Origin of the sequence: Echinicola shivajiensis, assembly GCF_018642165.1 — a bacterium.
Taxonomy (GTDB): domain Bacteria; phylum Bacteroidota; class Bacteroidia; order Cytophagales; family Cyclobacteriaceae; genus Echinicola; species Echinicola shivajiensis.
The window spans coordinates 115,344-173,014 of record NZ_JAHHZM010000007.1 but is presented as its reverse complement, the minus strand read 5'-3'; the positions used below and the strand labels follow the sequence as shown (position 1 = coordinate 173,014).

The 57,671-nt window shown below is 41.3% G+C and carries 30 protein-coding genes (2 of these 30 cut by a window edge); 6 read left to right on the top strand and 24 right to left on the bottom strand.

Annotated elements, in window-relative coordinates; translation table 11 throughout:
• The 7 genes from KMW37_RS13325 to KMW37_RS13295 form a co-directional block, all read right to left on the bottom strand.
• Positions 1–2,390: the 5' portion of an efflux RND transporter permease subunit gene (locus tag KMW37_RS13325; RefSeq protein WP_215225126.1), read on the bottom strand. The gene continues 682 nt to the left of window position 1, outside the view; 2,390 of the gene's 3,072 nt are visible here — the first part of the coding sequence; it begins with the start codon at positions 2,388–2,390; its stop codon lies off the left edge, out of view.
• Between the two features lie 3 nt (positions 2,391–2,393).
• Positions 2,394–3,473 (bottom strand): efflux RND transporter periplasmic adaptor subunit, encoded by a 1,080-nt coding sequence (locus tag KMW37_RS13320; protein ID WP_215225125.1) that lies wholly within the window; start codon positions 3,471–3,473, stop codon positions 2,394–2,396.
• A 140-nt stretch (positions 3,474–3,613) separates the two neighbouring features.
• Positions 3,614–4,693, bottom strand: a complete 1,080-nt coding sequence (locus tag KMW37_RS13315; RefSeq protein ID WP_246581485.1) for a 6-bladed beta-propeller — start codon at positions 4,691–4,693, stop codon at positions 3,614–3,616.
• A 946-nt stretch (positions 4,694–5,639) separates the two neighbouring features.
• Entirely contained in the window at positions 5,640–6,842 is a 1,203-nt protein-coding gene (locus KMW37_RS13310) for a 6-bladed beta-propeller (protein WP_215225123.1), read from the bottom strand.
• A gap of 245 nt (positions 6,843–7,087) precedes the next feature.
• Positions 7,088–8,269 (bottom strand): 6-bladed beta-propeller, encoded by a 1,182-nt coding sequence (locus tag KMW37_RS13305; protein WP_215225122.1) that lies wholly within the window; start codon positions 8,267–8,269, stop codon positions 7,088–7,090.
• Positions 8,270–8,714: 445 nt separating this feature from the next.
• On the bottom strand, positions 8,715–9,893 hold the full coding sequence (locus KMW37_RS13300; protein ID WP_215225121.1) for a DUF4221 family protein: 1,179 nt from the start codon (positions 9,891–9,893) through the stop codon (positions 8,715–8,717).
• Between the two features lie 163 nt (positions 9,894–10,056).
• The gene (locus KMW37_RS13295; protein WP_215225120.1) at positions 10,057–11,631 is read right to left on the bottom strand and encodes an arylsulfatase; all 1,575 of its coding nucleotides are present in this window, start codon (positions 11,629–11,631) and stop codon (positions 10,057–10,059) included.
• Between the two features lie 431 nt (positions 11,632–12,062).
• Between KMW37_RS13295 and KMW37_RS13290 the strand changes: the two genes are divergently transcribed.
• Positions 12,063–12,977 (top strand): bestrophin family protein, encoded by a 915-nt coding sequence (locus KMW37_RS13290; protein ID WP_215225119.1) that lies wholly within the window; start codon positions 12,063–12,065, stop codon positions 12,975–12,977.
• Positions 12,978–13,125: 148 nt separating this feature from the next.
• Here KMW37_RS13290 and KMW37_RS13285 read toward each other — a convergent pair whose 3' ends face one another.
• Positions 13,126–13,659: a septal ring lytic transglycosylase RlpA family protein gene (locus KMW37_RS13285; protein ID WP_215225118.1), complete on the bottom strand. Its 534-nt coding sequence runs from the start codon at positions 13,657–13,659 to the stop codon at positions 13,126–13,128.
• Positions 13,660–13,787: 128 nt separating this feature from the next.
• Between KMW37_RS13285 and KMW37_RS13280 the strand changes: the two genes are divergently transcribed.
• Both KMW37_RS13280 and KMW37_RS13275 read left to right on the top strand, forming a co-directional pair.
• A complete protein-coding gene (locus KMW37_RS13280) occupies positions 13,788–15,017 on the top strand; it encodes a metallophosphoesterase family protein (RefSeq protein ID WP_215225117.1) in 1,230 nt (409 codons plus the stop codon).
• Positions 15,014–18,046, top strand: a complete 3,033-nt coding sequence (locus KMW37_RS13275; RefSeq protein WP_215225116.1) for an AAA family ATPase — start codon at positions 15,014–15,016, stop codon at positions 18,044–18,046. The genes KMW37_RS13280 and KMW37_RS13275 overlap by 4 nt, the downstream gene beginning before the upstream one ends.
• Before the next feature lie 122 nt (positions 18,047–18,168).
• On the opposite strand, the gene galB is transcribed toward KMW37_RS13275, so the two are convergent.
• The 15 genes from galB to KMW37_RS22610 all read right to left on the bottom strand — a co-directional run bounded on the left by galB (position 18,169) and on the right by KMW37_RS22610 (position 49,237).
• The gene (gene galB, locus KMW37_RS13270; protein WP_215225115.1) at positions 18,169–20,601 is read right to left on the bottom strand and encodes a beta-galactosidase GalB; all 2,433 of its coding nucleotides are present in this window, start codon (positions 20,599–20,601) and stop codon (positions 18,169–18,171) included.
• Between the two features lie 157 nt (positions 20,602–20,758).
• Positions 20,759–22,735: an alpha-L-arabinofuranosidase C-terminal domain-containing protein gene (locus tag KMW37_RS13265; RefSeq protein ID WP_215225114.1), complete on the bottom strand. Its 1,977-nt coding sequence runs from the start codon at positions 22,733–22,735 to the stop codon at positions 20,759–20,761.
• A 264-nt stretch (positions 22,736–22,999) separates the two neighbouring features.
• Positions 23,000–24,340 (bottom strand): rhamnogalacturonan acetylesterase, encoded by a 1,341-nt coding sequence (locus tag KMW37_RS13260; protein ID WP_246581484.1) that lies wholly within the window; start codon positions 24,338–24,340, stop codon positions 23,000–23,002.
• A 2-nt stretch (positions 24,341–24,342) separates the two neighbouring features.
• Positions 24,343–27,069 (bottom strand): exo-rhamnogalacturonan lyase family protein, encoded by a 2,727-nt coding sequence (locus KMW37_RS13255; protein WP_215225113.1) that lies wholly within the window; start codon positions 27,067–27,069, stop codon positions 24,343–24,345.
• Between the two features lie 42 nt (positions 27,070–27,111).
• Positions 27,112–27,846 (bottom strand): DUF6250 domain-containing protein, encoded by a 735-nt coding sequence (locus tag KMW37_RS13250; protein ID WP_215225112.1) that lies wholly within the window; start codon positions 27,844–27,846, stop codon positions 27,112–27,114.
• Positions 27,843–29,132: a DUF4861 domain-containing protein gene (locus tag KMW37_RS13245; protein WP_215225111.1), complete on the bottom strand. Its 1,290-nt coding sequence runs from the start codon at positions 29,130–29,132 to the stop codon at positions 27,843–27,845. The genes KMW37_RS13250 and KMW37_RS13245 overlap by 4 nt, the downstream gene beginning before the upstream one ends.
• A gap of 140 nt (positions 29,133–29,272) precedes the next feature.
• The gene (locus tag KMW37_RS13240) at positions 29,273–31,153 is read right to left on the bottom strand and encodes a rhamnogalacturonan lyase (protein ID WP_215225110.1); all 1,881 of its coding nucleotides are present in this window, start codon (positions 31,151–31,153) and stop codon (positions 29,273–29,275) included.
• Positions 31,154–31,472: 319 nt separating this feature from the next.
• The gene (locus KMW37_RS13235; RefSeq protein ID WP_246581483.1) at positions 31,473–33,287 is read right to left on the bottom strand and encodes a RagB/SusD family nutrient uptake outer membrane protein; all 1,815 of its coding nucleotides are present in this window, start codon (positions 33,285–33,287) and stop codon (positions 31,473–31,475) included.
• A gap of 2 nt (positions 33,288–33,289) precedes the next feature.
• Positions 33,290–36,478: a SusC/RagA family TonB-linked outer membrane protein gene (locus tag KMW37_RS13230; RefSeq protein WP_215225109.1), complete on the bottom strand. Its 3,189-nt coding sequence runs from the start codon at positions 36,476–36,478 to the stop codon at positions 33,290–33,292.
• An 18-nt stretch (positions 36,479–36,496) separates the two neighbouring features.
• Entirely contained in the window at positions 36,497–37,825 is a 1,329-nt protein-coding gene (locus KMW37_RS13225; protein WP_246581482.1) for a fasciclin domain-containing protein, read from the bottom strand.
• Positions 37,826–37,905: 80 nt separating this feature from the next.
• Positions 37,906–39,609, bottom strand: a complete 1,704-nt coding sequence (locus KMW37_RS13220) for a fasciclin domain-containing protein (RefSeq protein ID WP_215225107.1) — start codon at positions 39,607–39,609, stop codon at positions 37,906–37,908.
• Positions 39,610–39,626: 17 nt separating this feature from the next.
• On the bottom strand, positions 39,627–41,114 hold the full coding sequence (locus KMW37_RS13215) for a RagB/SusD family nutrient uptake outer membrane protein (protein WP_215225106.1): 1,488 nt from the start codon (positions 41,112–41,114) through the stop codon (positions 39,627–39,629).
• 25 nt (positions 41,115–41,139) lie between these two features.
• Positions 41,140–44,418, bottom strand: coding sequence for a SusC/RagA family TonB-linked outer membrane protein (locus KMW37_RS13210; protein WP_215225105.1), 3,279 nt, complete (start codon positions 44,416–44,418; stop codon positions 41,140–41,142).
• A gap of 23 nt (positions 44,419–44,441) precedes the next feature.
• The gene (locus KMW37_RS13205) at positions 44,442–46,670 is read right to left on the bottom strand and encodes a fasciclin domain-containing protein (RefSeq protein ID WP_215225104.1); all 2,229 of its coding nucleotides are present in this window, start codon (positions 46,668–46,670) and stop codon (positions 44,442–44,444) included.
• A gap of 1,079 nt (positions 46,671–47,749) precedes the next feature.
• Positions 47,750–49,237 (bottom strand): PKD domain-containing protein, encoded by a 1,488-nt coding sequence (locus KMW37_RS22610; RefSeq protein ID WP_317195576.1) that lies wholly within the window; start codon positions 49,235–49,237, stop codon positions 47,750–47,752.
• 448 nt (positions 49,238–49,685) lie between these two features.
• On the opposite strand from KMW37_RS22610, the gene KMW37_RS13185 reads away from it, so the two are divergent.
• The 3 genes from KMW37_RS13185 (at position 49,686) to KMW37_RS13175 (ending at position 57,353) form a co-directional block, all read left to right on the top strand.
• Entirely contained in the window at positions 49,686–53,351 is a 3,666-nt protein-coding gene (locus KMW37_RS13185; protein WP_215225103.1) for a two-component regulator propeller domain-containing protein, read from the top strand.
• 972 nt (positions 53,352–54,323) lie between these two features.
• Positions 54,324–55,655: a rhamnogalacturonidase gene (locus KMW37_RS13180; RefSeq protein WP_215225102.1), complete on the top strand. Its 1,332-nt coding sequence runs from the start codon at positions 54,324–54,326 to the stop codon at positions 55,653–55,655.
• 573 nt (positions 55,656–56,228) lie between these two features.
• Positions 56,229–57,353: a glycoside hydrolase family 88/105 protein gene (locus KMW37_RS13175; protein ID WP_215225101.1), complete on the top strand. Its 1,125-nt coding sequence runs from the start codon at positions 56,229–56,231 to the stop codon at positions 57,351–57,353.
• Positions 57,354–57,441: 88 nt separating this feature from the next.
• On the opposite strand, the gene KMW37_RS13170 is transcribed toward KMW37_RS13175, so the two are convergent.
• Positions 57,442–57,671: the end of an alpha-L-fucosidase gene (locus KMW37_RS13170; RefSeq protein WP_215225100.1), read on the bottom strand. 1,264 nt of this gene lie beyond the right edge of the window; only the last 230 of its 1,494 coding nucleotides appear in the window; its start codon lies beyond the right edge, outside the window; the stop codon is at positions 57,442–57,444.

Genomic DNA, 57,671 nt, shown 5'->3' with positions numbered 1-57,671 from the left:
TAAATCCCGGTCTTATCCGCTGTCACATACTTATAATGGTCCTCATATCCCACTTGGATAAAATTGGCCAAGGCATAGCGCTGACCATCCCTGGACCCTAAGTAATTGCTTTCTAAAATTTCCCTATAATCGGCATCACTTTCCATCAACCTGATGGGCGTCACCTCACTGAACTGTTTGATCTCATCAATGGTATAGCGCCCAAAGAGCTGTTCAATTTGCCTGACCATTTCGTTGGTTTCGATTTTGTAGAGGGACAACTTCTCAAGGTCCAACCTGAAAACCACTGCCGACTCTTCCTGCAGTCCTGGCCCTTTCTTCCAAAGCGCAGTTGGCAAATCCTCCAACCAAGGTCCCATGGTCGCTGCATCAACCGGCTTTTTGTCCTTTAGCTCCTTCCACCGCATTTCATAGTAGGGGATATTGGAGGAAAACAGCTGGTCAAAGGCATTGGGAGCATCCATGAGCTTGATACTGGCTCGTGGATATTTTTCTCTAAGTCCTTTTTCCAGTTGTTCCGTATAATCATCCTTTCTGGCCTGATTACTGAAATCAATATAGATACTGGCCTCTTGTACCGAGTTCTCCCCGTCAAAGAGCAAAAACTGCCTGATGCCCACATCAGCCTCAGCCTGTTCAATGCCTTCACCTAGTCCAGCAATAATATTTTTTACCCGCTCACGGTTTTGTTTCACATCTATCGCTTCATTCCAATTCACTTCCAGGAGTACATCCTTTTTCCCGATCGGGGGCAAACCCTCTTTGGGCAGTACCAGGCCGATCATCAGAAACAGTGGAATAAGCGCCAACAATAAAATCAGGCTCAAGCGCCTTTGGGCCATCACCTTTTGGTAGCCATTTTTATATAAAGCCAATACCCATTTAAAAAAGCGGCTATCCTCTTGATTGCTGTCCCATTGCTTATTGGCAAAGAAAAGACGGTAAAGTAAAGGCAAGAGCACAAAAGCCACCAATAGGGACACAAAAAGGATGGCTGCTACCGAAACCGCCTGATCAAAGAACAAGGCCCCGGATATTCCACTCAAGAACACTAAGGGAACAAAAACCGCCAAGGTGGTCAATACCGAGCTGATCAAAGCCGACATTACCTCATTCACCCCCTTGACACAAGCCTCAAAAAGTGGCAAGCCCTCCTGTCTTTTGCGGGTGATATTGTCCAAAACAATAATGGCATTATCGATCAACATGCCCAAGCCCAAGGCCAGGCCACTTAGGGAAATCACATTGATGGAAATCCCAAAAGCATAAAATACCAGAAAACTGATCAGTAGGGAAGTGGGCAAGCTGACACCAATAATCAAGGGCATCTTATAATTGCCCATAAAGATAAACAGCACCCCAAAGGCAAAAATCCCTCCAAAGAGCAAACTGGTCTGCAGGTTATTGATTCCAGCATTGAGCAGGGCAGATTGGTCTTGGCTCAGGGCAAAGTCCACCTGAGGATAATCCTGCTTGAACAGCTCCACCGACTCGCTGACCTTTTCCATCAGCTCATTCATCTTGGCGGCAGCCTGCTTGTGCACTGTGATGACCAAGCCTTCACGCTCTCCATATAGATGGTAGCCCATAGGCTCTCCCATTTGGTAATGAATATTCGCAAGCTTGGCCAGTTCCACCACATTTCCATCTGGCGCCAAGACCGGCAACTGTGCTATATCCTCCGGTGTATCCACCCTAGTGGCAAGTCTCAAAAAATAACGGTACTGCCCATCCTTAACGCTTATCCCTGAAGGTTCGCTGTTTCCAGAACGGATCGCATTGATGACATTTTGCTCAGATATGCCCAATCCGGCCAAGACCGCCTTATTGGGTTCCACGGTAATCACCCTTTCCTGCTTGCCATTGATATCTACCAGGGATATTCCTTGTAGCTGCTCTATCCGCTTTTTTATAACATTTTCGGCCAACTTGGTCACTTCTGCATAATCCGTCCCTTCCTTGGGTATGACCTGAATGCGCACCATGGGAATGTCATTGGTATTGATGCGGATGACCTGCGGACGGGAAAGCTCCTCGGGGAGGCCATTGGTCAGTCGATCTATTTTTTCATTGACCTCGATATAGGCCAGCTCCATGGAAGTGCCATAGGCAAACTGCAATCTGACGGTACCGGTTTCACTGCCAGCCTTACTATCCATATCTTCAAGCCCATTGAGGGTAATCAAACTCTCCCGCACCCTACTCAGCACGTTCTGCTCGATGGCCTCAGGAGAGGCATTGGGATAATTCACCTTGACCACGATCTGTGGCACATCTATGGGCGGCAAAAGGGATATGGGCAGCTTGGTAAAGCCTATTAGGCTGAAGACCATCAATGCCAGAAAAACCATGGTGACCGCTATGGGCCTAGATAATAAAAACCGGACCATGGGCTATTCGTTTTCGTCGACGATTTGTACGGGAGCTTGGTGGGCCAGCTGAAGGTTATTGCTGGTGATGACCGTTTCCCCATCCTTGATCCCATCGAGTACCTCAATCTCCCGGCCATTGTCCTTGCCTACCTCCACATAGTTCCATTTGGATTCCTCGCCATTGAGGGTAAAGACCACCGGACGACCTGAACGGTAGACCAAGGCCTGTTTGGGAACGACCACATTGTCATTTTGTGGGGAGCGGATCACTGCCCGGGCATTCATACCGGGAAGTAATTTCTCTCCTTTTTTAAGTTTGATATTGACTTCCACCAGACCATTTTCATCCACCTTTGGATTGATACTACTGACCTTGCCTGATAAGCTCCCCGTTCCAGCAGCAACCGGATATATCTCCGCCTCCTGGTCTAGGGAAATAAAAGGAATATCCGATTCCAGTACCTTGACCCTTAGGTTCAGTTCCTCTGTACTAAGGATTTCACAAAGCTCCTCTCCCGCATTGACCAAACTTCCCTGCTTAAGCTTCAGGTCAGCCACCTTGCCCGATATGGGCGCTTTGATTGTGGATTTCTCCAGTTCCAATTCTGCTTCCTTCAGTTCGATTTCAGCTGATAACAGCCCACTGCTGGCCTTAAGCTGCTCTTGCAATTCCGCAATCTTTTCTTGGTCATCTCCTTCCATGATGGTAGAAAAGCCCAACATTTCACTGTTATAGTTGGCCTGGGCATTTTTCAACTGCACCAGGGCCTTTTCCTTGCGGAAGAGATTGTCCGTATTATCCAATTGGGCCAATAGGCTCCCTGCCTTTAAGTACTGTCCTTCTTTTAGACTAAATGCTTTGAGATAGCCCCTTCTTTCGATAAAGACTTTTACCTGCTGGGCTGCCTCCACCTTTCCTGAGGCATTGATCAGGTAATCAAAGGAACGCTTTTCCGCCTTGGCCACAGTGACCTTGGTAGCGGTCACTTCATTCCTCATGGACTCCAGGGGAATTTCTTCCTGTTTTTCACCCTTGCTATCACAAGAAAAGAAGATTGGGACGGTTAAAAAAGGCAGTAAAAAAAGTTGTTTTAACTTCATGTATTATAATATAAAATTTTCCGATCCTTAATTAACTAAATTATTAAGTAAAAGAAAAGAAATACGGGGAAGATATTAGATTTGAGATATTAGACGCCAGACTTGAGCATTCATGGCATGACTTTGAGTCATGCCATGAATTAAAGATCGTTTATTTTAACTTTTAAAACATAATGGCTGATCTGCTCTCTATTTTCTTCAAACATTTGTCGTGTCTCCGAATTGAGTTGTTGATATAAATCAGGACTTTTCGTTCTTAAGTAAGCAATTTGGTCTGAAGAAACTCCAAAATAGACAAAGTTTTCTTCATCCAAGTATAGTGGCTTTTCAAGTAACTTAAACAGGGGATCATTCAAGAATTTCCCAAAAGAAATAAGTGACTCTTCTATTATACTATACAATCCAAATCTTCTTTGGGATTTATATTGATAACTAAATAAAATGAAGTCCTCATTTTTCATGAATGTTTCACCAAGAAATCTTACTGATTTATCATGTACCAACACATTGGCATTTACTATTTTTAGAAAATCTGCTTTGTTTTCTTCTATATAATCACTGTTAATATTCATGCTTATACTTTCTTGAAAACTCCTACTGTCCAAATTAAAATGAAATACCTCATTGTTAAATGGAGGTGAAAAAAGCAATTCACCATTCGACTTGGTAAGAAATCCTGAATACGGAATTACCATATTGGATTTTTGAGGATCAATTGGAAAGAACCTATCTCTAACCTGACCTTTTTTATCAATTAAAACCAGATTGAACTTTCCACTTTTATCGCTCAGATTGTGGTTTAAGTAAAGTAAATATGAATCTTTATCTACCTGCTCTATTTTGTCTCCATACATGCCTAACTTCACTTTCTTTATAAAATCCCCGTTGTCCAACGAAAAATAATAGAAGGACATGTCTGAATTGGAAAATGCAATCAGCTCGTTTTCTCCTTTATCGATAAAAAAATCATTTACCCCCTGAAATTCTCCTGGACCTGAGCCCAATTCTCCAATTTTATTTATCAACCTTCCAGAATGATTACAAACCAGCAGCTGTGAGCTCTTTCGATCCAAAATAATCCATTTGTCCTTATCCAACTCCAGTTCATCCAATGAGGTGAGGAAAAGCGATTCCCCTAAATCAATTGGTATAAAAGTTCCCTCATTAAAAATATCGCTAAAACCATTGGACATATTATCCAATTGGGAAGTAATATTCATGTAGAGGTGATTTGGTGATTGTACCATATTGGTTTCTTGCTTATTCTTAGTACAACTACCAAGTCCTAATATTCCTACAAGAACTAATAAAATATATCCTTTCATTTCTAATAATAATTCTCTTATTCTAATTTTGAAGATTTCACAAGGAAACCTTATTTCCAATTTTCTATATTGATCGACACATGTCTATTAAAAACGCTGCCCTCACCACTTCCTAAAGCAGTAGAACACCGTTTACCCCATTCATTAAAATATTAATCTTTTAAACAAGGAAATATATCGAAAACAAAAAATACCCCACGTAGGGTATTTTTATTCTTAATGAGATGAAATACAATATAGAAGACTTAAAAAGCAATAATTAATAAACTTAAATCATATTAAATGGAATTATTTTCTTTCTTCTCGAAAGAAAACGTCATATTTCAAAGGTTTATTCAAAAAAGGATTTGATTCCAAGAGCTATTATAGATTTCACTTCTGCTTTAGGACCATTTCACAAAATTCATTCAAGCTGTGAAAACACTTGTTCAACCCACCAAAAGCTTTGTTTCTTTTTTGTCTTAACTTCTTTCTCCTTGTTCTTCAATCTTGATAAAGACGTATAAGGTTATTGGTGTGATAAACGGATAACCATATTATAATGTAACATTTTTAAAGCTTCTGTTTAACCCGTATTTAACTCCTGCTTAAGCCGTGTTTATCCCGTGTTTAACCCGTGTTTCTCTTATCAGTGACCTAGGGTAATTTGCACCTTATGTCCTTGAAAAGTAATGGAACACACCTTTCCATATTTTGGTCATAAGCAGCTTAAGAATCTTTATAATTGTCAATCGTCACAGCTATAGGTAAGGAGCTAAGAATGGATTTTAGATATTAGACGCTAGTAACCACAGAGGACGCAGAGGTATCACAGCAAGGGCTCCTTCTGCACAACTGAATGTCAATCTAACGCCAACTTCTTTTTAATGGCAAACTGGACAATGACAGGATTGTCTTCAGGTCCTGCTTTGGCCAATACCTTTTCCAAAGGACTTTGTCTGCTTTGCTGCTCAGCATTTTCATTTACCTGAAAGAATTTTTCCAAGTATTCCATATCGGCCACCGCAAAAAAACTGTTATGGATAGCAGAATATTTGGGAAGCTGTTGGGAAGAAAAAAACGATTTTGAAAACCAATCCCTATTTAGATTTTCATGTGTAAATAGCTGACCGGAACGATTCAAAACACCTTTGCCCATCATCCTTTTTGTTCCCTTTTTATACCCATAACTAAAAATCAATTCCTTCCCCTCACTGCCTACTTCAAAATGATTTAAAATGGATTTTTGGGCGGCAAAATCAGTATAACCTATATCCAGGTACTCTTGATGATCAAAAATTTTATCTTCTTCCAAGCCCCCAGGAATTCCAATCTGCCAGATCAATTTATCTGACTTTTGATTTTCATTGAGCTGGTATATTTTCGATGATAGTGGATAGGTATAATAGCCGTTTTTGAGAAAACCCGTATAAGCAAAGGCGTAATATTTCTTCCCTTCTGGGTAAAACATCCGCTTTTCCAAGACTTCCCCATCAGTATTACACATCCAGATATTTCCCTCTCCATCCTTTTCCATATCTCGGTAAAATGCCAAATGGTCTGACCTTAATAATGACATATAGGAAGCCCAGAACCCCAGTTTCACCTTTCTCCTAAACACCAGGTTTTCATCAAATTCAAACCAAGCCTGATCGCCCCTCGAAAATACCAGTATTAGTTTTCGCTCTTCATCCACTATAACATCACTGGCTCCACGATACTGTCCAGGCCCTTCTCCTATTTCTCCCACTGTGGATATAAAATTCCCATTACCATCAAAAACTACTACCACATGTTTATTCTTATCAAGCAAAATAAACTTGTCCTGCCATTTTTCGACCTTCTGAATATCAGTCACATAAAACCGCTCTGAATCCTTTAAGGATACAAAATCAATTACCTCAACCAAATCATAGAAGTCAATAGGCTCCTCCACTCTTTGATAATCAGAAAGTTCCATTAAGGTCGAGGGCACTTCTCCTTTCTTTTGTTTTGCTGTAGGCCCAGTACAAAACATAATCGATAAGCCCAATAAAATGATCAATAAGCAGCTAACTACCCTCATAAAACAATGAATAAACAATTAAAAGAATAGTTTAATAACTAAATATTTAATCAAATAATCAAGTTTTTCTTTGAAAATGGCATGGGCTAAAACTCCATATTTGGTTCCTATTATTAATTTCCCTCCTCAACTGGGTATAATTTGCAATTACACCCTTCTATCTTCTTCCAATTTAAATTGAATAGCTAAGCCTAAGTCACCAATAAACCATCATTCCCGCAATTCAAAAACAGCAATTCCCTCTATTAAGATTTAAGCCTGAGCTTTACCAAAATCCAGCCCTCATTTTTTAATTCTTCTTTATTTTTGGAAAAGAAATCATGCACATTTCCTTCCTGGACCTTCACTTTTTTCCCTGAGTAAGCTTCAAGGTATTCATTATAGAACCTGATGGAATTTTTAAGGTAGAAAATAGCGTTTTCATTTAATGTCCATGGAAACTTCAATTTGATTTTATTGAAGTCATTTGTTGGGTTCACCGTTTGGTCTGTAAGCTCCAATTGTTTGTTGAGAAAGATAAGATGATGATCCTTTCCTCCCTTCTTTATATAAAGCAAATTTGTATTCTCGAAAACCCCGAACAAATCAACCCGTTCAACATAACCTCTTTCATATATCACCTCATTTTTCTGCCTCCTGTCTAGTTTTCTAAATTCATCATCCATATTATGCTTTCCAAAATCAAAATAAACCATAGAATCCAGACGACCAGTTGCTTTATCAAACACGGCTAAATTGGTGGAATGAGGGATAGTGTATAAGAACTTTTGGTTCATTTCATCAATTACAAAATCATTTCTTTTACTATATTTCGTCAAATTCTCCAAATTACCTGGGATGTCCACAAAGGTTTCTTCTTCACCAGAACCTAAATCTTTCCTTAGGAAATTATGCCTTCCAAATTCAGGATTATAGTCCAAAAAGTATAGCATATAATCCTCCCCATAATAAAAGGAAGTATTATTAAACTTGTTTTTCCTCTCCAGAACAACCTTCATATTATTGTCAAATGTCAAGTCCTTGGAGAGATAGGTATCTTGGACAATCATATTTTCACCCACTACCTGAAAGCCATCAGGCTGAAAAAACTCATTGGGACCTTTTCCTTGTGGGAGGAGCGCGTCCAGCAAATGCCCCTCTTTATCAAAAATCAAAATATTATTCAGGGTGTAATCAAGGACATATATTTTTTCGTTTTTAAACTCAAAATCATAAGGTGATACCAAGGGCAAGGTATCTTGGGATTGTAAAAAAATAAATTCAGGTGTTTCAAAATAGTCTGATAATTTACCCTTTCTGGAATCATCCAAATCTATTTTCACCTGAAAATAATCTTCATTATGGTCCTTGTAGTTACATGATAAGGTAAAAAAAGATAGTAAAACACAAGCAATTCCGAATAACGCTTTCTGTAATTTAGTCATCATTTTTCTTTTAAAAAGTTTCTTTAACTGGGTGTAATTTGCAATTACACCTTCCTATCTTATACCATTTGATAATAAAGCAAAGCCACTAATAACCATCTTCATTCCGGCAGTTCAAAAACAGCAATACCAGAATCTTCATCGGTGGTAAAATCTTTTTCTTTTCTCTTTGCTCTTGACACAAAAAGTTAGAATTAACTTGTGACCACAGAGGGCCCTGAGTTTTCACAGAGATTCCCACAGCATAATTCCCTATCCGTATTTTATTCGACCCCTTCAGGATCGTGAGGTCCGGTGGTACCTCACCATATATGTATATTTAAGCCCTTTGGGGTTTGCATCAAGTTAATCCTGCATTATAGTCCAAAGGGGTCCTTCTTGATACTTTGTACTTGATACTTCATACTCCATACTTTACTCCTTGCTCTTACTTCTTTTCTCTAAAGTGCTAATTTCCAGCCTCCTCCAAACCAAACAAATCAAAACTCAAATAATCCTCTCTGTTCCTCGGATTGTCCGCATGGTTGATGGACAGATAAAGCCCCTCCTCCGTAATAAAGGCATTGTTTGGATAATATTTCCCCTTCGCGAACAAGGTCTCACCCAATATATTCAAATCCTCATCCAAGACCATTATCGAAAAGCCCTCAGGATATCGTCTTAGTTTAAGGGCTTGCTCTTCGTTTTCAACCTCCACTTTTGGATAACAAAAGCGATAAAACACCTTTCTGTAGGGATCATATAAAAGACTTCCATAGTGAGGGGAAGCATAAAAGTATTGATAGCTTTCAAACCTCTTACTGCCTATGGGATAGTTTCCAAAATCGGACTTGACATACTTGCTGGGGGCATTTTTGACCTTCAAACTGTCTCCTTTAGAACTGGCATAATACAGCTTATGGTCGGCAAATAAGGAATAAACCATTCTTGAAGGAGAAGCCGCAAAGCTCGCTTCGAAATGCCTTTTGCCATTGGACAAGTAATCCGCAGGATAATGATGAGGCAAAAGTCTTACCTTTCCCTCGTTCAAATCAATGCTATAGGTCAAAGACCTTTCTGCCAGTTCGGCTGACTTTATTGCCTTATGGTCTCCATCTACATGTGTCTTCACTACCATTTCCCCACCTTCAATAACTGGTAAAGAAGCAAAATAGGAATTCATCACAAATGCAGCTGTATGATATAAAGGGACATCATATTTCACCTTGCTTTTTAGCATCCCCGAAGTATCTGTCAAATAGATTTCTCCCTTATTTTGGGGAAATAGAAAAATGCTATCCAAATTATGGACATGGAATCCAAAGACCCTGCCAACGCCCTTTTGACCTTCTTTTTCAAAAGTCAATGTTTTGTACAACACTTTCTCCTCCAAGTCAAATATCTGCAAGCTATTCGTTTTGGGATTTAGATTAAAAAGCATAGGTGGCTCAGACGGATAATAGGCTAGTCCCATACTCAGGTTTGGGGTTTCAGCATCCAGAGGCAGGCTTATTGTGCTTTCTTGCTTAATCAGTGATATTTCCCTTTGTTCAGGATTAGCATTTTCTTTTTGGGCATCACCCTTACATCCTGAAAAAAAGTTGAGCAAAACGATCAATACAAAAAGCCGATTACTAAAATCAATCATATAATTTCAAAAGTTAAACTAAAATAACGTAATACTAAGTTATAAAACTAATTATTTAATCAAACAATAATGATGCGATTTCCCTAATTTCCGCTTAAAGCCTTATAAACCAAAAAAGGTGTAGCTATTTTAACTACACCTCTCTTTATCAACTCTTCTAGTTTTACTGTTGGCCCTTCTTTATAAACTCATCCACTACATTTGACATATCAAAGGATTTCCCTCCCTGCACTGGTGGATATGCTGCCAGGGATTGTAAATGTGCCCCCATAAGGGTTCCCATGGGCTGTATCAACCAGGAGACCTTTTGCATCAAATGCCCATAGGAATCCTTATTGTCAAAACTTTCAAAAGGATCCATCCGGATATTAAATACCAATGGAACTGTCCGTGGAATTACATTAGCGTAATAATCCTCCTTAGTAGAGAAATGAAATTTCCAAGGCCCCATCCTTACTGCTGTAAGCTTGCTCTCGTAATAATAAAAAATATGATTTCGGGCCGATTCATCCATTTCCCCCTTCCAGTAAGGAAGATTATTGACCCCATCTATATATTGTTGTTTCTCTTCCATTACCAACTCGGCAGCATTTTCCACTCCTGCTGCAGCAGCCAAGCTGGTAAACATATCCTGATGGGATTGAATGCCATTTAGCACCTTACCAGGCTCAATTACCCCTGGCCACCTTAACATAGAAACCACCCTAACACCACCTTCATAAGTGGTCATCTTTTCACCCCTGAAAGGTGTGGTAGCGCCATGTGGCCATGATGAATGCTCCGGGCCATTATCTGTAGAATACCAAATAATTGTATTTTCTGCCAATCCCTGCTCTTCTAACCATTTTAAGACCAAGCCAATATCATGATCATGCTGCAGCATTCCAGAACCATGATAATCAGCTTCACTGGTATATTCCTCTGCAGCATATCTCCACTCATCATTTAACCTTGTATATAGGTGCATCCTACTGGTATTCAGCCAAACAAAAAATGGCTTATCATCATCAACAGCCCTTTCCATAAAATCCTGGGCCATGGGGATCACCTCACCGGCATCAAAATTTTTCATTCTTTCCTGCGTAAGCGCTCCCGTATCTTCAATTTTTTGTTTACCCACTAAACCGAACCTAGGGTCTTCTGTATTATCCATTTCATCAGTTGCCCATGAATGAATAACGCCTCTTGTGCCATATTTACTTTCATATTCTTCCAAGCTACCTGAAAACGCCTCGCCAAACCGCTGGTAATCTCTCTGCTCTGACTCTTCCTGGGTATTCAAGTGATAAAGGTTGCCATAAAACTCATCAAAACCATGTGCAGTGGGCAAATGCTCATTTCTGTCACCAAGGTGGTTTTTACCAAAATGCCCTGTAGCATAGCCTTGGGCTTTGAGTACTTCCGCAAGACATGGTGATGCAGCTTGCAGCCCTAATACATCCCCTGGTTGTCCTACAGTAGTCATTCCCGACCTAATGGGGTACTGCCCGGTGATAAATGCCGCCCTTCCTGCTGTACAACTGGGCTGAGCATAATGATCCGTAAAACGAATACCTTCCTTACCTATTCTATCAATATTGGGTGTGGTATAGCCCATGGTTCCCATACCGTAGGCACTCACATTTTGCCAACCAATATCATCTCCCCAAATCACAAGGATATTGGGTTTTTTCGAATCTTGTGCCATCACCATATGACTTAGAAACAGAAAGGCAATGATAAAATTTAGTTGTTTCATAGCTTTTGCGTTAAAGTTGTGACTTGATTTTGTATATGAAATTTTAAATTCTTGAAAAAATGAATCTTCTGTAAAGGACTACCTACTATTACATTAATAATTGTAAGCTTATAAATTAAGAATAAGTGGGCCTTTTTCTAATTTTATAATATTTTTTCTGTAATTACTACCATTTAACCAGTTTGTTCACTTATTTGTTTTTGACTAAGCTTAAAAAGTGTCAGCAAGGATTAATTAATTGGACTTCAAAGCTATAACCACTTTGAGCATCGTGTATTTTTATGCTTCCAGAAGATTGCTAAATATTCAGTCCCCTATAACTGATAGCCATTTATCCCTATTAAATCTTTAAAAAGCCACACCCATCATCCCCAAAATCCCATACATTATTATTAAATTGATAAGTTACCCTAAGCATAAAAAACCATAAGATGATCATCACACATAATATTAGATTGGGTAGAATAGTTACAGGAACCTGGAAAAACACTATCATGGTGGCCTTTACCTGCTCTATGGCATTTTTTCTTTATTGGTACTTCATTCAATATCACTTTGAAATGCCCGCCATTGTCCCGAGCATCCTAGGTACTGCCTTGGCATTTTTTATTGGTTTCAATAACAACCAGGCCTATGATCGTTGGTGGGAAGCCAGAAAAATATGGGGCAGCTTGGTGAATAGCTCTAGAACCTGGGCAAGGAATATCATCTTGCTCCCTACGGCTACGGAACAAATCAAAGGACAGCATTTACAATTGATGAAGGAATACACGGTCAAAAGACATATTGCCTTCCTCTATGCCCTAAAGGAAAAACTGCGCGGAACAGCAACAGGGGAATACAAGAAATACCTTATTCAAAGCGATTTGGATATTATTAAGGGAGAAAGCAATAAGCATAATGCCATCCTAAGCCTACAAACCATGGAGTTGAAAAGCTGGAAAAGGGATGGTTTGATAGATGGCTTTGAGTTTTTGGAGCTAAATGCCGAAATCACCCGATTCTGTGATGAGATGGGCAAATCCGAAAGAATAAAAAACACCGTCTTCCCCACCACCTATAATTATTATACCAAAATGTTTATCTGGCTGTTCAATATTGCCTTTACCTTGGCTGTGGCCCCTACGGTGGGTTGGAGAGCCATTGTTTTTGGGACCATCATTGGTTATGTCTTTCATACCATCCACTTTATTGGTCAGTCCATCGTAAATCCCTTTGAACCTATCCCTATGGGTATTCCTCTAGACCAGATCACCCGGACCATTGAGATCAACCTGCTCGAAATGATCCATGAAGAACATATTCCAGCTCCAGTGAGTCCGATCAATGATGAGTATGTGATGTAACGCTTAGTATTGAGTAGGGAGTCATGAGTATTGAGATTGGAGATATTAGACTTGAAACATGTGTCTTTGCTCTTTGTTCTTTCCTCTTTATTCTATCTTCTCCATACTTTGTACTTGATACCTGATACTTAGTACTAAATACTTGCTGCTACTCATCATCGCTTAGCTCAAGAGCCGTCCAGCTAAAAAGTGTTTCAAGATCCTTTTCTACAATAATGGGCTCATAGTACATTCTTAACCTTAAGGTTTCAGGAGTCTCATCAGCATAATAATTGATCAATTCAGCCACTATCTCCGGTCTCAATACACTGATATGCACCGGTGCCAGTCCCATTTGTATCATCCCCAACTTTCTGGCAGCTCCCTTGGCCAAATCTATCGTCCTTTTGGAATTTTGCGGTAATCTGTCATTGATCTTTACAATGACCTCCTTTTTATTTTTGAGATTGGTTACCCGTACCATTGTACCAAAAGGAAGGTTTTTATGTGCGGCTGTCATTCCTTCCATATCAAAAATCTCCCCGTTTGAGGTTCGGCGATTATGGAAAAACCTACCATAATAGCTGGCAATTCCTTGCTCTATCAATAGCGTAGAATCTACTGCTACATCAATTGATTGGGCAGACAGCTTGAAAGAGACCAAAACCACCAGACATACAATTAAACAAACTGCTTTTTTCATAAGAATTGGCCTACTCAATTTAAATGCCAAATACTGTCATCGCCTTCGAATAGGTTTGCTTCACAAATTTTAAGCGCATAAATTTAATCTGAATTTTATTCAAAACATAAAATACGCATTTTTAAAATATGCTAAAAATCTTACATTCAGCCGATTGGCATCTAGGAAAACGCCTTCAAGAATATTCCCGACTGCCTGAACAGGAGCTGGTTTTAGAAGAGATTATACAAATTGCCGATCGAGAAGATGTAGACTTGGTACTCCTTGCCGGGGATATTTTTGACACTTTTAACCCCAGTCATGAAGCGGTGGAATTATTGTACAAAAGCCTAAAAAGACTCTCTAAAGATGGTCAAAGGCCTATTATTGCCATTTCTGGTAACCATGACAGTACCCAATTTATCAGTGCCCCAAATCCACTAGCCAAAGAACTGGGCATACTTTTCTACAGCCAGTACGACCAAGTGCTCAGCACTGGCCAATTGGACAGCGGCATCGAAGTCACTCAAGCAGCTCCGGGATTTATAGAACTCAAACTTCCAAAATATAATTTCCCTATCAGGCTCATACTTGCTCCCTATGCCAATGAAGTTTTGCTAAAAACCTATCTGGGAGAAGAGGACAAAGAAGCTGAACTGCGCAATGTACTGGGACAAAAATGGAAAGAGATTGCTGACAAATACTGTGATGACAATGGGGTAAACCTCTTTATGGGGCATTTCTTTTTTATTAAGGAAGGAGAAAAACCCGAGGCAGAACCGGAAAGCGAGCGACCTATCCTTCATGTGGGAGGAGCCCAAGCCATTTATACACATCTCATTCCTGAGAACATTCAGTATGCCGCTTTGGGACACTTGCATCGCTATCATGCAGCGGGCAAATCTCCCTGCCCCATAGTGTACAGCAGTTCTCCCTTGGCCTATAGTTTCAGTGAGGCCAATCAAGAGAAAAAAGTGGTACTGGTAGAAGCAGAACCGGCAAAGCAGGTCAGTTATAAAGCACTTGGTTTGGAACAAGGACGTCCTTTATACCAAGAAACATTTAGCAGTTTGACAGACACTTTGGAATGGCTGGAAGCCCATCCTTATTGCTTTGTGGAGATCACCTATGAGACGGACAGCTCCATAGACGCCGCCACTAGAAAGGCCATTATGAAAGCCCATGATGGCATAGTCAGCCTGATCCCTAAACTTTCTGATCTCGGAAAAATACAGGATAACAGTCTCCAGGCTGAAGACCTTGGACAGGATATGGGCACGCTTTTTTCCCTCTTTTACCAAAGCACCAAGGGCATAGAACCCAATGAGGAAATCAAAACACTTTTTAACGAAATCATCAGCCAAAAAGACGATCAATGATCCCTATCAAACTGGAAATCGAAGGATTATATTCCTATAAAGAAAAACAAAGCATTGACTTCACCCAACTCACCGGTGCTGGCCTGTTTGGCATTTTTGGGGCAGTAGGCAGCGGTAAATCCTCTGTCTTGGAAGCTATCTTATTGGCCCTTTATGGCAATACGGAAAGGCTGGCCAGCAAAGGAGAGAAAAACAGCATGGTCAACCTTCAGAGCCAAGCCATCTCCATCAACCTGGAATTCAAAGCAGGAAAAAACAACCAGCAATTATACAAGGCCAGTTACCTGGCCAAAAGGAACCCCAAGAAGTTTGAGGATATCAAACCGGCCACCCATACTTTTTATGAGTCAAAAGACGGTTCATGGATGCCCTTGGAGATCGGGGCAGAGGAAATATTGGGTATGAAAATGTCCCACTTCCGTCAAACGGTAATCATCCCCCAAGGAAAATTCAGGGAGTTTATCGAACAAAAGCCCAAAGACAGGGCAGATATGATGAAGGAACTTTTCGGTCTGGAACGCTTTGATCTATCTGACCGCACCAGGAGATTGCTCAATGCGGAAAGAGAAAAGAGGACCATTCTAAACACCAAATTAGAGGGATTGGAATCCTATACCAAGGAGGCCCTGCAAGAATCCAAGGACCAACAGGAATCCCTTGCTGCACAGAAAGAGGGGCAATCAAAGCTTGTGGACAAAAAGGAGCAAGAACTTAGACAGGCTCAATCAATCAAAGAAAAGGCTGAGCAACTCAAACAACTTGTTCATCAATCGCAAAACCTCGAGGAAAGAGTCCCTGCCTTCCAGCAAAAGAAAGCGCAACTTAAGCAATACCAAAAGGCATTGACCTATCTTAAGCCTATACTCGACCAAATTAAAGAACAAGAAGTCGATAAGGAAAAATACAGTGTAAGCTTAATCGACTGTGAACGGTTCAAGTCAACATTTGAACAGGAAATAGAGCAGAAGGAATCCAGGTACCAGAAATTATATCAGGAATACAGGAAAAAGGGCGAACGGGAAGCCCGCATCAGGGATTTATTGCAGATAAAAACCCTTAACCAACTCAGCACGGAAAAACTGGAGTTGGAGGAGGAATTTCAAAGACTGACCAAAAACAGCCAAAACTACCAGAATAAAAAGGCTGAAATGGAAGAAGACATCCTTCAACTGGAGAAAAAACTGGAAACCATAAAGATTCCGGCAATGGAGGAAATCAGTAAAATGGAATCCACCTTGGTAGAAATGAGGCAAAATGCCAATACCCTTGAAAATCTGGACCTACAGATCAGCAGTATAGAAGAAAACATTGTCAATTCTCAGAATGAAGCAAGGGACATCTTGCTTGAACTCCAAACCGATCAAGCTGATTTTGAAAAAATGCTCAATCATACGGGCTCTCAGCTCTCCCAATTAGAAAAAGAAAGAGAAGTGCTCCTTCAACAACAAGGCCTTTTTACTTATGCCCAACGGCTTCAGGAAGGAGAAGCCTGCCCACTTTGTGGTGCCTTGGATCATCCATCTCCGCTTTCCCATAGCTTTGACCAAGAAAAACTATGGAAAAGCGAAAAAGAAATCCAGGAATACAAATCAAAATTGGAACAAATAAGGCAAGCTCAGTCCAAGTATGAAAAGGTGACTATCAGCTTGAATAATGCCCAAAACAACAAAGAAGAAAAATCAAAGGAAACACAAAAGCTTAAAGCAAAAAATGAAAGCCTCGTCCAACAATTTGATTCGCTTGGCTTAAAGGATCAAGCATCTTTGGAAAACAGGCTTGAGACTGCAAAAAAAGATCTACAAACTGAAAAGTCACTTAGCCTAGAATTAAAGCAAGTCCAAAATGCATACAGACAGTTTTTGACTGATGCGGAAAAAGATCAGCAGAAATTACAGGCCGCTGACCAAGAGGTAAAAACCCTGCAGACCAAAATAGAAACCAAGCTAGCAGAAATCACCTACCAAGATCTACTGGAAAGGTACCGAGGAGCTTCACCTATCAAAATAGATGAGGATATTTCAAAGGTTAAAACCTTTTTGGAAGAGCTTGAAGTGAATCTTCCTAGAGCCCAAGATTCCCTCAATGAAGCCAAACAAAAGCAGACCACCAACCTGACCAATCTTAAGCATTATCAAAGCCGACTGGAAGAGGTAAAATCAAAGCTATTAAAGCTTAAGGATGATTTGACCTTGGCCCTGGCAAGCCATGAGTTCAATGATGTAGATGCCGTAAAACAATTATTGTCCAGTCAGATCGATCCAAGGCAATTGGAAGAGGAGATCAAGGAATTCGATAGACAAAGAGACCTTTTCAAAGGAAAAATCCAAGAGCTCAAAGCTGATCAAGCTGTACAGGAATTTTCTACCGAAAGCTTCATCAAAATGCAGGAGGATTACAAATCCCTCAAAACGACCCTGCATGAAGTCCAGGAATCCTTATCATTGATCACCAATAAAATCGCAGAGATCAAGTTAAAATTGGAAGAGAAAAATCAATTGAAAAAATCCCTTCAAGAAGTTGAAAACAGGGAAAGTAACCTAAATGAGCTCAATAGGATGTTTCAGGGAAGCGGATTTGTGAAATATGTCAGCAATATCTATCTCAAGGAACTGGTACAGACCGCCAACCTCCGCTTTATGAAATTGTCCAAAAATAGCCTAAGCCTAGATGTGGATGAGTCCAATACTTTCTGGATCATTGACCACCTCAATGGAGGAAACAGGAGATTGTTAAAATCCCTTTCAGGGGGCCAAACTTTTCAGGCATCTCTCTGCTTGGCATTGGCACTGGCCGAAAAGGTAAAATCGCTGAACAGGGCGGAGCAGAGCTTTTTCTTTTTGGATGAAGGCTTTGGGGCATTGGACAAAAACGCCCTCAGGACCGTCTTTGAAACCCTCAAGTCTCTAAGGCATGAAAATAGGATCGTCGGTATCATCTCCCATGTAGAAGAACTCCAACAAGAAATCGGGGTATTTGCCAAAGTAGAACTGGATGCAGAAAAAGGCAGTCAGGTAAGCTATTCGTATTAAGTAATTCATGTTTCACGCAAAGTGCGCAAAGAAGTAGCAAAGATCGCGGAGTATTTCTATTTTGTCCCTGCGTGCTTTGCGAAACCTTAGCGTGCTTTGCGTGAAAAAATCATAGTTGATAGTTATTCTACTGTTAAAGAAGTCTGAGCAGCCCTTAGCCCATCAGAACTTGCCCTTAGGACGATTTCTCCCTTGTTTTCATTACTTTGGACGATCAGCAGGCATTTACCATTAAAGGCTTTTCGGCGCTCTGCTTTAAAAGGCTCCAAAGAGGCCTGATAACCATTATCTACCCCAGCAATCTTGCCTTCACCCGTTACCCTAAAATTGATCAGGTTATCGGCATTAGGTACCAAAACACCTTTTTTATCCACCACACTGACCGTAACAAATGACAAATCCTTACCATCGGCCGTAAGCACTCTCCTATCTGGAATTAACAATAATTTATCAGGTTCCCCAGCAGTGTGAACCTGTCTTTCCAGTACTTGCTCACCATTTCTTCTGGAGACCAATCTTAGCGATCCTGGCTCAAAGTCGACACGCCACATAACATGCATGGCATCACCTTCCTTATTTTTTATCCCCAAGGATTCTCCGTTCAAAAACAATTCTACTTCATCTGCCTGACTATAATATGCCCAGACATCCACTTTCTCGCCTTCCTCCCAGTTCCAATGTGGAAATAAATGCAAAACAGGCTGATCAGTCCATTCACTTTGGTATAGATAATAGGCATCTTTAGGAAAACCTGCAAGATCCACAATACCAAAATAAGAACTCCTAGCGGGATAAGGATAAGGCGTGGGTTCTCCCAAATAATCAAAACCTGTCCATACAAAAATCCCGGAAATATAATCTTTACCTTTCAGCGCCCGCAAGGTTTCCTCATGGGTACTGCCCCATTCTGCAGATTTATGGTCATAAGCAGAAATGGCATACATACTTGTTCCTGCTTCCAAAGAATCCTTTTTGATGCTCTGCATCTTGACTATTTTATCAGAAGGCATTTCATAATGTCCCCTGGTTGCCAAAGCTGACATTCCCTCTGAGGCAATCATATTCATCATAGGATACCAATTATCCAGATTCACATAATCTCTATGCCTATAATTGAAACCCAATACATCTAAGCTAGCTGACTGAATGACAAAGTTTTTTCCGGGTCTATTTTCATTCAATGCTGAAGTAATAGGACGGGTCATGTCCAACTCTTTTATAATTCCAGCAAGCTCATTGGCAATACTAATTCCCGTACTATCATATTGCTCGGGAATTTCATTGCCTATGCTCCACATTATTACCGAAGGATGGTTCCTGTCCCTAAGGACCATGTCTTCCAAATCCTTTCTGTGCCATTGTTCCCAAAAGGCATGTCCATCGGATTCCAATTTTTCCTCCTTCCAAACATCAAAAGCTTCATCCTGGACAAGGAAGCCCATTTGATCGCACAGATCCAATAACTCAGGCGCTGGAGGATTATGGGCTGTCCTGATCGCATTGACTCCCATCTCCTTCAAAATCTTTAACTGCCTTTCTATCGCCCTCTTGTTCACAGCAGCTCCCAGTGCTCCCAGATCATGGTGATTGGCAACACCTTTTATTTTCAAGGGCTGCCCGTTAAGAGAGAACCCTTCTTCAGGATCAAATTCAAAATACCGAATGCCCAAAGGTGTTGTCAAATCATCCATCAGCTGCATTCCAGCATAAACTTTGGTCTCTACTTTATATAAATAGGGGTTTTCAGTGGACCAAAGCTGAGGATTTTCTACCCTTATCTCCTGAACAATTTCAGCACGCTGATTTCCCTTAACGGTCTTTTTTGTTGACTGCCGTGCCACTTCCAAACCCTCATTATTCAAAATCCTGGTTTCTAAGGTCACATGCCTTTGAACAAGGCCTTCATTCTTTATAATTACCTCCAAATCTACCTTCGCCTGCACTTCACTCACTTGTGAAGTGCTCACAAAAAGTCCCCAATGATCAATATGGATTTTCTCTGTCCTTACCAATCTAACGTTCCTATAAATACCAGAACCAGTATACCACCTCGAATTGGGCTGATCTGAATTGTCCACCTTTACAGCGATGATATTGGCTTCATCACCAAAATTTAAATATCTGGACAAATCATATTTGAAGGAGCTATAGCCATTTGGCCTTTGCCCTAACCTGTGTCCATTGATCCAGACCTCACTATTGCGGTATACCCCATCAAATTCAATCCAAATACTTTGCTCAGCCGCTTCTTTGGAAAGCAAAAATGACTTCCTATACCAGCCCTTACCTGCTGGCAATGCTCCTCCAGCTGTGGTTGTTGAATGACTCTCACTGAAATCGCCCTCAATGCTCCAGTCATGGGGCAAGGTCACCTGTCTCCAACTAGAAACATTAAAATCAGCATTTAGGGCATTGGGGTGATCCCCCAATTTAAAGTACCAACCTTTATTGAAGTCAAGAATCTTCCTTTGCTTTCTTGTTGAGGTCGAGCAAGCAAGCATCAACATCACCAATAAAACACCTAAAAAGGGCTTATATATCGTCCTTATCGCCATATATTATCCAAAAACGTGCATTTTGTGCTGATTATACACTAGTAAAATAGCACAGTTTCCCAAATAATTAAAACTTCCTCGGATTCTTCGCGATTTTTTGGCACAAAAAAAGGCCAAGCTTACTGCTGGCCTTAATTACTCAAACTATATGTTTACCCTATTTATTCAGTTTAATTTTACCCACATTCACCGATTGGCCCTTAAGTTCCAGTTCAATGGCCTTTTTGACCACTGAGATACTTTTTTCTTGTGGTTCTATAGCTCTTGGATGCTCCAAGGAATTAAATGCTTCCAGATTATCATTGGCCATTTCCAATAAAACACCTTCTCCATTGCCCTTGTATTTTCCATCCAGTTTGATACTAACTTTCTTTACCTCAGGAGAAACATTCACAATCTTAAATATCAATTCTCCACTTTCTCCATCCATTACGGCAGAGGCATATAAATCGTTTTCACCTGCCAAACTCTTTCCGTCTGCAGCGATGGACAAAACATCACTTCCTTTATTCGTAGAAAATAATTTCTGTACATAATAATTCGGTGTTCCATATGATCTCAGATTATCAAACCAAATCATATCAGGATTCCATTGCCAGCCATTGACATGGGCAAAAAGTGGGGCATAAGAGGCAAGCCTTACCACTGCCGCATTTCTTTCCAATCCGGTCATAAAAGCTGCTTCGGACAATGCTGCTTCCCAATTGTTTCGCTTCAAGGCATCTTTCACCGTTGTGCTATGAGCGGCATACTCCCCGGCAAAAACCTTTGGACCATTTCTATCATAATCATCATATCTTCTGGCATTCTCCCTAAACCAAGAAGGTGGTCTGTAATAATGTTCATCAACCAATTCAGCATCCATTTCCTTGAGCTCCCCCCAGAGATATTCAAACTCCTGCCCGTCAGGAAAAGGGCCTGAAGTAGATACAATGGTGATTTCAGGATAAGCCGCCTTGATGGCTTTCTCAAAAATTTGGGCACGCTCTATATATTGTGGTCCCCAATTTTCATTTCCTACTCCAATAAATTTCAGGTTGAATGGTGCTGGATGTCCCATTTCTGCCCGCTTCGATCCCCATTTACTGTCCACAGATCCATTCGCAAATTCAATCAGGTCAAGTGCATCATTGACATATTCATCCAAGGCTCCAATAGCAACCTGCTCACCTGTGTTGAACTGACAGGCCAGACCACAGCTCAAGATGGGCAGAGGTTCTGCACCCAAATCTTCTGAAAGTTGGAAATATTCAAAAAAGCCAATCCCAAATGACTGATAGTAATCCGGTGTGGTACGATGAGCAAACTCAATATTCCAACGGTTCTTGATCACCTCTCGGTCCTCCATTTCTCCAATGGTTTTTTTCCATTCATAACGGTTCTCCAAATCAAAACCTTCAACTATGCAACCTCCTGGGAATCTCAAAAAACCTGGCTCCATATCAGCCAGTAATTGCACCAAATCCTTCCTTAAGCCTCTTTTACGCCCCATCCAGGTATCTTCAGGAAACATGGAAATCAGATCCACATCCAGTTCCCCTTCTCCTTCCAGCAAAAATTGAAACTGCACACCATCAAGGGTTTTGCTGGCAGTCATTACTATTTCATATTCTTCCCATTCATCAGTAAAGCCACCTGCTACACCTTCTCCGACCAGCTCTCCGCCATCCAATAATTTGGTTTTGATGGCTAAATTTTCTCCTTTGGCCAATTTGGCGATAAAAGTTACTGTGTATTTCAGCCCTTCTTTAACGGCCATTCCACGGAAACCTTCATTGAACACACCAAAGTTCCCATCTTCATTCAAACGTTGAATGCGTAAATATTTTCGATTGACACCACTAGGATGATTTCTGTTAAACACATAGCCTTTTGCTCCATGATCCTCCACTCTCCTCCAGCCCATCATAGGGTTTTCAAATTCAAAAGAATAGTTTTTGATCATTTCGGCATATAAGCCTCCATCGGCCGCGAAATTGATATCTTCAAAAAACAGTCCCCACATATTGGGAGAGATATCACTTACCTTTTCATTCAGGTCAATTTCTAAAAGGGTGGTTTGATTTTGCGCTTGACTCACAAAAGGCAGCAAAAGTGCCAGCATTCCAAGCATCAGGGGTTTCAGCTTATTCATGGTTGAGGTTACTTATTTGATTTTATTGTTAATGGATCCGACAAGGAATCAGTAGTTATTACTGATCCTATCATCCATTTGGATTAATAATAAGGTAAATATAGAAAAAATATTTAATTGTTATTTATACACTTAAAAATATTAACCTATTTAAACCAAAAGCTGCTCGCGCTTTGAAATCCCGAACAGCCATTGCATTCTCTTATATGTACTTCATACCTTGTACTTGATACTTTGTACTTGATACTCCATACTGGCTACTTCCTAATTTCCATCCGGCTTAATAATTGAAGTCCTAGAACTCAAAGGCCAATAAAAGTCCTCAAAAGCTGGTGGGTTTATTGGATCATAGCTTGGCAATCCTTTTTTAAGGTACTTTCTGAGTTTTAAGTTAGTGGCTTTTACCCCTTCTACCACACAACTGGCCAGTTGATAGGCCCCATAAGTACTGAAGTGCGTATTATCAGCAAAATCCTGTGTCTGTTCCTCAAAAGTCCCCGCAGGAAAATGGACAAATGCCTTTTTTGAATAATCTACTCCCCAGGCTTCATAAAGGACCTTGCTCATGGCATTGAGATCAATAAGGGCTATTCCATCCTCTTCAGCCAACTGACGCATGGCTTCAGGATATTCTTCAAGTGTATTGATAATTTTGCCATTTTCATCAAATCTCCTGCGGTGCATGGAAGTCACCAAAACGGGAATACCTCCCTTTTCCTTTACGGCTTCAATATATTCCCTTATGATCTCCTGATAAGTAGTGAAAGGCTCCACATGGTTTCCTCCTGGCTTCTGATCATTATGGGCAAATTCCATAAAAAGATAATCCCCAGGCTTCATCAGACTCAACACATTGTCCAACCTTCCTGCATTACGGAAGGACTTTAAGGTCTCTCCGGACTCAGCATGATTGGCTATCACCACCTTTCCAGGCTTGAAAAATACAGGGAACATTTGTCCCCAAGCAGCCCAAGGTTCATAAGCCTGATCCACTACAGTGCTATTTCCAGCCAAAAACACCGTGGGCGCATTGGTATTTGGAATAATTTCAATGGCCGCAATTTTCGGGGAAGCACCATTAAACTCAAAGGTCAGCTGATGGTCCCAATGCAAATATTCTAGCTCACGTGATTTAAGTCTTACTTTTTCATTGGTGCCTTTGATTTCTGGATAGCGAACATGTACCGATAAGAACTTTTCAACCTGTTCATCTGGCTTGGTATCGGTGCGCCCCAACATTAACCTTCTGTTTTCCACCCTAATGGTCACAGAGGAGCTTTCCTCTGTATCCCCAAGGACAACCTTCACATCATAATTTCCCTCAGGCACATCCACCGTAAAGAAAAAGGGCTGATCACTGGTAATAAAGTCTCCTATGAGCACATCTCCTCCTCTATCCACTGCTACTGCTGGCTGTCCCTCCAAGAAACCATACCCCAGAGCACTGGAATATTTCATGTCAGGCCTTACCTGCTGATATCCCTTGGCTACCTTGCCTTCTCCAAAGTCAAACTTCCAGTTCTTAGAATGCTTCTGTTGTGCAATGCTAGTAAGGATGATCCCAAAAGTGAGGATCATCCAAACTGAAATCCTGAACATTTTCATCTTTATTCCTTTAATTCGCTTCCTACCAAACCCAAACATTCTATGGCCGCCAAACCCCATTGGGCAGTGGCATTGGTGGATATGCGCCCTTCTTCTACAGGCCGCAACACATCCTCTCCCTCCACAGTATAAATCGCTGGTTTATCAAAACGGTAACCTGCTGCTCCCCCAAAAAATTCATCCCATGCTCTTTTGGCCAATGCTGGGTCTTGTTTTTGCTGTGCGGCATAGGCGGTTAATCGACTATGTCCTTGGCCGAGGTTAAGCCTTCCCAAGGCATTTCCTAATTCCCTTTCCTGTTCTTCACCAGTTGCATTATACAAAGTACAATACTGTAACCAGGCTTGTTTGAATTCTGGCATTTCAATATTTTGAACCAATTCTGCACATATCTCCATCAAACCAAATACGGCGCTCAGATGGGAGGCAGATGCGCGCTGACGATCCTGAATTTCAAATTCTCCTGTCTGTAAATCCATTCTACTTCCTCCTGTAAAAAAACCTTTCGGTTGGGCGGCAATGGTCCGCATACTATTCATGAGCTTCTCTTTCATTTTTTTGTCTCCAGTTCGTTCCCATTCTGTCAACCAAGCTGCTGAAATAGCACTAAAATCAGTCCCAAAACCCACGTAGACCTTGTTCGGGTCATCTTCTGTTTCCCAAACAGACTTGTCACTCACTTTTCTGGTAGGCGGAATTGCTTTCAAGGTAGCCACAGCATTGATCTGTTCCCGCATCAAATCACCCACTCGCTCATCACCTGTCAAGTAATAATAAAAACGTCTATTGGCTGCAGTGGAAATGCGAAGCTGTTTGGCGCTGCAACCCCAGTGCTGCACGTTATGCCGGCTTCCCAAAGGAGCAAAACGTCCAAGATGGTGTACATCCACTTCTCCTGTATGGCGGGTCATGGCCTCAGCCATCCTAAATACATCCGATCTTCCTGTTCTCAAAAAATAATACCATAACCATAAATCCGTGGACAATTCTGAGTTATCCCAAGCAAAACCGCCTACATCATACTTCCAAGTATGTCGATCATAATCATAGCTGTGCATCACATCGCCAAAATCCCAAAAGCCATACCATCGACGGTCCTCTACCTGCTGATGATAAAACTCAAAATGATCTTGCAAATAATCCTCAATTTTGGACTTGGTCGTAGTACTTCTGTCTGGCAGGTCCCAAATTTTCCCAAACACACCCACTTGATGCAAATATTGGGGATCAGGACTGAGCTGTGGAGGAACCGCTACCCCATCAGTAATGGCATTGAAATAGGTAGCATCAGGTGTTTCTTCCAAGACTGCAATGGTCATCTCACTGGTCCTGGCGACTCCCTTGGCAGTACCAAAGCCTGGCTCATAATCTTCATAGGTAATGTTTAAAGCATCCAACTGCTTTTCATAGGTGTCCTGCCCCATGCCATCATGGTAAAAGCGTAAGTCCATGGCTAGGGAATCCGGAGCCCACAGCCACATGGTCACTTCAGCATTTTGAGTGTGCGCATTTCGGATGTCCAGCTGCGCAGGGTAACTCTGCCAGAAATTCCTAATCCCAAATGCAACTCCTCCCGAAGGTCCGCCGATATAGCCTGTTCCACGCGCCCGATCTCCAAATCCTGATTTCAGCCAAGAATGTCCAGCTTTGGTGCGCTTACGAATGGAGAAAGCATCTGGACTGGTTTGAGAAAGGGTATAGTCCCCGAAGGCTGGGATGTAATGCAAACGAGATTTAACACTATCAGGGAAAGTTGCTTCATCGGGCGTTTTTTCTCCTTGGACCTGAGCATCTCTGACCGCCTTGCCGGCATCTCTTCGCAAGCCTGTCAAACCTCTGACGGCCTCAGCAAATACTCCACGATCTTTTCCCGCAAATCGAACATGTCGGTCATATAACTCATCCTCCATAGGAACCTCAAACCTCAAACCTAAGCCTTTGATAAAGTCTCTTTCCTCATCTCCGTCAAACACAATGGTATGCATGGTCCTTATGGAATCTCCTCCGGAATAAAAATACAATCGAATCACAAAAGGGAGCCAAGCTTCACGTCCCTCTCCTGCATGTTTTCCTTCAATCTTTACCACAGCTCTCACAGGGCCTTGCTGCTCTACAGCAACTTTTTCAATTTGCCCTTCAAAAAGGGAAGACGTGATATTCTCTTTTTCTCCTAACACACCATCTTGATGTAACAAAACCAAACGTCCATTGATCAACCCTTCTCGGCCATTCCTGATTATACTTTTGATTAACTGATTACCGCTTTTTGAAATAGTGCATTGAATCAATCCGGTGTCTACCAGGATCTGCTCATCACTCTCCACCACTACAAGGGACTTCTCTGGTTGGATGCCCTTGCCTGGCATCAACTGTATACCTTTTCCGATCTTATCAGGTCTAGGTATCGCATGACCTGACCACTTGATAGATCCATCAGGCCAATATGCCAATGGCCAACTTTGAACAGGATGCTGTTTTCCGTTTTCATTCACCAAATAAAAACCTTCTTTTTTCACCTTCCCCATTGGCCAGGGCACTCCCAGTGTGGTGCCGCTTGCTATCATCCCTTCTGGATTTTCCAACCAATGGAGTTTTACAGGTTCTATTATTTTTGGGCTTTTATTTTCACTAGAAAAAGCCTGCGCTATTTCAGGAGCCATATAAAGAGAAGAAGTAATCAATGCTGAATTTTTGACAAAACTCCTTCGGGAAAGTGAGTAGTTTTTCATTTTATGCTATGCGTATTTAGGGTTTATCCATCAATCGGTGGATTAATTTTTGTTTTCAAGCATCTGAAGCTGATAAATCCTCAGACTGTCAATTTCATCATGTGACCAAGTGGAGCGAAATCCAAAATATCCAGTGGTCAATGGCGCTTCATCTTTGTATTCAAAGAATTTTTCTCCATCTACCCAATAGGTAATGGTTCCATTTTCCACCTTTATACTGATATCATACCAATGGTTGGGCTGTAGCAAATGTTCTTCATCTTCCAAGTCAAAAAGCAGTGTTTTTTCACCGTTTCCCTGGTATTTTCTAAAGCGGGTAGTTCCATTATAATTCCCTCCAAAACCTACATAATACATCCTTAAGGAATCATACTCTTCAAATTTACCGCTCCGCGTAAATAGATTCGTATCCTTTGGATCTGTAGCCATCCAAAACTGATTCAGGTCAGAGAGCCTATCATTGGGTCCATCAGCCATTACCACCTGCCTTTTATAGTGAATCTCAATGTCACCGGCCAACTTTTTATCCAACCAAACCGTAACTCCGCCCTTGGTATCCAAAACCAGTTTTCCATCAAAAGATGAAGCTGAAGAGTTGAGAAGACTGTCCATTTCTATTTTCCATATTTTGGTATCAAGAGGTAATGAAAAATCATCTTCAAAAATTAGTTTTTTGACAATGGTCATTTGTTCGGAAGAATGGTTTACGGAACAGGTGCAGGAAGCAACCAGCATACCCGTCACAAAAGCCATTATACCATGTCTCCATCTTTTCATTTTACCCAAGCTACTTCTACCTCTGCAGTCAATTGGTTCACCAAGTCAACTACATAGCTTTTAAAATATTCCCGATCGGTAAATTGTTCATCAGAAAGCTCCCATCCTGCTACAGCATAATAGGCGACCGGTTGACTCTCCTCTACCGTTAACTTAGCCAAATAACTGTTGGAGAGATCTCCCGACTCAGGTGCTTCTGTAAATCCTTGATAAATTGATTTTGGCAGGATGAGCGCCATCCCCAGCCACCATTCTTTTTCGTAAGTCTGCTGATCATGGGTCAGTAAAACCACCCATTCATCATTGATCTCAATCTCAGCAAGGTCCATATCATTATTAATATTCACCAAACCGATCAAAAGCTCCTCATCACCTTTGAGCCCTTTTACAGACACTTCATTTTTATAGGCGTACATTCCAGGCCAGATGGTACTGACCTCTTGGACGTCATAGGAGCGGTCATGAGTTTCCCAATTCAAGTAGTCATATTGGATAATCGAGCGAACAGGCCCTTCTTCGATGATTTGAAAAACACTTTTCTCCACATTATTAATGGAATCAATGACAGTCACCCCAAGCCTGGCTGGCTCACCATCGATCATCAAAGCTACACCGCCCAAGCCTACAGAATTCCCAACAGCCAAAATATCCCGACCCCAATCTTCCATCACATGGTAATTGTCCTCTACAGCTCCTTCGCTACTGATTCCCACTTCTTCAGGGCTCATTTGGGAAGTTTTCTTGCCAAAAAGATCTTTGGCATTCCTCCCATCAAAATAATGACGAAAGCCTACTTTATCATTTTCCCAAGAAGGCCCATCCGTTTGATATGGCTGATATCCTACACTTTTAGGAAGGCCGTCTGCTGGTAAAGTATCGCTTTGAGCAGGATGGACGGAAATATCTGCCCCCTCCCTTAAGCCAAAACGGACACTCGTCCTTGCTTGAAAGGCGGGTTTCTCAGTTGCCCAAGCCAGTTGAAGTTTCTTCTTTTCTTTGGCCGAAAAATCCAATACCATAAACAGCTCATCCCATGCCCCATCGCCGTCCGTATCATCCCACTGAGCAGGAATCGTGTCTCCTCCTGAGATGATCAGCGGAAACTTTCCTTCTTTATCCCCCTCTCCGGGAATTGCCGTTCTTTTCAATAGGACAGGCTTATCTGTCAAGGCAAGTTCAGCCTTGTTCTCTATTGTAAAATTTACTGTTTCCTCACTCTCCTCTGCAGGATTACATGCTGAGCCCATCAAGATGGTGGTGCACAGCATCCAAAAAGAATACTTCATAGTTGTCCTTATTTATATACCGCTTAAAATAAAAAGAAAAAACCGTCCAACTCTGCTGAACTGTGTTGGTTGGGGAATAAGGTTGATCACTTAATCATGGCAAGAATTAGCATCATGCCATGATTAAGTCCATGGTCTTCTTACTTTGTGCTGATCTGAGGTTTGGGAGGATTTTGCATTCCTGCCCCAAGATAAAAACCTGTATGGGCTGGCTGATTGTAACCCACATTTTGCCACGCAATGCTTAGGCGATAAACGGGATCATGCATCAAGGTATAGAGCCTTTGTGCTGTTGGTATGGTAGTGGTAAAAATCCTTAGTTCCTGCCCATCTTCCGTTCTCGCAATCAGTTCTTCCCGCCAATCTCCAAGAATATCCGCACAAAGTGCTGGATTGGATTTGGTCCCGTTATTTTTGGCTACCTGATAATCTTCACCTGTAAAAATGCGATTAGAGCGCTCATTTTCAAAATCCCATTTGTCAATATCCACTCCATTTAGGATTTCTCTAAGCAAATCTCCATCCCACCATATACCCATATTGCAGGAGCTGGGCTTCTTCTCTGAAATTACCTCTCCTTTGACATTCCAAAGACCTTTAAGCCCTGGTCCTGATGCCCAACTCTCATAGCCCATATATCTCGGATCAATGTCAATGGCCAAGCCCCTTCCCACATCTTCTGAAGGGTAAGACCAAATGATCTCTCCAGTATCAGCGTCCCTGAGGTTGGCACCATGCTCATGTCTAACATGTTCGTGAATCCCGAATAATTCCATGCCTGGTCTTTCTGGGTCTATATCCGATAAATGTAAAGCGTCACCATGCCCAAGACCTGTGCTGTAAATCCCAGACCCATCATCATCCAGGACCATCGCCCCGAAAACGATTTCATCTTTCCCATCTTCATCAATATCCCCAATGGATAAGCTGTGATAGCCTTGCCCTGCATATTTAAGATGGTCAGAATCCCCATCATGGCTGTCAAACGTCCAAACTTCCGACAGGACACCTTCCCGCCAATTCCAGGCGGCAATTACCGTTCTTGTATAATAACCACGGGTCATAATCAAGCTTGGGTGCTCTCCATCCAAGTAGGCAATCCCTGCCAAGAATCGATCCACACGATTGCCATACCCGTCTCCCCATAGGGATTTGAGTTCATCCGAATTAGGATTAAGTTTTCCTGGATACCGAGGTGGAATATAATCGGTCGTGGCCAAGGCCTTGCCTGATTCTCCATCAAAAATGGTCAGGAACTCAGGACCCTCCAGAATATATCCATCCTCATTTCTATAATCCGCATTGGCATTGCCAATCACGTTCCCTAAGGCATCAGTGGTACCATCACCAGTCTTGCAGGCTATCTCTGCTTTTCCATCGCCGTCCAGATCATAGACCATAAACTGGGTATAGTGGGCACCATCCCGAATATTTTTGCCCAAGTTAATTTCCCAAAGCATCTTCCCCTCCAAGGTATAAGCTTGTAAAATGGGATCATCAGTAATTCCTTTCTGAGAATTGTCTTTACTTCTCCCTCTTTGATGAAGTACGATTTCATATTGCCCGTCTCCATTCAAATCTCCCACTGAAGCATCATTGGGCATATAGCCTTCAGGAGTTTTCAGAGGAATGGACAAATAGTTTTTTTGCCAGGTAGTACTGGACTTTGATGAAGCCATTTCCTTACCCTCTACAATAGCCCTTACCTCATAGACACTTTGACTATTCCCTGCTTTGTCAGCATAGCTACTGGTCTGGATTATGGGGGTGTCATTTATTTTTGCTGCATTGCCCGATTGATCAAGGCGGTAGAGGTTAAAGCTGATATCATCCGGCTCGGTGCCAAGCACTCGCCAACTTATAAAATTCCCTCCGTTTGGAGAGGAGAGTGCCACTAATCCCCGGTCTAGGGCTTCCATGTGTCTTGCCTGTTGGCCAGACACAATTGATAATTTGAGTAAAAGTAAAATGAATACGGCAAGACCCAAGGTCTTGCCGTATTTTAAAAGGTTAGTGAACATAGCTTATTCTTCAATGGTTGAAATTTTTACATTTTCACTGTAAGAATTTCCTGTGACCTGCTGTATCTCAGTGCGAAAATTCGCCGCCAAAACACATATTAAAAGAGTAGCTAAGTAAACTAACAACCGGGTCTTCAAGCTCAATCTAGAAGACTTTTTCATGCTTAGATACTTCATAACATTGGGTGATTGTTAACTTTCCCTTAATATAACTAATCTTTATTTCTAACAAACGTGTTTGAATAAAAAATATTATTCAAACACGCTTTTATGCATTTCACACTAAATCTTACTGGTTTTAAATCAATTACAATCTATTTTACTCTTCCCAATGAAAAGGAAGGAACCAATCTCCGCTCATTAATTTAGCTCTTACACCTGCTGCTCTGCCCATCGCATCTGGGTTTTTGGACTTGGACAGTTTATCATATACCCTGTTTGCTAAAACAGATGGATTTCTTCTCATCGCAATTCTAAGCAATTGCGGCCATCTGTGTCCTTCAAATGCCAATTCTAGCGCCGTCTCTTGGATGATCAAATCTTCTGTCCAGTCTTTTTCTTCTTGCATGCCAGTAATTTCTCCAGGCAAGGTAATCGGAGGCAAATAAGCCCTTCCTCTGATTCCTTGGTGTCTGTACCAAGGCCCTCTATAGGTTGGAAAATCCCCCTGTCTGGCATCGAAATCATAAGGAGCACCATAAGCTAAGGTGTTCTGAATATCGGTAACATCATCACCAGAAAAGTCATCTGGAGTATAAGCTTCCCTTATTCCATCGTTGATAAGGGCCCTGGAAAGCTTACTAATACCATCCAGATTATCCCTATTGGCAGCTTCCGCAAACTTCAGATGTACTGAAGCAGCTCTTTCTAATATCCATTTCCCCTCTTTTTGAAGTGGGGTGCTTAGGGCATTATAATTAAAGGTAAACTTACCCACTTCAGGCTCCATGGTATCCCATTTTTTAGTAGAAAGGATTCCCCGTGCATCAAACTCCACATTATTCCATTGGGTTTGACTGTTCCACTTGTCAAGAATAGACTGAGAAGGTTTCAGTTGATATTGTCCCTCACCTTCATTGGCAAATAATCTAATAAAAGGATACTCAGGAGCAAAATCACTATCATAGTGCATTACCCAAACCCAAACATCATAGGAATAGCGCTCTCCAGCTGGACGGCCAAAAATTGATCGCCAACCATTGGTATTGTCATTGTATAGTGAATTGATATCGTTTTCCTTTCCATACCGCACATTGAAATAATTGGAGGAGCTCCAAGAAAGCCTCATCCGATCATAATATACTGCTCCTGCCCCAGGCCCCATTGAAGTAGAGGACTCCATGATGGTCCTGAACATCTCTGCAGCTTTGGTATAGTTTCCCTGCCACAAATACAAGTCTCCAAGCAGCCCTCTTTTATTGACGAAATAAGTACTTAAGTCATAGCCAGCAGAACTTCCTACCAAACCAATATTGGAAGGATATGCATCCAGATAAGGCATGGACTCCATATATTCTACCAATTCATCAATCAATGCCATCAAGCTTAGCCTGGGATATAGCCCAGGGTTATTGACATCATCAATGCTCTCAATGCTCTTGGTCACATAAGGTACTTCTCCAAAATGGATCCCCAATTGTAAATAAACCCAGGTCCTCACCGCAGCCACATCGGACAAGCGCTGATTATACTGATCCTCTGTAATCCTGTTTTCATCTCGCATCTTTTCCAAGCCTTCCAAGACATCATTACAGTTTAAGATCACCCTATAAAATGGTTTTGGATCTGCGTATTTATTGTTGTCAGAAGCCACTACACTATGATTGCTCAGATCTACCAGGTCAGCATCAGCCATCATGGTTGGCTCCATCAAGTCCGCCCTGACTTCATTCAGCACTACATATTGCTCGGCTAGCTTCATCATTTCGCCATATACACCCATTACCGCCACATCGGCATCTAGCTGATTTTGATAAAACCGGTCTTTATCCAACTCCAATGTTGGCTCCACGTCCAGCATATCAGAGCAAGAAAATAATCCCACACTTATCGAGGCCACCGCCAGGTATTTTTTGAAAGGGACAAACATCATTTTCATATTTTGGGCTTTTAAGATTCTTATTAACTTTTGCATGATTACAATCCGATTTTAAGTCCCAACAATACACTGGCAAATTGCGGGCTTAATCCCACATCTACACCTTGCCCAAATACGCTACTAGTATAGCTGAATTCAGGATCGTAGCCCAGATAGTTGGTAATGGTCAATAAATTTTGACCAGCCGCATATACATTCACATTCTTGATAATTGAAGCATTCACCGGAATATCATAGCTGATATTAATGGTCTTCAACCTTAGATAGGAGCCATCTTCTATCCAGCGATCAGAAAAGCGGCTGTTACCAGATGGGTCTCCATATGCCAGTCTTGGCATATCGGTATCTTGTCCCTCTGCTCTCCAGCGATTTCTGACACTCAAGAACTGATTTTCATAGCTTGACATGCTTTCCATTTTCTGCCTTACATAGTTGTAAACATCATTTCCATAACTGAAAGAGAATGCCGCATCAAACGTAAATCGCTTATAGGTAGCATGGGCTGTAAAACCTCCATAAAAATCAGGGTTTGGATTGCCAATGATGGTCTTGTCACTTTCGTCGATCACGCCATCATTGTTTTGGTCAATGAATTTCACATCACCAGCCTGAAAGGAAGTCAAATTTCCATTTTCGGTATAGGCACTCAGGCCAGCAGAAGCAGCTTCTCCGCTCGTATTGTAAATTCCATCTGTTTCATATCCATAAAACATGGCTGCAGACTCTCCGGTAGTGGTGATAACATGGCCACCCGCCACAGGAGTAATTCGCTTATCATAAGGTAGCTTTTTCACCTCATTGGTATAAGTTCCGATCTGAAGTCCAAGATCCAGTTTTACATCTCTGTCCAACACTTTTGCTGAGACACCAAGGTCAACTCCTCGGTTAACCATTTCTCCACCGTTGGAGAGGAAATAATCCAAACCTACTACCGTTTTAAGCGGCTGGTAAGTGATCATATTTGAAATGGTATTTTGGTATACATCGATGCTAAAACCCAAAGTACTGTTGGCAGTAGCAATGTCAATACCAGCATTTACTTTAGAATTGGTTTCCCACTGGATTTGATCATTGGCAATATTGGACCTTACCAAGCCTTGTACAGCCATGACATTGGAGCCTGAATACAATTGGTATTGGTTATAATTTCCAATTCCGTCATTACCAGTTTGACTGTAACTCAAGCGCAGCTTCAAAAGGTCAAGCGGATTCGATGCCATAAAATCCTCAGAAGAAATCAACCATGCACCACTAATAGAAGGGAAAACACCAAACTTATGGTTGAATAAACTGATACCATCCTGTGCCTTACGGCCAAACCTTGAAGAACCATCCACCGCTACATCTACATCTACAAAATATTTGTTAAGGTAATTATAGCTTGCATCAGCATAGTAACTCATCCAGATCCATTCTCCATTATTTCCAAAAGCTTGATTTAAGCTCACTACCCCAGATCCCAAAGTAATGAAATCATCAGTCCCTGAGTTAAAGGAATAACCTCTGTCTTCTTCCAGTGTGTTTTTATTGAATCTAAAACCTAAACCCAAGTCAAAATTATGGGCGTATCCGAAAGTATTGTTATAATTAAACCTGGTGTCACTATAGGTAGAAAACAACCTTTGAACCTGGCCACCAATTTTATTTTTTATAATGGTATTGGTACCGTTTTCTTCTTCCACCCCTAAGTCAGGAACAAAGAAAGACTCCCTATTTTGATCAATGGTCAAGCCAAACAAGCTCTGTAGACTAAAATGATCATTGAATTGGTATTTACCATTAAATGAACCAAAGAAACGAAACCTTCTATTTTGGGCCTGCATATTTTCAATGATTGAACGGGGGTTACTGATCCCTAATGAATCAGAATCACTCAAATTAGGAGATTCTATACCATCTTCAGAGAAAATATTTGGTGCCAAAAACGGCGACTTGGCCAAACCAAGGTAAAGAGGGCTTATACTATTCACTTCACTGCCATATTGGTACAAGTCCGTCACCGCATAGGAAAATGCCATATTGGTTCCTGCCGTGAATTTTTCCGTAACCTGAAAATCAGCGTTAAACCTTACGTTTGATCTAGAAAACCCTTCACCTTCTATGACACTACGACTTTTCAAATGACCTATAGACAATGCATAGCTGGCGATATTATCTCCACCAGATACTTTAACAAAATAGTTTTGATCATAACTGGCACGCATTACCTGATCCTGCCAATTGGTATTATTATGATAGTTATAATACCCTAAGGTATCTGGTACTTCATTTAAGTAGCGGTGGTTCAGTGCCTCATTTGTGCTAAGACCGCTACTGCGTAACATCTCAGAAAAATAGGACCTGAATTCATCTGCTTGCATCACCGGAAGGTTCTTGGGTTGAATATTGACTCCTCCATAGGTGTAAAAATCAATCCTTGTAGTCAAATCCTTCGCCCTCGAAGTAGTGATCAACACGACTCCATTTGCGCCCTTCGTGCCATATATTGATCCTCCGTCTTTGAGATAAGTCACTTTATCAATGTCTTTAACATCAATAAACGATAGTGGATTGGATGTAAAGCCATTGATCACGGAACCTTCATATTCATTCATGTCATAGATCATTCCATCCACCACCACCAAAGGTTTGGCATTGGCATTCAAGGACCCTAGACCGCGAATAAATGTATTAGCACCTATACCAAGGGTACCAGATCTTCTGATCATATTGACCCCTGCGGCTTCTCCTTGAAAAGCCGTTTCAGGAGAATTGGCTTTGCCCTTCCAGGCATCGGTAAGGTCCACAGTAGATACTGCTCCTGTTACCTGATGAGACAATCTCTCGTCATAAGGCAACTGCACCAAACCTTTTCCCGCTTGGACCAACTCAAAATCTGACAGTGCTATTTCAAGGCTACTTCTTCCCTTCAATGGGATTTCTTTAACAATTTCATCTCCCAAACTCACCACAATGGTGGTGGAATAACTTGGAACAGGCAGTTTAAACTCCCCATTTGAATTGGAGAAAGTTGCTGAAATATCTTTGTAGGACAAACCTATGCCTTCTAAAGCTATTCCAGTTCTTTTGGAAACTATCTTACCCGTCAATACTTCCTCCAGGTATATTGATTCGCTGTTGGGCAGTACCTTGACCTCCTCTACTTCTTGAGCCATCATGCTACTAGCAAAACCCAACTGAATGGCTAGCACTGCTGTGCATATCTTGTATATATTTTTTAGCTTCATCGATTTCTGATTTTGGGTTTATTCAAATACTGGAACTAATTTCAGGTAATCCAGAACCAAGGTGTTCCAGTCATTATTTGAGGTAGATTCCGCCTTCAGGATCAGCTTCAGCTGACCATAGTTTTGCACTTCATGCTCTCCTATATACACCTCTTCAAGGTTATTGAACTCCACCATCTTATTCCCATAAGGAAGGTTGCTGACCGAATCTATGGCAATACTCTGCCAGTTGTTTCTCGGCCAATAGTTATCATTATTGGCCAGCCAATAAATCTTATACTTTGTAGAATGTGCCTGCGGAACATTATACGTCACATGGTAAGATGGTGTACTGTGGTTGAAAACCAACAGATCACGCTCATTGGAAGCCCAAGATCTTGCGCGAACGTTTACGGGACCTGAACTCCCGCTTATCGCATCAAAGTATTCTCCTTCAATTTTAATTGCTGGAATTTTATCTGAAAGCTTATAGTCAAAGTCGTTCATAATATAAACCACTCCATTGGAGGCATTGATCTGCCTTAGCACGTTTTCAGGATGAAAAGCTACCTTTACACTATCTACAGATAAAATCGTGTCTGGCACATTCTCATAATAAGAAGTCGTGAACACCAAATCTTTGGTAAGCCCTAATGAGAGCGGCATGGACATCTCATCTGGTAAGGTATCCTTAAAATAAGGTTCCATTTCCATTTGGAATGTTTCGTACGCAGCATCATCCAACATGATAAAAGTATAGGTAGAGTCTTCGTTGCTCAAGTCCGCTACATCATATCGGAAGTAATTGTACGTTTCCATGGTTACCTCATCAGTCACGGACATGTTCATGACCAACTGACTAATCGGGTTATCACTTTCTTCCTGCAATACTTCCCAAATATTCTTTTTGGGAGTCATATAAGCATCTACTTTATAGAGAACACCATTCTTCGCCAATCGGTCAGCGTATTCAAATGAGGCGGATTCATCAACTGAAATAATGCTATTTTCACGAAGCTCGCTCACTTTTCCATTCATCATTTTCACCCTTATTGGTGCCTCCTCAGCTTGATAGCTTAGGTTTTCTTGATAACCAATATGATTGCCAACAAAAAGCTTTAAGGCTTCTTTATCTCCGCTTATCCCTGATGGCAGGTCTGCTAATGCGGCATTGGTCGGTGCCCAGACGGTATAAGAACCGGAGGCTAGCTGTTTGTCCAATCCGGACGCCACCAAAAGATCCGCAAAGGTACTGAGGTCCTCGTCCGAGCGGATCAACTGTACCAAATTATTGTTTAAATCCTGCGCTGCATTATTATGTTCTTCCCATTGATCTGAGCAAGCGCTCAGACCAATGAAAAGTATCATTAGCAGGTGGTTTTTATATTTTTTGATCATGTTTTTGCTATTTGAAAATTATAGGACATAGATTTTCCAGAAGGCATATGTTAGTCTTCATCTTCTTCATACACCAGTGATCCATCAAGTGCAAATTTTGGATAAATCTGGTTATCGCCCTCTGGGATAAAATGGATCATATCCAACCAAAGCCCGCCATTACTACGTCCGATACCAGTAATTCTGTCAAATCGAAGGTTATGCTCACCGGTAGTCTGTACATCAATGGTACCGATGAATCGACCCATGATTCTACCGCCATTGGAACCTGCTGTCAGATACTCTTTCCATCCTCTTGATTCCAACTCATCTTCATTCATTCCTGATGGAGCCTTGATACGTGTATCTAAGAGTCTCGCCCCTGGTATATCTTCACCATTAAAAGTCATTTTGAGCTCTGCACCATTATTCCACTTGTCACCATAATGACAAACCCAAACTTTATATCTACCCTTCACCAAAACTGGCGTAGTGAATTCAACTGAAGTAAGACGATTTCCTTGAATCTCAATTTTCATGAAATCACCATGGTTATAATAAATTTCATTCAAGCTAGGTGGAATATAATTGACCATATAGTCTACATAATTTCCTCCCCATGACATTCCTGATAGTTCTCCTAATTTGAATGTATAATTAGGTGCTCCTGGAATTCTAAAATATGAAGTCAACTGTCTAATTTCAGGTTGGTCTGCCACATCCCAATAAACTGCAGTGGGTGCTCTCAGCTTAATGGCATAATGCTCTTCTACTTTATGCACTACTCCATTTGTAACAGAATTATCACTTTCAGGTCGAATGAGTACAGACCCTGGCTCCAACACCCCGAAGAAAACATCCTCATTGATCAGCACTTCCTCCCCTTTTAGTTTAATGGTAATCACTTCCTGCGGTGCCTGGGTTTGGTGGGCTGTAGCGGTCACCAAATCAGCAATGTACTTAATGTTTGGCAGGATATGATAGGCCATAAACAAGTTCAAAGTATCTGTTGGATTGCTGGGATCTCCCAAATGAGAATAGCGGTCCTCCAATGCAGCATAACTGTCAAATCCAGCTGCTGCAAAAGTCTCATCAGACTCGGCCATCACTGTATACCAGACACCATCTTCTTCACTATTCAAGACATCATACCAACCTGTGGACTTTAATGCTTCTGAGAAAATAGAGTATTCTTGTTTATCTTCAATCCATACGGCTGCAGTCTTGGTTGGGGGAGACAATACATTGTCAATGGCATGCATGACACCGTTCCCCAATTTGATATTACTCTGTAAAATATTGGCCTGACGGTTTACCCGTATAGAGGTTTGGCCATCCACATATTCTGCTCCTGTTACGAGGTATTTACCATATTCTGTAGGGATAGGTAGTTTTCCGTCAGTAAAATTAGCTGTTGATATGGTATCTGTAAGTAGGTGATACCTGACGATATCTTTGGCCTCCTCTTCACTCAATCCTTCCAGGCTCAAACCATTATCACTAAAATAACTGTCTAAGGCTTTATTATTAGGCGCAAAGAAAGTATATGTTCCATAAGCGCCAAGGTAACCTTCTGTATTGGAGATCTCCAAAACCCTGGAAAGACTGGAATAATCATCTGGGTTTTGTCTCAAATAGCCACTGATATTGGTATCATCAGTGATATTGATATTGGATGGCGGTTCAAAATCACAGCTGATCAATCCCAAGAACAGCATTGAAACGAGAAATCCTGTCCACCTGCTCCAGTTTGATGTTTTATATGTAGTATTCATCTGCAGATATTTTAGGTTTATTTGATATAGTAAGGATTCTGAACCAGCTCAGGATTGGCATCCAATTCCAAGAAAAATACTGGAAGATAATGACTGCGCGTATCCCTTAATTGGTTCAAAATTGAGTTCAAATTAGTCTCCGGGGCATTGGTAATGGCCGCGTTCAACATTAAATCCAGATTGGAATAATTGTCCATTTTGGATACCCTAAGGAGATCAAACCAGCGCTTTCCTTCAAAAGCCAATTCTCTTGCACGCTCTGCCAAAACATAGCGAACGATATCATTTGCACTGGAAGCGGAGGGACTTTCTTCTGTGGCCTCAACCGCACCACCACGTTCTCTTATTTCAGCGATGATTTCCAAGGCTTCTTCTCCCCTGCCTATTTGGGAAAGGCCTTCAGCTTTCATTAGCATTACATCTGCAAGACGATAAACAATCCAGTTGGCATAGGAATCAGTTGCTTCACGACGTTGGGACTCTCCCAAACCGATGTACTTCCATATTTCCCCGCTGGATTTTAGTGTAGCATCAATACTTCTTAAATCAATATCTTCTGGAAAGTTGATGTCAAAACCAAAATTATCTTCCAACACGGATGGATAAGCCAAAAACCTTCTACCTTGTACCGTGCTGAACATATTAAAGAAGGCATTGTTCTGAGGCGCTTCATATTGGATTTCGAAAATGCTCTCAGTTGAATTTCCTTCGGAAAAAATAGACCTTAACCAATTCTCTTGCTCTACCAAACTGTAAGGACCTGCCAGCACTTTATCTGCTGCCACCACAGCTTCTTCGTAGTTTTCCATCCACAAATGCACATCCGCCTGAAGGGCATTGATGGCATATTTGGTCATCCTACCTTTGGAGGCAGAAGTGTTTTCATGTGATTCGTAAATATCAGCTTCAGCCAATTCCAAATCCTCCAAAATCTGTGCAAGCACTTCTTCCTGGTTGGCTTTTGGCACGGTCAATTCATCTTCATCACTATCGATGGCATCCGTCACTAATGGCACTTCACCAAATGTCCTTACCAAATAGAAATACATTAGTGCCCTTAAGCCTCTGGCTTCTGCCACATAATTATTCAAGTCTTCCACTCGGAAGGTTTCATCAGTATCCAATGCCAGAGGTCCATTTTCAATGACATTGTTACAAAGGTTGATGGTTCCATAGAAGCCGCTCCAATCCGCCAAGGGATTGGTCGCTTGGATATTTCCAAATATAATTTGGGTATCATTATAGTTGGCTCCCGTATTTAAAGCCAACATATAACCTCTGAGTTCTCCCCAAAGGAACATTCTTTCTGTCAACTGATAGCCTCGATAATTACCATTTAAAGAGGCATAGGCACCTATCAGTGCGGAGCGTACTTGCTCCTTGGTCTGCCAAAAGTCCTGCTTGACCACTCCATTCACCGGGCGAAGGTCCAGCCAGCTGTCACATGCTGTCCCTGCAATGGCCATCAAAACCAGTAATGTATAGGATATATATTTTTTAAACATGGTTATCTTCTTTTTAATCATCAAATTAGAACCGCGCGTTAATACCTAGGGTAAAGGTTTTGGAAGGTGGTGTCCTTGCCTCATCATAACCAATTTGAAAGAGTCTATTTGCATTGGAACTCATCAAACCTACCTCTGGATCCTGACCTGTATAGTTGGTCCAGGTAAAGATGTTTTCTGCTGTCACATAAAAACTCAAATCCTTCAATTTGATCTTGTCCAAAAATTCTTTCGGCATACCATATCGAACCGTAAGAGTTCTAAATCTCATAAATGAACCATCTTCCACATACCGGTCTGATCCTAGCCAGTTATAACCCGTTCTGATCAATGCCCTTGGCATATCTGTCTCATCACCAGGTCTTCTCCAACGGTTCAGTACAGCCGTATTCTGGTTGTCATAGCCATACATGTTTTCTGTTAACATTTTGGTGCGGTTCACTATATCTGCACCATAGCGGAAGTTGAAGTACCCTGAAATCTGTAGGTTTTTGTAAGTGATCCTTGGACCAAATCCACCAGTCAATTTTGGATTGGCATCCCCCAACCAAACAATATCCCTATAATCAATATTTCCATCATGGTTGATATCCTCATACATGGCATCACCGGGTTGGAATTCATAAGCGATGTTAGGATAGTTGAACATCATCTGTACCACATCACCATTCGGTCCTGTAATCACATTACCATTGGCATCTCTGGCGATAGTCGATTCACCGTCTTTATAAACACCTTTGTATTTGAAGCCATAAAAAGAACCTAGTGGATTCCCTTCCTGAATCGTAACGAAGTAATTCCCATTTGACTGCATCGCCTCCAGGTTATCGGTCTGGTATAAATCAGAGATTTCCTGTATGATGTTTTCGTTTCTGGCGACGTTGAAGTCAAAGTCAATTTTCAAGTCACCTTTCTTATATGGAGTGGTAAAAACTGAAAGCTCCCAGCCCCTATTGTCCATGGTACCGATATTCATATCAATGGAAGAAAAACCGGAAGAACTTGGAATCCTAAGGTTATTAAAAAATAAGTCCTTCGTACGCTTACGGTAAACATCCAATCCTACTATGAACCTACTTTGGAACATTTCCAGATTCAAACCAAAGTTGGTCTGTCCCACACTTTCCCATTTATAATTGGTCAACTCCAAGTTATCCGGAACCACACCGGTTTCCCCCAAGTAATTCCAATTCAAATTAGAGAAGGTACTAAAATGCAGATAATTGGACCGGGGAGTATTGCCACTCTCACCATAACTGGCCCTTAAGCTCAATTCATTGATCAAGCTTTGGTTCTGCATAAATGGCTCACCGGAGATTCTCCATCTACCGGAAATACTAGGGAAAGTTCCCCATCTGTTGTTTGAACCAAACTTAGAACTACCATCTCTTCGTAAAGAGCCATTGATAATATAGCGATCTAAAAAGCCATACTGTACATTTGCCAACATCCCAATGGCCCTAGACTGGCTAGTGGAAGAGGACAGGAAAATATTATCTGTTCTGGTTACCGAGGAAGGATCCTGCAAGAATGATGATGGCGCATTAGTCGTCCCTACATAATATCCATCACTCCTAACCTCATAGGTTGTAAACATCAATAAGCCCATCAGACTATGGTCTTCTCCCAAATCAGGTGTATAATACAGCTTACTGAAGGTCTGGGTGATCAAGTTCTCATAATCAGAATTAGAGGCGGCATTCACATTTTGGTTGTTCAAAGGCAAACCTGTAGCTATCTGGGGCAAGAAGGTATTTGACTTAGTATTGTTAATATCAAAGGCTACATCCGACTGGAACATCAGGTCAGGCCTGATATGATATTGCAAAGTAAATTTAGGGATGATCCTATTACTTTCAGCAGTATTGGATGCTTGCTCTACCATGGCCAAAGGATTATAAGTCCCGGAGAATGAGCCTTGAATATTGGACTCTGGAGAAAAATAGTTGGGAGTCAGATTGCCATACACATCGTATTCATAAACCGACATATTGGGCATCTTTTCATAGGCCACACCACGTACGCGGTCTTGACCATCTCTGGAATTCACCCAATTTCTATCCGTAGTTGAATTGGTATAGGCCAAATCGGTCATCACTCTGATCTTTTTGGATACCAAGTAATCTAAACTGATCCGAGTAGAAAAACGGTCAAAGCCCGTTCCTTTAGTCGTACCCACAGAACCGTTTTTATTGACAGACACCCTGTATCGGGTCTTCTCTCCACCACCAGATAGGGCAATATTATGATCAGTCATATGGCCCAGCTGGGTGATCTGATCGATCCAGTCTGTATTATTGCTGTAATTATAAAAATAGTAAGGGTCATATGGATCGTAAGAGAATTCCTTATTGGCATTGATATTCAAGGGTACACCAAAGCTGTTCATGTATCCTTCTGCAATCAAGGTGGAATATTGATCACCATTCAGCATAGGGATCTGATCAGGTTGTTTGGTCACAGCACCTCTAAAGCTATAGGTTACTGTTGGCTTACCTTTAGAACCTCTTTTGGTGGTGATCACCAAAACACCATTAGAACCTCTGGAGCCCCACAGCGCGGTGGCGGCCGCATCTCTCAACACCGTAATGGATTCAATGTCCGAAGGAGCCACATTCAATAGCTGTGCATACTGCTGCTCATTGGCGTTGGCAAAGTCAAAGTTGGAGGTTTCCGTCTGGAAAGGGATACCATCTACCACAATCAAAGGTTCTGAAGAGCCATTGATGGATGTAGTACCTCTAATACGAATAGACATCCCCGCCCCTGGATCTCCAGAATTGGACACAATATCCACTCCGGCCATTCTACCTTGCAGTGCTTGGTCGATGGATAGGGCAGACATTTCTTTCAATAGTTCAGCATCTACCCGGGTAGAGGAAGAAGTCAGGTCACGTTCATCTATTTTCATCATTCCCTGATCAATCATCTTCTCTGCTGTTACTTCAGCTACATCCAGCTCACTGACATCAAACTCCAGTTGTACGTTGATCTCAGAGCGACCATCGATAGGAACGGTAATGGTTTTATATCCAATAAATGATACTCTGATCCTATTTTGCTTGCTGGATACTCTAAGGGAAAATTCACCGTTTACATCAGTAGCCACTCCTCTCAAGGTCCTTTCATCACTATCCACTTCTACAACAGTGGCACCAATGATCGATGTCCGATCTTCTTTGTCAATGACCTGTCCTTTGACAATTTCCAGGGTTTGCGCCTGCTGTTGCTGGCCATTTGCCCCTGTATATATCAAGGTCAGCCCCATGACAAACCACAAAAGTTTCTTGGTAAAATTTTGCATAAGAAATATTTTGGTTTTTGGGGTTAGTTAGTTTCTAATACTCGATCTATTTCATGTAGCACTGCATAACTTCCCAGGACATTACTGTAAGGGATGTTTACATTGGCTACATTTCCTTTTTCATCTGTCACCGTCATGGTGTATGGAGGCTGAAAACCATTGGCACTGTTGTCGATGATAACTTTCTTGATTTCACCTTCCACGGTGGCAAAGAGGGTTGAAAAATCTTCGCCATCTTCACTTACAATCTTTTTACCGTCAGGTACAATGATATCCCTAGGTACAAAATGGTATTTTAGGAAAGAGGCTATGGTGTACAATTCTTCTGAATCGTTGGTATATGGGTCAGCAGGTATTACACCATCAGCGATCGCAGCATCCATGGCCTCATTGGAAGGAACCAATACCGTAAAAAACTGTCCTGGAGAAACTCCTTCGATCTGTAAAGAATTAGGATCATAAATACTGGAGTTGGACAGGTATTCCGCAAATTTGGAGAACTGGGGAGTTTCCAAAATTTTCTCTGAAAGCACCTTTTCTGTATAATTCAGCAAACCATCAGTATAAAAGTCCGCTCCATTATTAGCTTTATAAGTTACACCAGTATTTATCCCTACAGGTTCATCACTGTCTATATTCCCTGAAGCGACAAACATCCCATTTTCATACTTGATGTATTCACCACCGTAAGTTTCCAATATTCCAGCACCAGAGATATCATCAAGCTCATCAGGATGGCTCAATTTAATAATGCTGAGCTCAATCATCCTGATTAATCTTTCATAGGCTTGGTTAGGCTCTCCATTGTAAGTCCACTGGTTCCTTGCACCTGGATCGTACTCAAATCCAGCGTCATTTAATTGCTGGTTAGACATCATCATTAATGCAAAATTTTGCCCTGGGTCGGAAATGGTAAATCGGTAACTTTCCAAAAGCGTCCTCATGATACTGTATTGAGGGTCCAAATAGGGACGACTATACACGGTAAAGAAGAAATTACCTTCTTGTACTTTGTTAGTACCATAAAACAAGCCATTGCTGAGCACCTTTTGGTCAGTAATATCCGTATCTGGATCAAACCTTACCTCTTCATTCAAAAGGTTGGTAAACAAGGTAAATCGACTTGGCCACATGGTAGACTGCCACATGTGCATGTTTACAAAATCAAACAAAATTTGATCTGGCACGCTGGATAACTCCCCATAATACTCTAGCAGCACCTCATCCAAAAATTGCTGCAGTGGCTCATTCTCAGGAGCAAAAAGTGTCCAGCTATCTGACTGGGCATCATTTCCTCCGCTGAGAAAGTTTTCATTATTGGGTGCAAAAGCGTAAGCCCCAGTATATGACTTGACATGAACAGGGCCTCCAAGGTCATATACTGGAGAAAAGCGTTCTGTCAATTCTGGATACGAAGCGGCATCATAACTAATGGCTGTATTGTTTTGCCTGTTTCTAAACTCCATTTCCACAATGGATTTGAACAAGCTGTACTTGGGATTGTCAGAAAGGTAATCTGCGATATTTTGCATCGGTTCTATTACGCGGTCCACCACGTGCACATAGCCATTTTCTGCAATCACATTGCTCTGGATAATATTTGCCTCAGCAACCTGGGCACCTGAAAATGGTCGATCATAAAACCCTTCAATGTCATTGGCAGTCAAATCCAAGCGATCTAGGTAATGCTGCAAAAAGTAGGGCATGTATTTGTTGTTGTTGTCGTCCAGGTTGTAGGTTCCTATACCGTTCCTGTTGGCAGCTACAACATCAAATTCTACCCCTTCAACCAATTCTTTGAAAACACCTTTATAATAGGCTGTCTTTCTACGAAAAGACGCGGAAAGGGTATCCCGCTGAGGTCCTGTTTGATAATAAGCAAGATCTTTTAAGTTATAAGCATTATAAACCAATGAGTAGGACACGATCTCACGGGCCTTTTCTTCACTGATGTCATCAACACCGTTGATATTGTTTTGTTGGAAGTAAAGCTCAAAAGCATCATCATTGGGAGCAAAAGCAGTCCAGTAACCTGCTGTGCTCAGCGTCTGCTTATAGCCTGCCTTTTCTACCAATGCCAAATAATGGTCAAAGTTCCCCCGAAACCGGATGGAATCAGACAAAACTTGATAGATCGGGCCTTCTAAGCCCTCTGGTCTGGCATAATACTCATCAAACTCCTCCTGGCAACCCACCAAGAAAACACCTGACAAACAAAAACACGCCAAAAGCAGTTTTGTAAAATTGTTCATAGATTATTGAGGTTTTGTTAATCGATTTCTCCCTAGTAATTAGCCCTTATTGCTACGGATCAACCTCTTGAATAGGAACGCCAATCGTCGCATCATAAAACTTTTACATTTTGGGATATACACGAAATTTAAAAAAGTAGAACTCAACAAGTGTTATGGTTTATACTGGTATAGTGTGTATTATACAATTATAAACCTGCAAAGATTTCATCACTATTAAAGCGACATTTACTACTAGGACTTAGTAAACACCACTTACTATAAATCAAAAATACAGCACATTCCTTTACTAAATCGATTAGTTAGGACTTTAGACCTACAGATGAAAACCACCACATTTCAACCTTGCCTAATATTAATTTTGCATTTCAGGACAGTTGATTTTGATCAGAAAAAAAATAAAGGCCACCAAGAATATCGTTATCAAACTTCTTGTTTGACTTTATATTACACCTCATATTGGCAGAAAAAATCCTTCAATCCCTCTCTAGCACAGCCTACAAGTTTGACAATGCCCAAAATGTGCTTGATGCTTTCACTGTTTGCTATCCTCATCGTAAGGCCCCCTTACACCCTAATTTGCCCATTCCCCATCGCAATGATCGTCACAACCTTTCTCCTTCAGGAGAACAATAGCTACATGGATAACGCCTAGAATGAAAGGAAAAGCCAGCAAGGGATTAGCGGTATTAAAATGAAAAAATAGGGGTTACAGTGCTCCGGTCTACGAAACTATCCTAAAAAAGTATATTTATTTTGCATGCAAATAACAACTTCCAGTGCTTTATCTCATAAATTTCTCTAAGGCTTGAGCTACTTTAAAGTAATTGCCCTCATTATTACTTTTTATGTAAATCCTCTATTTTAACAGTAAGGAATAAAGGGGGCCAAATGATCGCTTGGATTTAATTGTCAACCGCTTCGGTCCTCTGACTTCTAACCACTTGCTCAAAGGACTCAAGGCAATTGGCATCAATGCGGGTAATGACATTATTTTAAAATAAAATCCGTGCTTTTATTACTTGATAAACAAGCAATAAAGGCACGGATTTTTTTGGTTTTACTTGGAGAGCTATTTTTTACAATAAGACCAATCTGATAATTTCCTCAAAGTAAACTGCTTTCGCCTCATCAGTTAGCTGCCAATAATAAGAGACCCCTCCCTCATCGGCCCCAAAACCGAAGTAAGTCCTTGGCCCGGAGGCAGATTCACCTGCGCCTGCATAGAACTCTGTTCCCGTTTCAAATCGAACAAACAACATGGCTCCGCCTTCTGTACTACCTCCATCACCTGCTGCACTGGCCGCCAATACTTGTCCATTGGTAGCCGTATTGGTATAAAGCAGATTCACAGGGCTATCCAGCCATGGAAGTAAATTATCTTCGCCAATAGTCCCCTCATCAAAAGCCAAATCGTCAGGTTCATGTATCAGCGCACGAACTACCTCACCTCCCTCTGGATTATAAGCAGCAGGGTTGCCCGCATTATCAAACCAGTTTAAACGGTTATTCCTGGCTCCCCATTGTGAATTCAGTATCAGCGGAGTAGTGATGGCATTCCAGGCAATTTTATCATTGCCATCAAAGTCTCCGGAACTACCACTACGGCCAATAATGACCAAATCTGCAGCATTGAGCATATCAATATCCTCTTGAGGAGCAGTGCTGAGCGCGTTATTGTAATACCTGATCACTTTAAAGCCCTTTTCCTCTATCCACCCAATTTGATCATCGTCCAAGGCATCATCTGTTACAAACACAATCGTATAAAGAGAGGTATCCACTGGAATTTCCACGGTTACCTCTTGACTGGTTTCTACTACAAGACCATCTTCACTGGTGGCGGTCAAAACAACCGTATAAGTTCCCTCTCCTGCATAGGTATGACTTGGGTTTTCCTCTGTGGAAGTATTCCCATCACCAAAATCCCAAGAATAAGTTACCACATTTTCGGATATATTGGTGAAATTAACCGTTAGTCCCTCATCATCAAAAGTATAATCTGCCATAGGAGGACCTTCCACTGTTATCTCTTGGCTGATCTCTACAATTGTTCCCCCTTGGGCTGTTGCAGACAAAGTGACGGTATATGTTCCAGGAGCCTCATAAGTATGGATTGGGCTCTTTTCCGTGGAAGTATTGCCATCACCAAAATCCCAAGAATAAGAAACTGCGTTTTCGGAGGCATTGGTAAAAGTTACCATCAGGTATTCTTTCTCAAAAGTATAGTCTGCCTTAAGATTCTCAATAATGGTAATATCCTCGTCGGCTTCCACTATTTTGCCATTCGCACCCGTAGCCGTCAATACAACTGTGTAGATCCCAGCGTCCTCGTAATCATGACTTGGACTCTCCTCTGTGGAAGTATTGCCATCACCAAAATTCCAGGAGTAGGACCTTACATTTTCAGAAGAATTGGTAAAGGTAGCTGTCAGCTCATTGGTGACCGTTGAAAAGCCTGCGATTGGCTCAACTGGCTCCATTTCCTCTTCAGAGCAGGAAATGAAACACATTGCCGACAAAGCAAGGATCATTAAGCACGTAAAATTTTTATAAATTTTCTTCATAATAGATTGTTTTGGGTGTGAGTTGAATAGTGGCATAAAAAAAACACCAACAGTTATTGGTTAGAATCAATAACCATTGATACTTCTATTTAAGTTGAACAGCCTTCACGATTAGCCGCGCTCTTTAAACATGATAAAGACTGAATGCCTGATCAAATTATGGCAAAAATTATCTAAAACCGTTCTGCACTGTTATGAGATAATTGGGCTGCAATTAAATTTCACAAAAAGTTAAAAACTAAGGTATAGGGCTGAAGAAGCTTGAGGTGCTCTAAATACAGGAGCTTAAAAACATCGTTGATATGTGAGGACACGAAAATTTAAAGGATTAAATAACTGTAGATGACTGTAACTAAAAAAAACAATAATCATTGCATGTAAGTGCCCCATGGTATATCAAGAAATAAATTTTACTTTCGTTATTGGCATCATTTATTACTCGGCAAACATGTCCCGAATTTCGATAATTGCATTTCTACTCTTTTCACTCTTTCTTTTCCATGGAGAAATGGGGTATGGCCAAGACACCAAATTGAATTTTAAGCACCTGACAGTCAATGATGGACTTCCCCAAAATTCAGTCTATTCGATCACCAAGGACAAGTATGGTTTTATGTGGTTTGGGACTTGGGGAGGGGCTGTTCGCTACGATGGCTATCATGTCAAGGTATTCCGAGCCAATGAAAATGATTCCACAGCCCTTTCGGACAACAGGGTCAGCGCAATTGTAACCGATTCACTGAACAATATTTGGATAGAAGTAGAGCCCCGAGACTATTTGTTTCTCTACAATTATGAAAAGGAAAACTTTCACAGAATCTCTAGGGACAACACTCCACCATACATCCTCGATAAAATCAATGTTCAGTACCGTTATAATGTAAAAAGAATTTCAAACGCTTCCTATGAATGGTCCACCTCTTCCAATGGGCTTTTGCAGGTTAATAGAGAAACAGGCGACTCAATTCTTTATCAATCCGATCAAAACGACCCTTCCTCCTTATCTGATGACATTACCAAATACATCTATCTGGATGACCAGCAGCATTTTTGGGTAGGCACACAGTCAGGCGGTGTCAGTCATGCTGACCTGAACACCAAACCCTTTGTGAATTACCATAAAGGACCAGCAGGAAAAAGCTTGGTTGACAATGTTGTCAGGGCCATGACAATGGATCATCATGGCAGAATTTGGGTCGGCTCGGAAAACCATGGAATCACCATTATTAATCCTTCGAAAAAAGAAAACAAATACACGTATATAGGCAGTAAATTTCTCAACGATTTAATGATTCGAAATTTATTCTGCGACAGCCAAGGCTTAGTTTGGATAGGGACAAAAAAAGGACTGGCATATTATGACCCTGCCAAGGATGAGTTTAAAAACTGTAGCTTAAACATGTGCCATCCCAGTGTATTTGCCATAGCAGAAGATCAACAAGGCGCCATTTGGGTAGGTACTTATAATGGACTTGCCTTATACGACCGCAATTTAGATGAGTTTCATTGTATCAATAAGGCATCGGGATTAGCAGGAAACCAAATTATGGACCTGTTGGTGGATCAGAAAAACAACCTTTGGGTAGCTACAGAAGAAGGTGGACTGAGCAAGCTCTCCCCTCCTCCCAATTTTATAGGCAAAAAGGAGTTTACCATCACCAACTATACTGAAAATATAGACCAAGAAAATGGAATTCTCAGTAATCGAATTTATTCCTTGGCAGAAGACGAAGCGGGAAATATATGGGCTGCCACAGATGCTGGCCTGAGCCAACTGGATCCAAGAAATAATCGATTTCAAAACTTCACCAAGCAAAACGGCCTCCCAGACGACTTTACCACAGCCTTGTCAGCTGATGCGCAAGGGTTTATCTGGGTCAGTCACACCAAAGGACTGACAAAAGTAAATGCCAAGACTGGCGCAATGCAAAGCTTCAACATGCAAGATGGCCTTCAGGGCAATGAGTTCAAACAAAATGCAGCTTTTCAGCATACTCCCAGCGGAATGCTTTTTTTTGGTGGATCAAATGGATTGACATCTTTTCAGCCCAGTCAAATCAAAGCCAATCCCTATCTCCCAAAGGTAGTTTTGACACAGCTCGATGTCATGCACCAAGCTGTACAAATAGGCAATAAGGTCAATGACCGGATAATCCTTGAAAACTCCTTGCTGGCTACTGAAGAAATTACACTCACTTGGTGGGACAAAACTTTTATGCTAGAATTTACAGCTTTGCATTACGCCAACCCTCGCAGCAACAAATACAAATACATGCTAGAAGGGTATGATGCGGATTGGATTTTCACAGATGCTTCCCGACCCACGGCTTCCTACGCTAACCTTCCTGCAGGAGATTACACTTTTAAGGTTCACGGAGCCAACAGTGATGGTCTCTGGAATGAAACTGCTACGACCTTAAAAATCAAAATCCTTCCTCCCTGGTGGCTAAGCTGGTGGGCAATGCTAATATATTTCATGCTGTTTTGCACCTTGGCCTGGCTCGTGTATCGTTACTTGAATTCAAAAATTCAGCTTCGAAAAAGAGAAGCCATTCATCAAGCCAAACTCCATTTCTTCACAGAAGTATCCCATGAATTCAGGACACCCCTGACGCTGATTATTGACCCGCTGGAAAGGCTAATTGCTGAAAAGCCCCAACAAAAGGTGGCTGAGCAGTACTACCAACTGATGCACCGAAATGCCCAACAATTATTGGCCCTGGTCAACCAGTTGTTGGATTTTAGAAAACTCGAATCTGGGCACTTGCAGTTAGACTTGGAGGATTCTGATTTAGTTGCCTTTGTGCGTAGCCTGACCGCCTCCTTTGAAGAAATGGCCAAACAACGACAAATTTCTTTCAAAGTAACGACCAACTCAACACCAGTGATTATGCCTTTTGACCATGCCAAGCTGACCATGGTACTGAACAACTTGCTATCCAATGCCTTCAAATTCACCCCTAATCAAGGAAAAATCACCCTGGAACTAAAGGAAACCAGTCAGCCCAAGAAGGGAGTAATTATCCAAGTAAAAGATACCGGACAAGGCATCTCTAAAGAGGAATTGGAAAAAGTATTTGGGATTTTCTATCAAGCCAGCAATAATAAAAAGCAGTACAAAGGCTCTGGAATTGGCTTAAGTCTCACCAAGGAGCTAATCGCGCTGCACGGGGGCAAAATCATGGTGGACAGTGAATTGGGAGAGGGATCTTGCTTTTCAGTTTTCCTTCCAGACAACACAACGTCATCAGAAACTTCACCAACAGTAATCACCAACACTGAACCTCTTGCTTTTGAGGGCAAGGGAGATGAGAAAAAGAACCCGGTTTCTCAAAATATTGATCCTGATCGAGCTGTAATTTTAGTGGTTGATGATAACGATGACATTCGATCTTACGTGGAAATGAACTTTGATCAGGAATATCAAGTAATCACTGCCAACAATGGCTTAGAGGGGCTGGCAAGTGCAACAAACCATATTCCTGACTTGATCATCAGTGACGTGATGATGCCGGACATGAATGGGTTGGAGATGTGTGAAAAATTAAAAACTGATGAGCGCACCAGCCATATTCCGATCATCCTGTTGACCGCTAGGCAATCCGCCGCAGCCAAAACAGAGGGCTATGAAACGGGCGCTGATGCGTATGTGACCAAGCCTTTTGACACATCTGTTTTAAGGGCCCAGGTCCACAACCTTCTTGAGCAGCGGAAACGCTTAAGGGAACTTTTTTCCAATGGCTCTGCCAAGGACTTGAAGAAAATTGCGGTCAATGCTACGGATGTAGCTTTTCTTGAAAAAACCCGCCAGTTAATTGAATCCAATTTAGAAAGCGAAAACTTGGACATTGACTCACTGGCGGAGCAGTTAAATATGAGCCGCTCCCAGTTTTACAGAAAAATCAAAGCCTTGACCAATAAATCCGCATCAGATTTTGTCACCTCCTTTAGAATGAATCAAGCTGCTGAATTCTTGTTGAGTGGCCAATACAATATTTCAGAAACGGCCTACAAAGTCGGCTATAGCATCCCCAATAATTTCACCCGGGCTTTTGCCAAACACTTCGGTTCCTCTCCAAGCCAGTTTATCAAAGAAAAGACTGAAAACAATTAAAAAACTAACAATCAATACCTTACAAACCTATCACTTGCCTTAATGTTCAAAAATGATAGGTTTCTGCACGTTATGGATAGCCCTTCTCAGCTAAATTTTAGCAGATTGAAGAAGTTTAGTTAAACTAAGCTTAGGGCTAATAATTTCAGTAAGGTCTCCATGGTTTGCGAGAGTTGGATTAATTTTAAATGTTCTTTGTGCGCAATAGAAGAATTCAAAAATGACCCAACCTATCCACCATGGGGATTTTATTTTTTTAACTCAAAAAGGCCTTTTCAACGAGAGGGGTCAAACTAAAAAATTGCGAGACAATGGGATACAACAAAAGAAGCCATTATTTAAACCACCATTTATTTTTTCAATAATCAATATGACTATTCGCAATGTTGCACGTAGCTATATTTTCTTTGGTTTATGCTTTTATAATTCTTTTTCTGTCCTTTTATTCAGGTATATATAGACTTTTAAAGGTCATCATGAATGCTTCGCATTTCCATTGATGAAAAGGACCAAATCCCGATAGCTATCGGGACTAGGCCGGTGGTGCGGCATTTAAATTGGGTATACCGATTTATCTTTAATATAGGAATCCTTTATCCCAATTTAATTTTAAGAAAACTGTTCCGGCCTAAAAATGAGCGGATCTCGCTGTTCCACGACGCGAGCTAGCTCATTTTCTTAACAGCCTGCCCATTTTCCTTAAAACCTGCCCCAACAAGGGCCATCCTTACTTTTCGATACCATATTATGCCTATAAACCAGTACGTGCAAAATTACGGATACACATAATAATCAAAATCTAATATTAAATAGAAAAGTAATTTTTTGGAGACCAGAACAATACAGGATTGATCTATTTAAGGGATTGCCTAAATTCCCTTTTCAAGCTTAAAAATAAGTGATCGTAGAAAACCGTAGGCCAAATCACGTAGATTGACTGGACAATTAAACCAACAATAACCTGAATACCTCATGAGAAACTCCCTGATTTTATTCCTTCTCCTTATAATTTTCAACACTAATTCTTTTGCACAAAAAGACACTTTTCCTGATGGCTCTCCTGTGCCAGATTGGTTCAGTGACACCCAAGCTACTGATATTGACCAACTGGGAAAACATTACCGAATTACTGACTTTGGAGTGGTAAAGGACAGTACCCTTTTACAAACAGCGCAAATCCAAGCCATTATAGACAAGGCACATGAAGAAGGTGGTGGGGTAATTATCATCCCAGCAGGGACTTTCCTAAGTGGTTCTTTGTTTTTCAAGCAAGGCACTCACCTGCATTTGGAAGAGGGTGCTGTGCTTAAAGGCAGTGATGACATCAGCCACTTTAAGCTATTGATGACACGTATTGAGGGACAAAACCGCAAGTACTTTGCTGCGCTGGTCAATGCTGACGGTTTGGATGGTTTCACCATTTCAGGAAAAGGCACCCTCAATGGCAACGGCCTGCGCTTCTGGAAAGCTTTTTGGCTCAGAAGAGAGTGGAACCCGAACTGCACCAATGTGGATGAAATGCGTCCTCGCTTGCTCTTTATTTCCAACAGCAAGAATGTGCAAGTATCCGATATCAGCCTGATCAATTCTCCCTTTTGGACTTCCCACTATTACAAATGCGAAAATGTAAAAATCTTGGGCTTGTATATTTTTGCTCCACACCAACCTGCCAAGGAAAAAGCACCTAGCTCAGATGCCATCGACTTGGATGTCTGCAAAAATGTATTGGTCAAAAACTGCTACATGTCGGTCAATGACGATGCCATCGCCCTAAAGGGCGGGAAAGGACCAAATGCAGATAAGGACCCAGATAACGGCGGCAACTACAACATCATCATTGAAGACTGTGAGTTTGGCTACTGCCACAGCGCCTTGACCTGTGGAAGTGAATCAATTCACAATAGGAATATCATCTTGCGTAGAACAAAGGTTTCTCATGCTACCCGTTTACTATGGCTCAAAATGCGTCCCGACACCCCGCAGCATTATGAATATATCCAGCTGGAGAACATCAGTGGAAATGCAGCCAATATGCTCTATATCAAACCTTGGACTCAGTTTTTCGATCTAAAGGGTGAAAGCGGCATCAAAACTTCTGCTGCAAATAACATATCTTTCCACAATATCAATCTGGAATGTGATCGCATCTTTAATACCCAATCTTCAGATCAATACCAGGTGTCTGAAGTAAGCCTAAAAAACCTGAGTCTTTCTGCTCCTGAGGAAAAAGGAATCGATATCGATTATATCCATAATCTTCAACTGGAGAACATTACACTTAATGATAAAAAAATAGCTAAATAAGTTTTTTTACTTAGTAGCCAGAACAACAAAACATCATGATTTCAAGATGACCACTCACTATGGTCTAGCCAAAAGATTAAAAGGAGGAACACAGATAGGTATTATCCATTCACTACAAATCTGTGTTCATCTGTATCTATTTGTGGACTATGTATTAAACTGTTCCAGATAGATCGAATTTCACTTCAAATCTATTCTTGGCACTTTATTTTAAAATGCTTTCAATAAATACCTGATTTAACGATCATCTAAACTATTAACATTGTAACAATCAATCCAATAGTTTTGAGTTTTAAACCATAAGCAGCCAGTTAAAAATAATCCTGAACAATGTAACAGCGCTTAATTGTTCACCAATGAGTTGATCAAAAAATACCATTTTTAAATTTAACTCGTCATTTCAAAATAACAACGTAAATTAAAAATCCAACTTAACTTTTTTTTTAAAAACTCCCTGTCATTATATCCTTATTCCAAATCATGATCAGGACATATCAGTATACCTATTTGCAGGCATGTTTTTATCTTCGAGAAGATCAATTGCATTAATGCTAAAAAACAATTCAATATATCATGCAAAATAACCGTATAGCTGTTCTACTTATTGCCTTATTATTTTCGGCTAGTTGGACCAGGGCCCAAGAGCTACCCTCCCAAAAAGAAATCATGGACCAAATGGTCTTGACCAATCAGTATTTGATGAATAAATGGCCTGACCCAGGAGTCAATGTCATCACCAACAAAGAACGGTCCAGTAACCTATGGACCCGCGCGGTATACTATGAAGGACTCATGGCCCTTTATGCATTGAAAGATGACAAAGCCTATTATGACTATGCCGTGAAATGGGGAGAAGCACACCAGTGGGGCTTAAGAAACGGGGCCCAAACCCGTCATGCCGACAACCACTGCGCAGGCCAAACCTATATCATGTTATATGAAATAGACCCACAGCCGGAGCGAATCCGGGATATCCAGTCTTCCGTGGACGATATGCTGGAGACTTATAAAATCAATGATTGGGATTGGATCGATGCTCTTCAAATGGCCATGCCGGTTTTTGCCCAATTGACCAGCTTAACTGGCGACAGGAAATATTCGGAACGCATGTATGAAATGTATATGGATACCAAGGTTACCCAAGGCCTTTTTAACCCTCAAGATAATTTGTGGTGGAGAGACAAAGACTTTCTTCCTCCCTATCAAGAACCGAATGGGAATGATTGTTATTGGTCTAGGGGAAACGGCTGGGTAGTGGCTGCTATGGTGCGTACCCTTGAATTTTTGCCTCAAGATGACCCTCATCGCTTTGAATATGTACAAATGTTTCAACGTATGCTGAAGGCCGTTTTGACCGTACAAAGAACTGATGGTTTTTGGAATGTCAGCCTGCACGACCCTAACCATTTTGAAGGTAAGGAAACCTCTGGTACCGCTTTGTTTCTGTATGGTATGGCCTGGGGAGTCAACAATGGACTGTTAGAAAAAGATGTCTATATGCCGGCCATCACCAAGGCCTGGAATGCCATTTCAAAAGAAGCCATTCATGACAATGGCTATTTGGGCTTTCTTCAGGGTACTGGTAAAGAGCCCAAAGATGGCCAACCGGTAACTTACACTAGCAAACCTGATTTTGAAGATTATGGTCTAGGTTGTTTCCTTTTGGCCGCTTCAGAAATGTATAAGTTGATGGAATAAAGAATTGTCTATTTCTAAATAACTCCAATAAACTATAAAAGCACGTCAGGTACTAGCTCCTGACGTGCTTGTCTAAGAGAAAATATTCTTATTTGTCTTTTTTATCCAGCTCCTTTTTCAATTCCTTTAATATTTCCACAGAAGAAGCTGCCACAGTGCCGTCTTCCCACATCAATAAATTAAATGAAAGTGGCACTTTCCTTTCTATCGCACTATTCAACCATTTTAAGGCATTCTCTTTTGATATTTTCGTTTCAATTTTTTGATTAGGTTTATGAATTCCCCAATCACCTTCCATTATAAACATGGAATGCTGCA

Coding starts and splice junctions, on each gene's coding strand:
- KMW37_RS13320 (WP_215225125.1), bottom strand. CDS start 3,473: ATGAAGTTAAAACAACTTTTTTTACTGCCTTTTTTAACCGTCCCAATC.
- KMW37_RS13315 (WP_246581485.1), bottom strand. CDS start 4,693: ATGAATATTACTTCCCAATTGGATAATATGTCCAATGGTTTTAGCGAT.
- KMW37_RS13310 (WP_215225123.1), bottom strand. CDS start 6,842: ATGAGGGTAGTTAGCTGCTTATTGATCATTTTATTGGGCTTATCGATT.
- KMW37_RS13305 (WP_215225122.1), bottom strand. CDS start 8,269: ATGATGACTAAATTACAGAAAGCGTTATTCGGAATTGCTTGTGTTTTA.
- KMW37_RS13300 (WP_215225121.1), bottom strand. CDS start 9,893: ATGATTGATTTTAGTAATCGGCTTTTTGTATTGATCGTTTTGCTCAAC.
- KMW37_RS13295 (WP_215225120.1), bottom strand. CDS start 11,631: ATGAAACAACTAAATTTTATCATTGCCTTTCTGTTTCTAAGTCATATG.
- KMW37_RS13290 (WP_215225119.1), top strand. CDS start 12,063: ATGATCATCACACATAATATTAGATTGGGTAGAATAGTTACAGGAACC.
- KMW37_RS13285 (WP_215225118.1), bottom strand. CDS start 13,659: ATGAAAAAAGCAGTTTGTTTAATTGTATGTCTGGTGGTTTTGGTCTCT.
- KMW37_RS13280 (WP_215225117.1), top strand. CDS start 13,788: ATGCTAAAAATCTTACATTCAGCCGATTGGCATCTAGGAAAACGCCTT.
- KMW37_RS13275 (WP_215225116.1), top strand. CDS start 15,014: ATGATCCCTATCAAACTGGAAATCGAAGGATTATATTCCTATAAAGAA.
- galB (WP_215225115.1), bottom strand. CDS start 20,601: ATGGCGATAAGGACGATATATAAGCCCTTTTTAGGTGTTTTATTGGTG.
- KMW37_RS13265 (WP_215225114.1), bottom strand. CDS start 22,735: ATGAATAAGCTGAAACCCCTGATGCTTGGAATGCTGGCACTTTTGCTG.
- KMW37_RS13260 (WP_246581484.1), bottom strand. CDS start 24,340: ATGAAAATGTTCAGGATTTCAGTTTGGATGATCCTCACTTTTGGGATC.
- KMW37_RS13255 (WP_215225113.1), bottom strand. CDS start 27,069: ATGAAAAACTACTCACTTTCCCGAAGGAGTTTTGTCAAAAATTCAGCA.
- KMW37_RS13250 (WP_215225112.1), bottom strand. CDS start 27,846: ATGAAAAGATGGAGACATGGTATAATGGCTTTTGTGACGGGTATGCTG.
- KMW37_RS13245 (WP_215225111.1), bottom strand. CDS start 29,132: ATGAAGTATTCTTTTTGGATGCTGTGCACCACCATCTTGATGGGCTCA.
- KMW37_RS13240 (WP_215225110.1), bottom strand. CDS start 31,153: ATGTTCACTAACCTTTTAAAATACGGCAAGACCTTGGGTCTTGCCGTA.
- KMW37_RS13235 (WP_246581483.1), bottom strand. CDS start 33,287: ATGCAAAAGTTAATAAGAATCTTAAAAGCCCAAAATATGAAAATGATG.
- KMW37_RS13230 (WP_215225109.1), bottom strand. CDS start 36,478: ATGAAGCTAAAAAATATATACAAGATATGCACAGCAGTGCTAGCCATT.
- KMW37_RS13225 (WP_246581482.1), bottom strand. CDS start 37,825: ATGATACTTTTCATTGGTCTGAGCGCTTGCTCAGATCAATGGGAAGAA.
- KMW37_RS13220 (WP_215225107.1), bottom strand. CDS start 39,609: ATGAATACTACATATAAAACATCAAACTGGAGCAGGTGGACAGGATTT.
- KMW37_RS13215 (WP_215225106.1), bottom strand. CDS start 41,114: ATGTTTAAAAAATATATATCCTATACATTACTGGTTTTGATGGCCATT.
- KMW37_RS13210 (WP_215225105.1), bottom strand. CDS start 44,418: ATGCAAAATTTTACCAAGAAACTTTTGTGGTTTGTCATGGGGCTGACC.
- KMW37_RS13205 (WP_215225104.1), bottom strand. CDS start 46,670: ATGAACAATTTTACAAAACTGCTTTTGGCGTGTTTTTGTTTGTCAGGT.
- KMW37_RS22610 (WP_317195576.1), bottom strand. CDS start 49,237: ATGAAGAAAATTTATAAAAATTTTACGTGCTTAATGATCCTTGCTTTG.
- KMW37_RS13185 (WP_215225103.1), top strand. CDS start 49,686: ATGTCCCGAATTTCGATAATTGCATTTCTACTCTTTTCACTCTTTCTT.
- KMW37_RS13180 (WP_215225102.1), top strand. CDS start 54,324: ATGAGAAACTCCCTGATTTTATTCCTTCTCCTTATAATTTTCAACACT.
- KMW37_RS13175 (WP_215225101.1), top strand. CDS start 56,229: ATGCAAAATAACCGTATAGCTGTTCTACTTATTGCCTTATTATTTTCG.